This window comes from Kitasatospora sp. NPDC001527 (assembly GCF_040298605.1).
Lineage (GTDB): Bacteria > Actinomycetota > Actinomycetes > Streptomycetales > Streptomycetaceae > Kitasatospora.
This window is the reverse complement of record NZ_JBEPAM010000060.1, coordinates 1-44,187: the sequence shown is the minus strand read 5'-3', so window position 1 is coordinate 44,187 and position 44,187 is coordinate 1. Positions and strand designations below refer to the sequence as shown.

The 44,187-nt window shown below is 72.9% G+C and carries 46 protein-coding genes and 1 pseudogene; 19 read left to right on the top strand and 28 right to left on the bottom strand.

What is annotated here, in order from left to right; genetic code table 11:
- Positions 1 to 555 precede the first annotated feature (555 nt).
- The 3 genes from ABT238_RS34440 to ABT238_RS34430 all read left to right on the top strand — a co-directional run bounded on the left by ABT238_RS34440 (position 556) and on the right by ABT238_RS34430 (position 5,631).
- Complete coding sequence (locus ABT238_RS34440; protein WP_350804004.1) at positions 556 to 3,000, top strand: DEAD/DEAH box helicase; 2,445 nt, start codon at positions 556 to 558, stop codon at positions 2,998 to 3,000.
- A 533-nt stretch (positions 3,001 to 3,533) separates the two neighbouring features.
- Positions 3,534 to 4,421, top strand: coding sequence for a replication-relaxation family protein (locus ABT238_RS34435; protein ID WP_350804000.1), 888 nt, complete (start codon positions 3,534 to 3,536; stop codon positions 4,419 to 4,421).
- Between the two features lie 241 nt (positions 4,422 to 4,662).
- Complete coding sequence (locus ABT238_RS34430; protein ID WP_350567667.1) at positions 4,663 to 5,631, top strand: replication-relaxation family protein; 969 nt, start codon at positions 4,663 to 4,665, stop codon at positions 5,629 to 5,631.
- A 259-nt stretch (positions 5,632 to 5,890) separates the two neighbouring features.
- Here the strand turns inward: ABT238_RS34430 and ABT238_RS34425 are convergent, their stop codons facing one another.
- Positions 5,891 to 6,070: a hypothetical protein gene (locus ABT238_RS34425; protein ID WP_350567669.1), complete on the bottom strand. Its 180-nt coding sequence runs from the start codon at positions 6,068 to 6,070 to the stop codon at positions 5,891 to 5,893.
- A 406-nt stretch (positions 6,071 to 6,476) separates the two neighbouring features.
- Between ABT238_RS34425 and ABT238_RS34420 the strand changes: the two genes are divergently transcribed.
- Positions 6,477 to 6,791: a DUF8825 domain-containing protein gene (locus ABT238_RS34420; RefSeq protein WP_350567671.1), complete on the top strand. Its 315-nt coding sequence runs from the start codon at positions 6,477 to 6,479 to the stop codon at positions 6,789 to 6,791.
- 34 nt (positions 6,792 to 6,825) lie between these two features.
- Here ABT238_RS34420 and ABT238_RS34415 read toward each other — a convergent pair whose 3' ends face one another.
- The 4 genes from ABT238_RS34415 to ABT238_RS34400 all read right to left on the bottom strand — a co-directional run bounded on the left by ABT238_RS34415 (position 6,826) and on the right by ABT238_RS34400 (position 11,218).
- Positions 6,826 to 7,302: an NUDIX domain-containing protein gene (locus ABT238_RS34415; protein WP_350804007.1), complete on the bottom strand. Its 477-nt coding sequence runs from the start codon at positions 7,300 to 7,302 to the stop codon at positions 6,826 to 6,828.
- A 267-nt stretch (positions 7,303 to 7,569) separates the two neighbouring features.
- Positions 7,570 to 8,856: a replication-relaxation family protein gene (locus tag ABT238_RS34410; RefSeq protein WP_350567676.1), complete on the bottom strand. Its 1,287-nt coding sequence runs from the start codon at positions 8,854 to 8,856 to the stop codon at positions 7,570 to 7,572.
- Positions 8,857 to 9,345: 489 nt separating this feature from the next.
- Positions 9,346 to 10,980 (bottom strand): hypothetical protein, encoded by a 1,635-nt coding sequence (locus ABT238_RS34405; protein ID WP_350803984.1) that lies wholly within the window; start codon positions 10,978 to 10,980, stop codon positions 9,346 to 9,348.
- A gap of 88 nt (positions 10,981 to 11,068) precedes the next feature.
- A complete protein-coding gene (locus ABT238_RS34400) occupies positions 11,069 to 11,218 on the bottom strand; it encodes a hypothetical protein (RefSeq protein WP_350567680.1) in 150 nt (49 codons plus the stop codon).
- A 266-nt stretch (positions 11,219 to 11,484) separates the two neighbouring features.
- Between ABT238_RS34400 and ABT238_RS34395 the strand changes: the two genes are divergently transcribed.
- Together ABT238_RS34395 and ABT238_RS34390 are read left to right on the top strand one after the other, a co-directional pair.
- The gene (locus ABT238_RS34395; RefSeq protein WP_350803978.1) at positions 11,485 to 11,931 is read left to right on the top strand and encodes a hypothetical protein; all 447 of its coding nucleotides are present in this window, start codon (positions 11,485 to 11,487) and stop codon (positions 11,929 to 11,931) included.
- Positions 11,932 to 11,965: 34 nt separating this feature from the next.
- The gene (locus ABT238_RS34390; protein ID WP_350567686.1) at positions 11,966 to 12,223 is read left to right on the top strand and encodes a hypothetical protein; all 258 of its coding nucleotides are present in this window, start codon (positions 11,966 to 11,968) and stop codon (positions 12,221 to 12,223) included.
- Between the two features lie 181 nt (positions 12,224 to 12,404).
- Here the strand turns inward: ABT238_RS34390 and ABT238_RS34385 are convergent, their stop codons facing one another.
- The gene (locus ABT238_RS34385) at positions 12,405 to 12,698 is read right to left on the bottom strand and encodes a hypothetical protein (RefSeq protein ID WP_350567688.1); all 294 of its coding nucleotides are present in this window, start codon (positions 12,696 to 12,698) and stop codon (positions 12,405 to 12,407) included.
- A gap of 312 nt (positions 12,699 to 13,010) precedes the next feature.
- Here ABT238_RS34385 and ABT238_RS34380 point away from each other — a divergent pair, with 312 nt between their 5' ends.
- Entirely contained in the window at positions 13,011 to 13,793 is a 783-nt protein-coding gene (locus ABT238_RS34380) for a hypothetical protein (protein WP_350567690.1), read from the top strand.
- Positions 13,794 to 13,927: 134 nt separating this feature from the next.
- Here ABT238_RS34380 and ABT238_RS34375 read toward each other — a convergent pair whose 3' ends face one another.
- The 6 genes from ABT238_RS34375 to ABT238_RS34350 form a co-directional block, all read right to left on the bottom strand.
- Positions 13,928 to 14,491 carry a hypothetical protein gene (locus ABT238_RS34375; protein WP_350567692.1) on the bottom strand — a complete coding sequence of 188 codons (564 nt, stop codon included), beginning with the start codon at positions 14,489 to 14,491 and terminating at the stop codon, positions 13,928 to 13,930.
- 114 nt (positions 14,492 to 14,605) lie between these two features.
- Complete coding sequence (locus tag ABT238_RS34370) at positions 14,606 to 15,238, bottom strand: hypothetical protein (RefSeq protein ID WP_350567695.1); 633 nt, start codon at positions 15,236 to 15,238, stop codon at positions 14,606 to 14,608.
- Between the two features lie 404 nt (positions 15,239 to 15,642).
- On the bottom strand, positions 15,643 to 16,194 hold the full coding sequence (locus ABT238_RS34365) for a hypothetical protein (protein ID WP_350803968.1): 552 nt from the start codon (positions 16,192 to 16,194) through the stop codon (positions 15,643 to 15,645).
- Positions 16,195 to 16,212: 18 nt separating this feature from the next.
- On the bottom strand, positions 16,213 to 17,856 hold the full coding sequence (locus ABT238_RS34360; RefSeq protein WP_350803964.1) for an alpha/beta hydrolase: 1,644 nt from the start codon (positions 17,854 to 17,856) through the stop codon (positions 16,213 to 16,215).
- Complete coding sequence (locus tag ABT238_RS34355; protein ID WP_350567703.1) at positions 17,853 to 18,161, bottom strand: hypothetical protein; 309 nt, start codon at positions 18,159 to 18,161, stop codon at positions 17,853 to 17,855. The genes ABT238_RS34360 and ABT238_RS34355 overlap by 4 nt, the downstream gene beginning before the upstream one ends.
- A gap of 374 nt (positions 18,162 to 18,535) precedes the next feature.
- Positions 18,536 to 19,288, bottom strand: a complete 753-nt coding sequence (locus tag ABT238_RS34350; RefSeq protein WP_350803954.1) for a hypothetical protein — start codon at positions 19,286 to 19,288, stop codon at positions 18,536 to 18,538.
- A 197-nt stretch (positions 19,289 to 19,485) separates the two neighbouring features.
- Between ABT238_RS34350 and ABT238_RS34345 the strand changes: the two genes are divergently transcribed.
- Positions 19,486 to 19,911 (top strand): restriction system modified-DNA reader domain-containing protein, encoded by a 426-nt coding sequence (locus ABT238_RS34345; protein WP_350803951.1) that lies wholly within the window; start codon positions 19,486 to 19,488, stop codon positions 19,909 to 19,911.
- A gap of 64 nt (positions 19,912 to 19,975) precedes the next feature.
- The gene (locus tag ABT238_RS34340) at positions 19,976 to 21,742 is read left to right on the top strand and encodes a zeta toxin family protein (protein WP_350803948.1); all 1,767 of its coding nucleotides are present in this window, start codon (positions 19,976 to 19,978) and stop codon (positions 21,740 to 21,742) included.
- 7 nt (positions 21,743 to 21,749) lie between these two features.
- Here ABT238_RS34340 and ABT238_RS34335 read toward each other — a convergent pair whose 3' ends face one another.
- Positions 21,750 to 22,073: a hypothetical protein gene (locus ABT238_RS34335; RefSeq protein WP_350803939.1), complete on the bottom strand. Its 324-nt coding sequence runs from the start codon at positions 22,071 to 22,073 to the stop codon at positions 21,750 to 21,752.
- Positions 22,074 to 22,296: 223 nt separating this feature from the next.
- Between ABT238_RS34335 and ABT238_RS34330 the strand changes: the two genes are divergently transcribed.
- From ABT238_RS34330 to ABT238_RS34315, 4 genes are all read left to right on the top strand, one after another.
- The gene (locus tag ABT238_RS34330) at positions 22,297 to 25,074 is read left to right on the top strand and encodes an ATP/GTP-binding protein (RefSeq protein ID WP_350803934.1); all 2,778 of its coding nucleotides are present in this window, start codon (positions 22,297 to 22,299) and stop codon (positions 25,072 to 25,074) included.
- Positions 25,075 to 25,199: 125 nt separating this feature from the next.
- Positions 25,200 to 25,427 carry a hypothetical protein gene (locus ABT238_RS34325; protein ID WP_350803931.1) on the top strand — a complete coding sequence of 76 codons (228 nt, stop codon included), beginning with the start codon at positions 25,200 to 25,202 and terminating at the stop codon, positions 25,425 to 25,427.
- Positions 25,428 to 25,575: 148 nt separating this feature from the next.
- Positions 25,576 to 25,872: a hypothetical protein gene (locus ABT238_RS34320; protein WP_350567720.1), complete on the top strand. Its 297-nt coding sequence runs from the start codon at positions 25,576 to 25,578 to the stop codon at positions 25,870 to 25,872.
- Positions 25,865 to 26,140 (top strand): hypothetical protein, encoded by a 276-nt coding sequence (locus tag ABT238_RS34315; RefSeq protein ID WP_350803926.1) that lies wholly within the window; start codon positions 25,865 to 25,867, stop codon positions 26,138 to 26,140. The genes ABT238_RS34320 and ABT238_RS34315 overlap by 8 nt, the downstream gene beginning before the upstream one ends.
- A 103-nt stretch (positions 26,141 to 26,243) precedes the next feature.
- Here ABT238_RS34315 and ABT238_RS34310 read toward each other — a convergent pair whose 3' ends face one another.
- The gene (locus tag ABT238_RS34310) at positions 26,244 to 27,506 is read right to left on the bottom strand and encodes an NsdA family TPR-like regulatory protein (protein WP_350803924.1); all 1,263 of its coding nucleotides are present in this window, start codon (positions 27,504 to 27,506) and stop codon (positions 26,244 to 26,246) included.
- A 238-nt stretch (positions 27,507 to 27,744) separates the two neighbouring features.
- Here ABT238_RS34310 and ABT238_RS34305 point away from each other — a divergent pair, with 238 nt between their 5' ends.
- From ABT238_RS34305 to ABT238_RS34295, 3 genes are read left to right on the top strand one after another with little or no spacing between them, the layout of a single operon-like run.
- Positions 27,745 to 28,770 carry a methyltransferase gene (locus ABT238_RS34305; RefSeq protein ID WP_350803919.1) on the top strand — a complete coding sequence of 342 codons (1,026 nt, stop codon included), beginning with the start codon at positions 27,745 to 27,747 and terminating at the stop codon, positions 28,768 to 28,770.
- Positions 28,771 to 28,813: 43 nt separating this feature from the next.
- Positions 28,814 to 29,866, top strand: coding sequence for a methyltransferase (locus ABT238_RS34300; protein ID WP_350567734.1), 1,053 nt, complete (start codon positions 28,814 to 28,816; stop codon positions 29,864 to 29,866).
- A 60-nt stretch (positions 29,867 to 29,926) separates the two neighbouring features.
- On the top strand, positions 29,927 to 31,315 hold the full coding sequence (locus ABT238_RS34295) for a tryptophanase (RefSeq protein ID WP_350803911.1): 1,389 nt from the start codon (positions 29,927 to 29,929) through the stop codon (positions 31,313 to 31,315).
- 1,196 nt (positions 31,316 to 32,511) lie between these two features.
- On the opposite strand, the gene ABT238_RS34290 is transcribed toward ABT238_RS34295, so the two are convergent.
- A complete protein-coding gene (locus ABT238_RS34290; RefSeq protein WP_350567742.1) occupies positions 32,512 to 32,862 on the bottom strand; it encodes a hypothetical protein in 351 nt (116 codons plus the stop codon).
- Between the two features lie 578 nt (positions 32,863 to 33,440).
- On the opposite strand from ABT238_RS34290, the gene ABT238_RS34285 reads away from it, so the two are divergent.
- A complete protein-coding gene (locus tag ABT238_RS34285; RefSeq protein ID WP_350803903.1) occupies positions 33,441 to 33,965 on the top strand; it encodes a MepB family protein in 525 nt (174 codons plus the stop codon).
- Positions 33,966 to 34,324: 359 nt separating this feature from the next.
- Positions 34,325 to 34,609, top strand: coding sequence for a hypothetical protein (locus ABT238_RS34280; protein WP_350803899.1), 285 nt, complete (start codon positions 34,325 to 34,327; stop codon positions 34,607 to 34,609).
- Here the strand turns inward: ABT238_RS34280 and ABT238_RS34275 are convergent.
- Complete coding sequence (locus ABT238_RS34275; protein ID WP_350803893.1) at positions 34,553 to 35,401, bottom strand: hypothetical protein; 849 nt, start codon at positions 35,399 to 35,401, stop codon at positions 34,553 to 34,555. The two genes, ABT238_RS34280 and ABT238_RS34275, sit on opposite strands and share 57 nt — an antisense overlap.
- A 47-nt stretch (positions 35,402 to 35,448) precedes the next feature.
- On the opposite strand from ABT238_RS34275, the gene ABT238_RS34270 reads away from it, so the two are divergent.
- On the top strand, positions 35,449 to 35,763 hold the full coding sequence (locus ABT238_RS34270) for a hypothetical protein (protein WP_350803890.1): 315 nt from the start codon (positions 35,449 to 35,451) through the stop codon (positions 35,761 to 35,763).
- 36 nt (positions 35,764 to 35,799) lie between these two features.
- On the opposite strand, the gene ABT238_RS34265 is transcribed toward ABT238_RS34270, so the two are convergent.
- From ABT238_RS34265 to ABT238_RS34210, 12 genes and pseudogenes are all read right to left on the bottom strand, one after another.
- Positions 35,800 to 36,012 (bottom strand): hypothetical protein, encoded by a 213-nt coding sequence (locus tag ABT238_RS34265; RefSeq protein ID WP_350803884.1) that lies wholly within the window; start codon positions 36,010 to 36,012, stop codon positions 35,800 to 35,802.
- Positions 36,013 to 36,164: 152 nt separating this feature from the next.
- Positions 36,165 to 36,824 carry a GIY-YIG nuclease family protein gene (locus ABT238_RS34260; protein ID WP_350803880.1) on the bottom strand — a complete coding sequence of 220 codons (660 nt, stop codon included), beginning with the start codon at positions 36,822 to 36,824 and terminating at the stop codon, positions 36,165 to 36,167.
- Positions 36,825 to 36,890: 66 nt separating this feature from the next.
- On the bottom strand, positions 36,891 to 37,271 hold the full coding sequence (locus ABT238_RS34255; protein ID WP_350803875.1) for a MarR family transcriptional regulator: 381 nt from the start codon (positions 37,269 to 37,271) through the stop codon (positions 36,891 to 36,893).
- Positions 37,265 to 37,873 (bottom strand): replication/maintenance protein RepL, encoded by a 609-nt coding sequence (locus tag ABT238_RS34250; RefSeq protein WP_350803869.1) that lies wholly within the window; start codon positions 37,871 to 37,873, stop codon positions 37,265 to 37,267. The genes ABT238_RS34255 and ABT238_RS34250 overlap by 7 nt, the downstream gene beginning before the upstream one ends.
- Positions 37,874 to 38,958: 1,085 nt before the next feature.
- Positions 38,959 to 39,426, bottom strand: a complete 468-nt coding sequence (locus ABT238_RS34245) for a DnaJ C-terminal domain-containing protein (RefSeq protein WP_350803864.1) — start codon at positions 39,424 to 39,426, stop codon at positions 38,959 to 38,961.
- A gap of 22 nt (positions 39,427 to 39,448) precedes the next feature.
- The gene (locus ABT238_RS34240) at positions 39,449 to 40,273 is read right to left on the bottom strand and encodes a hypothetical protein (protein WP_350803858.1); all 825 of its coding nucleotides are present in this window, start codon (positions 40,271 to 40,273) and stop codon (positions 39,449 to 39,451) included.
- A 204-nt stretch (positions 40,274 to 40,477) separates the two neighbouring features.
- Positions 40,478 to 40,831, bottom strand: coding sequence for a hypothetical protein (locus ABT238_RS34235; RefSeq protein WP_350803854.1), 354 nt, complete (start codon positions 40,829 to 40,831; stop codon positions 40,478 to 40,480).
- Between the two features lie 506 nt (positions 40,832 to 41,337).
- Positions 41,338 to 41,634, bottom strand: a complete 297-nt coding sequence (locus ABT238_RS34230; RefSeq protein WP_350803850.1) for a hypothetical protein — start codon at positions 41,632 to 41,634, stop codon at positions 41,338 to 41,340.
- Positions 41,631 to 41,948, bottom strand: coding sequence for a hypothetical protein (locus ABT238_RS34225; protein WP_350803844.1), 318 nt, complete (start codon positions 41,946 to 41,948; stop codon positions 41,631 to 41,633). The genes ABT238_RS34230 and ABT238_RS34225 overlap by 4 nt, the downstream gene beginning before the upstream one ends.
- Positions 41,949 to 42,079: 131 nt before the next feature.
- Entirely contained in the window at positions 42,080 to 42,409 is a 330-nt protein-coding gene (locus ABT238_RS34220) for a hypothetical protein (protein WP_350803842.1), read from the bottom strand.
- A 70-nt stretch (positions 42,410 to 42,479) separates the two neighbouring features.
- Positions 42,480 to 43,175, bottom strand: a complete 696-nt coding sequence (locus ABT238_RS34215; RefSeq protein WP_350803839.1) for a DciA family protein — start codon at positions 43,173 to 43,175, stop codon at positions 42,480 to 42,482.
- Positions 43,175 to 44,187 (bottom strand): annotated as a pseudogene (locus ABT238_RS34210) (hypothetical protein); the annotation flags it as partial. The gene ABT238_RS34215 and the pseudogene ABT238_RS34210, both read right to left, overlap by 1 nt.

Sequence of the window (44,187 nt, the reverse complement as noted above, 5' to 3'; positions counted from 1 at the left end):
ATCCCGGCGGCAAGCCGCCGGGCAGGGAACGCCTCCGCTTCGCTTCGGCGGAATTCCCGCGCAAGCGCGGGAATTGAATTCCGCAAGCGGAATTCTAGAGGCGGGGAAAACCCGCTTCGCTGGGTTTTCCCGGATTCCCGCAAGCGGGAATCCGATGGCTGACTGGGAGGGGCGGGTGCATCACGCGCGGCACTGTGTAGGCCCAGGAATCCCGGTCTCTCCCCTAGCCTCTCACTCTCCGTGACCTCACGGCGGGTCAAGGCCGGCGCCCCCTGTCGAGCCCGGTGGACTCCGCTTCGCTCCGCCCACTCTGAATGCCCGTCACTGCTCGCCTCCAGAACCCTTGCCATGGGGTGAGTGTACCACTCGGAGCGTGGCTTCATACCCGAAAACCGCCCGCGTCACCTTGGAGCGTGAAGCTTCGGCAAGCCTGATGCATCACGGTGATGCACTGTGTAGAGTCAGTGTTGCAGGCACACCCCCGGCGTTCGACTCTCTTGTGGGTGTTGTGCGATCAAGGAAATCCCCTCCAGCATTCCACGAAGGGACGGGGCCATGCCCATCGAGTTGCGGGACCACCAGATCGAGGCGGTCGACGCGATCATTCGCGCGCTGGACATCCCGCCGGGCGGGGTGATTCCGGCGCGCGGGCTGCGGGCGCAGATTCACGCGGCCTGCGGGACCGGGAAGACGTTCATCTGCGCGGCGGCCGCGCGGCGGATGGTGCCGCGCGGCCGGGTGCTCGTGCTGGTGCCGACGCTGGCCCTGCTGGGGCAGACGGTCAAGGCATGGCGGGAGGTCGGGCACACGGGGCCGGCGGTCGCGGTGTGCTCGATGGAGGACGACGTCGAGCTGTGGTCGATGGACGTGCGCTGCACGACGAACCCGATCCGGCTCGCGATGTGGCACGGCTCGGGTCCGGTCACCATGTTCGCCACCTACAGCTCGCTGGGGGTGCTGGCGGAGGCCTTCGAGGGCGTCTACGGCAAGCGCCTGGACCCGCTGGACCTGGCGGTGGTCGACGAGGCGCACCGCACGTCGGGGAGCCTGGGGAAGGCTTGGGCGGACATCCACCACCAGGAGGTCATCCCGTCGGCCCGTCGGCTGTACGCGACCGCGACGCCGCGGATCTGGCAGGAGCGGCCGGCGCCGGCCTGGGACCTGCGCGAGGGTGAGCGGCACCAGCGGATGCCGGAGGAGATGGCCGCGTCCATGGACGACGAGGCGATCTTCGGCCCGGTCGCGTGGAAGCTCCCGCTGTCCGAGGCGGTCAAGCGGGGCCTGCTCGCGCGCTACCAGATCATCGTCGTCGAGCTCACCGACCCGGTCGTCACCCCGGAGAAGCTGATGAGCACCGAGCGGCGCCAGGAGGAGATCCGTGGGCAGCGGCTCGGCGCCCTCCAGGCCGCCATGCTGCGCACCATGGCGCAGCACCGGTTGCGGACGATGATCACGTTCCATCACCGGACGGTGGAGGCGAACGCGTTCGCGGAGGGGTTGCCGGCGATGGCGCGGCGGCTGCACGCGGCGGATCCGGAGACGTACCCGGAGCGGATCTGGGCGGGCTGGCTGAAGGGTGAGCACGCCGGGGAGCGGCGGGGGCGGGTGATCGGGGAGTTCGGGCGCAGCGCGTTGTGGTCGGTGTTGTGCAACTGCCGGGTGCTGGGTGAGGGGGTGGACATCCGGGCGGTGGACTCGGTGGCGCTGCTGGATCCGAAGGGGGCGCCGCATGACATCGTGCAGGCGATCGGGCGCGCTTTGCGGCAGCAGCCCGGCGAGGGGAAGTTGGCGTCGCTGATCGTGCCCGTCTTTTTGAAGGAGGGTGAGGCGCCGCAGGACATGTTCACCTCGGGGAGTTACCGGCCTTTGGTGAACGTTCTTCAGGCGCTGCGGGCCCATGATGAGGAGGCCGTGGAATTGCTGGCGATTCCTCAGGTCGAGCAGAAGGCGAGCGTGGAGCCGTCCACGGATATCGGCCCGGCTCCGAAGGAGGGCGAGAAGGAAAGCCGGATGCTGCTGCGTTTCTCGGCTCCTCGTGACCCGGTGATGGTCGCGAACTGGGTGAGCTTCCAGGTGATCGACACGGAGCGTCAGGACTGGGCCCGGGGATGGTCGGCGGCCGAGAAGTACTACAAGCGGGAGGGGCACCTGCGGGTGCCGTTCGACCACCGCGAGGCGACGAGGGCCGGGCTGGAGCCACACCAGATGTACCCGCTGGGGCACTGGGTGAGCGAGCAGCGCAAGGCCTACGACGCCGGGCAGATGGAGGGCAAGCGCGTCGAGCGGCTGGAGGCGCTGGGGATGGTGTGGGATCCGCTGGACGCGGCGTGGGAGGAGAACCTCGCCGCGTGCCGGGAGTACTACAAGGACCACCACACCCTGGCGGCGCCGCGCACCGCCACGGCGCTGGACAAGCCGGTCGGGCAGTGGCTGTCCAACCAGCGCCGCCCCGGCGTCCTGGACGGCCGGCCGGACCGGGTGGAGGCGTTGGAGGAGATCGACCCGGACTGGAACCCGGCGTGGCCGCTGGACTGGCAGCGCCACTTCGCCGCCGTGCGCGAGTGCGTCCAGGGCGGCGCCGAGCTGTCCGATCTGCTGCCCGGGGTGACCCTGCACGGGCTGGACGTGGGGCGGTGGCTTGAGCGCCAGCGCCAGCACATCGTGTGGCAGAGCCTGATGGACGGGCAGCAGGGGCGCCTGGCCGCGCTCGGTGTCGAGCCGCTCCCGGCCCCGGCCGGGCAGGACGGGGCGGTGAAGAAGAAGGCCGGCGCCGGGAAGCCGAGCGCGTTCGACCGCGGTCTGGCCGCGCTCGCCCTGTACCGGGAGCGCACCGGGACGGTGACCGTGCCGCGCCAGCATGTCGAGCCGGTCCCGGATGGCGACGGCGGCACGGTGGAGGTGAAGCTCGGAGTGTGGATCTCCAACACCAAGAGCCGCCGGGCGAAGCTGACCGGCGAGCAGCTGGAGCAGCTCGCCGCGCTCGGCCTCGACTGGCGCTGACCCCGCCCGGCCCTCCTGCCCGCTGAAGGCTCTCCAGGGCGCCTGTGCCCGCTCTGCCCACCGTGTCCGAGGAACGCGGCGGGCAGAGCCGTCTCCACCTCCTCCAGCGGCCTTCCAGGGCCGCCCGCGCCCCGCGCCGCCCCACCCACGCGCGGCCGGCACCAGCCGGACGCCGAAGAAGAAAGAGCCCGCCGCAGGCGCCGAACCCGACCGACAACGACAACTGCCAACTACCAAGACCAAAAGAAGAAGAAGAGAGGGTTGTCTGGGTGGTGAGTTCCACCTTGACGCCCACTCACCACCACCCCTGACCTGCGACTTCTACCGAATGCGGGGCGCAGCGGGCGGGTGGGTCGGCCTCGGGTTGGCGCACCGGTTCTCACCACCTGTTGTCGGGCCGGTTGGTGCGCCTGTTGTCGGATCGTGATCGCTGGGGCCCTTGGTGGTGAGAAATCCGGTGAGAAGCGTGGGCTTTCCTGCGGGTGTTCCGCCGCCGCCCGGGCGGCGGGCGCCGACCTTCGAGGAGCCCCGTGATGGCTGCGCCGCCCGAGATCGACCACGCCGTGGTCGCCGCGCTGTTCCAGTTCCGGATGGCCACGGCCGAGCAGCTGCGCGTCCTGCACACCCCCGGCAGCGGGCCGGAGCTGATGCGCCGGCGCCTTCGCCGGCTGAAGGAGGAGGGCCTGGTCGAGGACGTCGTTCTCCCGCAGGCCGGGAAGCTGCGGGCCTGGTACCTGACCGGGCGGGGCGCGCGGATCGCCGCCCGCTTCCCGGAGCTGGAAGGCGTGGCCTCGCCGCCGCTGCCGGAGGACAAGACCGAGGCGCGGCTGCGGGTCGGGCACATCCTGGCCGTCACCCGCACCCAGGCCGCCTTCGTCGCCGGCGCCCGCACGGTCGGCGACGAGTGCCGGCCGCTGGACTTCCTGCCAGAGGTCTACCACCGCTACGGCGAGGGCCCGGGCGGCGCCGTCATCCCCGACGGCCTGCTGCACTACACGACCGGCGGACCGGACCGGGCGCTGCACCGGGCCTTCGTCGAGGTCGACCGCGGCACCATGGCCAGCGAGAAGCTCGCCGCCAAGCTGATCGGCTACGCCCGCTTCCACGACCACCGCCCGATCCCGCCGCACCTGAGGCGCACCTCGCACGCCCTGAGCATCCTGCCGGCCTGGCAGCAGCACTACACCGTCTTCCCGCGGCTGCTGTTCGTCCTCGCCGACACCGGCGAGCGCGCCGCCCGGCAACGCATCCGCGACCTCCAGGCCATCGCCGCCGGCCACCCTCTCGTCGCCCGGATGCTGACGGGCGTGAAGGCCGGCGCGGCCCGGCTGGACGACCTCGAGGAACACGGCCCGGGCGCCGCCGTGTGGCATTCGCTCGCCGACCACACACGGCCCCGGTGCGGGGCCTGGGAGCTGTAGGGCGCGCGGTTCTCCGGGTTCCCGGCCCCGCCATCAAGGTATGCGGCCGCTCCATCAAGGTGTCCGAAGCGGTCGTCAAGGGAATCCACCAACCTTGGCGGATTCCTTGACGACCGGCCGTTACGTGATCGTTGCGGCCAAAGGGGCTGTTCACCAAGGTATCCACCAAGGAACGCGGGGTTCCCTACGGCGACCGCGCGCGGCACCGGGCTGCGCGCCGAGCCGAAAGGAGCACATCGCGATGACTTCGTCCAGGACGAGGGCGAGGAGCGGGGCGGAGCCGGACAGCGAGACGCGGGAGGTGGAGATCACCTGGGCGGTGCTCGCCGCGCTGTTCCAGTTCCGCATCGCCACCGCCGAGCAGCTGCGCCGGCTGACCGCGCCGGACGCGGGGGTCGAGAAGATGCGGGCGCGGCTGCGCCGACTGCGGGCGGAGGGCCTGGCCGCGGAGCTGGTGCTGCCGCAGTCCGGGCGGACCAGGGGCTGGTTCCTGACCGAACACGGCGCTCGGATCGCCGGCGCCTTCCCCGAGCTGGCGGACATCCCCGCCCCGCGCACCCCCGGGGACGAGACCGCGTTCAAGTACACGGTGTGGCACCAGCTCGCCGTCGTGCGCACCCACCTCGCGTTCCTCACCGACGCCCGCGAGCGCGGGGACGCCTACGGGCCGTTCGACTTCGTACCGGAGGTCACCCACCGCTTCGCCGAGGGCAAGGAGGGCACGGTGCGCCCGGACGGCCTGGTCCACTACACCCGCCACACCACCAACGGACTGGTCAACAACACGGCGTTCGTCGAGCTGGACCGCGGCACGATGGGCGGGGTGCGGCTGGCGGCGAAGCTGCACGCCTACGCCCGCTACTGGTCGACCGCGCCGCTGCCGGCCGGGATGCGGGCGGGCACCATCGAGGCCGTGCAGGGCGGGCGCCGGCCGCTGTGGGAGCGCCGCTACATGGCCTTCCCGCGGCTGCTGTTCGTCCTCACCGGCACCGGCGACACCGGCTTCGGCAACCGCTGCCGGCAGCTGGAGCTCACCGCCCGCAGCCACCAGGTCGCCCGGATGCTGCAGAGCGTCCCGGCCGGGGTCGCCAGTCTGGAGGACCTGGAGGCCGACGGCCCGGGCGCCGACAACTGGTGGCCGCTCACCGACCTCGACAGCGGCCCCGTGCCCTGGTGGGAACTCACCGGCACCAAGCCCGACCAGCGCTGACAACCACGCCATCTTGATGCCCGCCCCAGGACCTCCCGGGGCGGGCATCAAGGTATCCACACCCGGCCCCACCAATGCTCTGACCTGCGAAATTACCGCGCCTTTGCCGAACACCAAGGTATCGGCGAGGTGGCCCGGGGCGGCGGTCAAGGTGAATCGAGAATCGCCGATCCGGGCACCGGGGCGGGATGAGCGGAGCCAGGCCGGTGCCGGGGAACATGCCGGGATGGGGCCCTGTACGCGGTCCCGGCAAGAGGGGCTACTCCTCCGGCTGTTCGTTGTACATGGGGACCTGGAACGACTCGCCCGCCCGGATGGTGATGTCGTGTCCGGAGACGTTCTGGACGTTGAGCACCGCCTCCCCCTCGTTGGAATCGCCGACGCCAGTGGTGACGAAGTAGGTGGACGGGATCCTGCTCGAAGAGAAGGGGTTCTGCATGGCTGCTCCGTAGTCAGGTGCGGACGAGGAGCGCGGGGCCGCGCTCGTCTACCTGTAGCCCGACCGGCACGGGGGCAACCACGCACCACGGCCGAACCGTCCGAACGAGCGCCACAGACGCACACCAGTCCACCGGGTGCGGCCCTCGTCCGCAGGTGGAGGCCTCCCCCGCCCCCTGGCGCGCCAGGCCGATCGCAGTGCCGATTGCCGCTGCCAGCGCGCCGGCGCGGCCTCGGGAACCGCCGCGGCCCGCTCGCCGACGCTGACACCCACGCCGGCTCGATGGTGACCATCAAGGAGTCCCACCGGGGTCTGGGGCGGGCATCAAGGTGGACGGGACGGCCGTCAAGGTGTGTCGGCGGGGCGCAGCCGGACGACGGATCCGGTCGCGCGTACGATTCCGGCCGTGGGCAAGCAGAAGACCTCATTCGAGTACCCCGACCGCCTGATCGAGGCACAGCGGGCGCTGGTGGCCGTGCAGGCCGAGCGCCGCGCGCACCTGGCCGCGCTGCCGGCCTTCAGCGGTGACCTGGAAGCGGCCCGCGAAGGCCTCGCCGAGGAGGTGCTGGCGGAGTCGGCGCGCCTGGAGGAGGCCGAGCGCCAAGCCGCCCACGCGGTGTGGGCCGACGAGTTCTGGGCCAAGCTGTCGGGCGAGGACCGGGTGGCCGCCCGCAGCTGGCTCCAGCACACCGGAGAGCCGGCAGAGGGCGAAGCCGCGTAGCCGCCGGCCTGCTCGGCCGAGCCGAGCCCGACGGTCAGCGCCACCGGTAGGAGCCGCCAGTCATCGGCGGGAGCGACAGCGGACCACCTGTGGTGGCGGCCAGGGTGGCCTGGTCGAGGACCGGGCCGATGGCCGGGTAGAGGTGGAGGCCGGCCGCGTCGGCCACCGGCATCCAGACCACCGGCGCCCGATCGGGGTCGTCCTGCTCGGCGACGGCGACTGTGTGGTGGAGCCGGTCGGGCAGGTAGGCGGTGAAGACCAGGTGCCGGCGGCGGAAGACCACGGTCTCGCCGGGCCGCTCGGTCTCCTGCTCCTGAACGAAGCGCAGCACCGGCGGCTCGGGCAAGCCGGCGAAGTCCAGGGCGAGCTCCTCCAGCAGCTCGCGGCGCAGCGCGGTGGCCGGGTCTTCGCCTTCTTCGACCAGGCCGCCGGGCAGGGTGTGCTGCACGCCGTCGGGGCGCTCTCGCCGGATCAGCGCCAGGCGACCGTCGTGGAGGAGCACCGCGCACACCCGTACCCGGGCCGGCGCGGTCACCGGCCAGTGGCCGGGTCGTCGGCGTCGTCGGGCAGGACGGGCAGCGGCCAGGACGGATCCGGTGCCCAGGTCGGCCAGCCGGCGGCGAACGGGCCGCTCTCGTTGTCGAGCCAGGCCTGGCAATCTCACCGGGCCCGGGAGGGAAACTCACCGGCCGGTCGGCGAAACTCACCACCGCAGGTCAACGGAGGTGCCCAAACTCACCGCCGCAGGTCAGCAGCCCTGCGGCGAGGAGCAGGCGGGTCAGGAGCGCCGCCACCAGGAGCGGGCGCGTTTCTCCTCGGCGGCCGCGGCGTCGAGCGCGGCCTGCTCGTGCTCGGCCTCCTGCCGGGCCCGCTCGTCGACGTCGGCCTGGCGGCAGCCGGCGCACAGCCCGTCGTCGTCCCAGGTGTCGGCCCGCTCCTGCTCGACCCACCGCTCGTCCGAGAACTTCGCCCGGCAGCGGGTGCAGGCCGGACGGCGGCGCTCCCGCTCGGCCCGCCGGCGCTCGGCCTCCGCCTCCTGCCGTATCCGGCGGGCGTCCTCCTGCTGCTGCTCCAGCAGCTGGTCGCCGTCCTCGTTGTTGAGCGCCTCGGTGAGGGTGGCCCAGCGCCGGCCGCCGAAGCGCCACCAGATCGGCCCGTCGGCGCCGAAGCGGCGCAGCAGCGGCATGGTGGTGGCCACCACCGGCAGGGCGCGGTGGTAGTCGCGGGCGGTGGTTTCCTCGCTGCGGTAGGCGGGTGCGTGCCAGGTCGGTTCGGAGGCGGCCTCGACCTCGCGGATGCGGCGCAGCAGGCGTTCGTGGTCGGCTTTCGCTTTGGCCTTCTTCTGCTCCTCGGTGAGCGGTGGGGTGCCGGGTCGGCGGTTGCGCTTGCGGCCGGCCCCGAGGACCAGGGCGACCGGGGGCAGGCCTTCGCGGCCGGTGGGCGGGTAGGTGGCGGTCCACTGGCGCAGGTCGTGGGTGCGGGCCCCTGCGCGGTGCAGCGAGGCCTCGAAGGCGCGCTTGGTGGTGCCCCTGGCGGGGAGTCGGCACCAGGTGCGGTAGGTGGCGAGCTTGGCGACCAGGGTGCCGTTGCCCTCGTTGTCGCGGTCGACTTCCACCAGGAGCACCGGGACGTCCGCGCCGGGGTCGGTGAGGACCAGGTCGGCGAACAGCGAGCGGCGGCCGGGCAGCTTGTGCTCGACCTCGGTCGCGTACGCGGCGAAGTGGCCGAAGCCGGCCTTGGCGAGGTGCCCGGCGACGGCGACGACGTCCAGGGCGTGCTCGGAGTACGCGGCCGACGGCTTCTCGCGCCGCGGGCGGGCCGCGGCGAGCTTCGACCCGGCCGGGAGCAGCGCGGTGGCGTCCCGGCGGCCGGACGGAGTCAGGCACCACAGGCGCCGGCCGTCCCGCAGCGTGAGCTCCTTGCGGACCTTCCCCGCCTCCTCCAGGTCACCGAGCGCGTCGCGCACGGAGCGGTCGCCGCGCTGGTTCGGTACCACCAGCGGCCACAGCTCCCGGGCGGTCGCCCGCTGGAACAGCGCGAGCGCCATCAGCACCCGGCCGCGCACCGGGGCCGTCGACCCTCGCCTCCAGGGCGTTCTCTTGCTGTCTTCGACAGCAAGAGCAGAGGGGTTGTCGCCACCACCCGAGCCCCTTGTCCTTGGCGCCTGACCTGCGGAAACGCCGGATTCGGGCGGGAGGGGCGTGGAGGTGCGGGCGGAGGTGCCCGTGGAGGTGTCCGCGGGCCCCTTGTCCTGGTCGGGCGAGGCCTTGCCCGGGAGCCGCGGCCGGTGGTGGCCGGCGGCCTGGCCTCCGCCGTCGTCGTGGGGGTCGGGTTGGGCAAGCGGGGTGGTGGTCATCGAGGTGGCCTTCCGTCAACGGTCGGCCGGGACCGGCGCGGTGGCCGGCCCCGGCACCCGGGCGAGGACCCGGGTGCCGCCGACCCTGCACAGCGCCCCCTTGTCCGCGGTCTGACCGCACCCCTTGACCAGCCCCCTTGTCCTGTCCGGTTTGCCCTGGTCAAGGGCCTTGTCCTCCCGGTTTGTCCGTGACCGGGATCACCCGTGGACGGGAGGAAGCGGCCGGGCCGGACCGGCGGCGGCGAGGCCCTGATCGAGCGCCAGGCGCAGCAGGGTGAGGGCGTCGTTCGGGTTCGCGGACAGGAGCGGGATGCCGTCGGTGGCGTCGGCGACCGGGCGGCCGGAGATGAGGGCGATCCAGTTGCCCGCGTCGTCGTAGACCTCGGTCCATCCCGCCAGGCGGCCGCGCTGTTCGAGGGCCTGGGCGTCGGGGTGGCCGGGCCAGGTGAGGTGGACCAGGCCGTCGCCGAGGGCGTAGTCGCGGTGCGGGTCGCCCAGGCCGCGCAGGGTCGGCGGCGTGCGGCCGGCGGCGGCCGCGAGTGCCAGGTCCGGCACCGGTATCCCGTCGGGCGCGGCCGGCGCCGGTGCCGGTGCGGGTCCGGAGGGTGGGGTGGCCGGGGTTGCGGCGCGGTGGAAGACGTCGAGGGCGAGGTCGGCGCTGCGGTAGGTGCGGGGGCGGCTGAAGCGGTCGGCGATGAACTGGCCGGGGCGGCCGTCGCCCTGGTGCTGGACGGCGATCCAGCCGCCCAGGCCGCGCAGGGTCGGCGGCGTGCGGCCGGCGGCGGCCGCGAGTGCCAGGTCCGGCACCGGTATCCCGTCGGGCGCGGCCGGCGCCGGTGCCGGTGCGGGTCCGGAGGGTGGGGTGGCCGGGGTTGCGGCGCGGTGGAAGACGTCGAGGGCGAGGTCGGCGCTGCGGTAGGTGCGGGGGCGGCTGAAGCGGTCGGCGATGAACTGGCCGGGGCGGCCGTCGCCCTGGTGCTGGACGGCGATCCAGCCGCCCAGGCCCCAGGGGCCGTCCGGCAGGCGGCAGGTCCAGCCCTTCGCCGTGCCGTCGTGCAGCAGCAGCTCCACTCCGGGTGCGGTCCAGGTCGCCAGCTCCCAGCCGGGGCCGAAGGTCACCGCCAGGTCGTCCAGCCGGTCGGGCCCGCCGAAGCGGGCGTACGGGTCGACGACCGCATTGCGCAGCGGCGCGTTCGCGTCGGCGGCGGTGAGGGAGCCGGCCGTCCCCGTCCCGCCGGTGGTGTATTCGCCCCGGGGCGTATTACCGGCCGCCGGGTGGGGGACCGTGTCTGCCGGACTTTCGCCCCGGGGCGATTCACCGGTACCGGCCACGTCCCCGGAAGGTGCCGGGAAATCGCCCCGGTGCGCAATTCCGGCGGCCGGGGCGTCGCCCGGGTGGAGCGCGTCCCGCACGTCCTGTGCCTGGGCGAGCAGCCGGGAGGCCAGCGCGGGGATCTCGCGGGCCAGATCGGCGTAGGCGGCGTTCGGGTCGTCATCCACGGCGGCCAGGAAGGTGTCGACGTGCCGGCGGACGGCGTCGGCGACGTCGAGCAGCTGCTGCCGCTGCTGCGGGAGCGGCCAGCCTGCGGGCTCGATGGCCTCGCCGTCCGGGGCGGCCTGGACGGGCAGGGCGACGGTCCGGGCCTTGGCGCGGGCCCGGTCGGCACGGCTCTTGCAGGCCTGCGAGCAGTAGGCCGCGCGTCGGCCCCGGCCGGTGCGCGCCGGCAGCGTGTTCTCGCAGTCCGGCCCCTCGCAGCGCGAGCCCTCGGCCTGGTCGCCGTCCAGCTCGAACAGCGCCACCTCGCCGCTATTTCGCACCGGTTCGTTTTCCATGGCGTGATCGTAGCCCGAGCGCGGCACCCGAACTCCGCCCCGGGGCGCTATTCTCTCCGATCCCGCCGGCGGCCGGGGCCGGGAAATTTCACACCGCTCCGGATTCCCGCACCGGCCAGCCCGCAGCCACGTTGTCCCGCACCCGCACGCCCACGGCCAGCACGTTGTCCCGCATGCTGTCCCCGCTGCGCAGCAGGTTGTCCCGCGCCGCGCATGCGCAGCGGGCGGCGCGCAGCACGGACCGGCGTGCTGCGCAGCGCTGTCCCGCCGTGTAGCAAGGCCTCCCTTGCTACATGGAAGGGAGCAGCACGCCCCGGTGCAGCAAGGGTGCCCTTGCTGCACCCGCTGCTGCCCGTGACCGCCGGGGCGCTGGGGCGGTTGCTGCTGTGTGACGACTTCTCTGCTGTCCCGGCCGCCGGCCCCGCGCCGCGCCGTCGCCCTCGGCCGGTGAGCGCGGTCCGGCCCGGCCGGGCGCGGCGGGCGCTCGGTCCTGGCGCTGTCCGGGTGCTCGCCGACACCGTCCGCTCGCCGCGCACCCCGCCGCTCTGGTCGCCGGAGGCTGTCGACGCCGCGCTGCACGGCGTGCTGGGGCGGTTCGAGGCGGTAGCCGAGACGGCGGGGTGGCGGGACGCCTTCGACGGCCTGGACGAGGACGTGCTGGCGGAGGCCGCCGCCGAGGCCCGGGCGTTCGGTGCCGATCCGGCGGCGGCCGTCGACGACCTCGTGGGTGAGCTCGGCCGGCAGCTCGCCGCTTGGCAGGAGGCGATCGGCGAGCTGGGCCGCGCGCTCATCGCGGCCGCGCAGGACCGGCCGCTGCCCGAGTGGGCCGCCGACGCCGGCCGCTCCGAGGACGTCCGTCGGCGCCGGGCCCGTCAGGCGCTGCTGGAGGCCATCGCCCGCCACCACCACGGGCCCCTGCCGGACGAGGAGCCCAACGACCGGCCGTGGTGATCACCCGTGCCCGGGGCACGGAAGAATGGGCCGGGTGACCAGCAGCCAGCCCCTGCCCCGGGGCCTCAACTCCCTGATCCCCAACACCCGCGCCCAGGCCTCCGCCGGCGAGCGCGCCGCCTCCCAGCTCCTCCACCTGCGCGAAGCGACCGTGCCGGTGCCGGTCCTCGCCGCGGCCGCCGAACTGATCGCCCCTCAGCTGAAGAGTGAGGACGCGGCGACCCGGGAGGCGGCGGCAGCCGTCCACGCCCGGCTGCTCGCCGCGATCGACGGCGCTGCCCCGGGCCGGTAGCCGCCCGCCGAACCGGGTGTCCCAGCCCCTGTCCCAGCTCGAGCGCGGAGCGCCACTACCAGGGAAAACGGCTGGGACTGTCCTAGCGAAACGGGTGGAATCGGACACCTGAGACACGGGGTGGGACAGGGCTTGGACAGCCCCCGTCCCACCCCGGTCGGCCCGTCCTCCGACGCTCCGCCTACAGGTGCGGGCCCACCCGCAGCACGGTGACCGCGCCGCCGTCGCGGCCCCAGGCCCAGTGGATCCGCCAGGCGCCCGGCCCCTGGTCGATGTAGGACGTCCACGCCGCCGTGCCGCGGTGGCCGGGCAGGAGCGCGTAGCGGTGGCTGCGCAGGCCCGGGTGATGCGGGTCGGCGGCCAGGTGCTCCAGCGCCTGGCGGACCCGGCGCAGCCGGCGCGGGTCCGCGCGGCGCCCCTTCTCCAGGCGGGCGAGGGTCCGGGCGGCGGCGGGGGTGTAGTGCAGCGTCGGCATCGGTCTCCTTCGGCGCGGGCATGCGGAAGGGCCCGTCACCCCCTGATCGGTGGGGGTGACGGGCCCTTGGCGGGTCGTGCGGACGTACTGGTCGTCGGTGGGCGGGGGCGGGACGGTCGGGGTAGGTGCCGATCGATCGTGGCGGCCGTCGACCCGAAGGCCACCCCCGATCCGGATATGTGGGCCGATGCGAGATCAGTGCACCGAAGCTCTGAATGTGGGCCAGTCCTGCAACTAGGTCCCGCAACGCTTTCGGGTGAGCAGATCCATATAGCGCCCACACGGGCGAGTCCTGCGGGCTACGGTGCGCCCATGACCACCACCACAGGGCCCGTCATCGCCACGGCCAAGGTCGGACAGCGCGGCCGGCTCATCCTGCCCACCCAGATCCAGCGCGCCGCACGCATCACCGAGGGCGCCCTGGTCGCCATCCGGACCGCCGACGACGGCACCATCACCATCGAACCGCTCTGGGCCGTACGGGACCGGCTCCGCACCACCGTCGAACCGCTCCTCACCGGCCACCTACCGACCGGCCCCGCCCGCATGCTCACCGGCGGCCACCTGCCCGAGGACGAGAACCCCGGCCCGCTGCCAGCCGCGCTGCGTCCCCTTCCGGACAGCACCCGGATCTCACCCCACGGCGGCGATCAGCGGGTGGTGTTCACCGCCCGCGCCGTCCTCGCGTGGATCGGCGGCGGGCCCGGCTCCCGGGAGGCCTCCTGGCTCGGCCAGGCCGTCCTGCCCGAGCCCGCCGTCGCCGAACTGGTCACCGTCCTCGCCCGCGCGGGCGCCCACGACCGGGCCGAGGCCGTACTGGCGGAGCTCGCCGTCGTCGGAGTGCGCCAGCCGGGCCCGGCCAAGCACCGCGCCACCCTGGCCGGCGACACCGCGCTCGCCCTGGAACTCACCGCCCAGGCCGCGGCCGCCGGCGTCGACCTGACGATGCCGGACGCGCTGTGCGCGGCCGCCGCCCACCGGCTCGGCCTCCCCCTCCTCGCCGCCGACCTGCTGCCCGCCGAAGAAGGCGCTGCGACAGCGGTCGAAGAAGCGGAGCAGGGCCAGGAGCGCGAGCCGGCGGCCGACCAGCCGTAAGCGCGGCGGCCCCGCTCGACGCCGCGCTGGCCGAGGCCCCTCGTGTCGGAGCGCGAGGGGCACCCCGGCCGGAACCGCGCTGGACCGCGCGCCCGCTCGGGGTACCGCCGACCACGCGGCGCGCCTCTACCCGGTCACTCCTCACCCTGCGCGTCGTCGGCGTCCGGCGGCAGTCCCGCGATCCGGGCGAGGCGGCGGGTGGCCTGGACGGCCATCGCGAACGCCAGCGTCAGGGACTCGTCGACCGGCGGAACACCCGAGCCGTCGTCGAACGACGGGGCGTAGTGATAGGTGACCATCGCGGCCGCGGCGCTGACCAGATCGCGCGCGGCGGCCAGGGCCTCGATGTCCGGGGCCTGCTCGTCCGGCCCGGCCGCCCGGCTCAGGTCCCCGACAAGCAGGCCAATCCGCAGCACCACCAGCAGCCGCTCGGCGTCGGCCGCGGTGGGCATCGCGGCCGCCACGACCTCGCCCCGGACCGGCCCGTACGCGGTGCGCAGCGCCTCGATGTCCGCGCCGGCCTGCTCGGCGTCCATCTCGGCGCCGACCAGGTGCGCCTCGGCCGCGCCCAGCAGGGCGGTGGCCAGCATGACGGCGCGGGTGGCATCGTCGGCGACCGGGTCGGGCTGCCAATCGGCGCCGAGCACGGCGAGGGCGGCGCTCAACTGCTCGACGTGTTCCGCCTCGCGGCCGGCCACCCGCAGCCCCTTCGTCGCTGAATCCGTGTGCCCTCCAGAGTGGTCCGCCGGGGCCTGGGGCGAGCGGGAGGCCACGCCGGATTTCACCTGCACGGGCGCCGCCACGGGAACGGGTCAGGTCACCAGCGATTCCTCCAGGCCGGCGACCCCGGCGTACCAGGCGACGTTCTGGACCGGGACGGGGCCGACCCCGAGTGCCGGGGCCACTTCGGCGAGCGTCACCGTGTCGCAGCCCTGCGCGGCGAACCGGTACTCCATCAGGGTGGAGTACGCGCGCAGGTACGGCCGGGAGCGCGCGAGGACCTCCAGTTCCTTGAGCACGGTGGTCACGGCCCTGACCACGCTCCGGCCGCGCTCACCGCCCGCGATCAGCACATCGGCCAGCGCGTCCCACCGGTCCGCGTACGGCCCGTCCGGGGCCGGCCATCCGGCCTCTCCGGGCTGCGGGAACTCGTGCCCGACCTGTGCCCAGAGCAGCAGCTCGTCGGCCAGGAGGTCCACACGGATGTCGCCGATCTCGCCGGTACGCATCCGCAGCCGCAGCGACTCGGCGACGCCGGCGACGACCAGGGCCCAGTCGTCTTCGCCCATCACGACCTCCGCGCGGGAGGTCAGCCGCTCCGGCCGTCGGCGGTACCAGGCGACGACCGCCTCCGCCCACGGCCAGGCGTCCGTGAACGGGTGCCGGTCATGGCTGACGGCGTACCGCTCGGCGTGCTCCTGGAGCTCGGTATCGGGATCCCACACGGGCGCGGCCTCTCCGGTCGATGACGGCTCGACAGTAGTCTGCCCGCTCCCGCCCGCCCGTAGGAGACGCTTCAGGCCGAACCGCTGGAGGAGCAGTCCGGCCGATCCCGAGGAAGCAAGGGCAGTTCCGCAGGACCCGCCGGTGAGAGGCGAGCAACGCCGGGAGAGCAGCTACCCTGCCTGGCGGCCCGGTCGACCACGGGAATGGGCGGTGCGAACGCGGACTAGGAGCACGCCGCTCTGGTCGGCGAAGCACGGACCCAAACGCTGATCGAGCCCGTACTCGGGTCCGCGTCACCCACCGATCGTCGCCTGCGGTACAGCGGTCGACCGTGGCGGGTTGATGCCGGTCCCGCAGCTCAGCCAGCTGTTCAGGTCGGCTCGTGGCGTGAACGGTGACGGAGCTACGGGGTGGATGCGGTCGGTGTGGTCGGAGGCTTCAGGCAGGGAGTGGTGATGCCCAAGACCATGCGGTTGTCGCCGGCGGTGCTGGAGACGTCGACGACGTACCGGCTCTCGGGGTGGCGTGCGGTGACCGTCGAGTTCGGTTGGGTGGCGGGCGTCTCCTGGTACTCGGAGATCTTGAGCCCTTCGGCCGTGAGGACGTCCCTGACTTTGCGTACGACGTCGTTGTGCTGGGCGTTGGGGACATAGCTGTGGACCGCGTAGGCGAGGGTGAAACGGTCGTCGGGCGCGGATTCCCCGTTCCTGCCGGTGCAGGGGCTGAAGAACGGCTCGACCGGCTCGGCGTTGATCTGGATCCCGGCGCTCTGGGCCAGGTGCTCGGTGATCTGCCGCGCCCAGGCGAGTGCGTCGTCACGGGACTTGACCGGGAGCGGAGCGTCCTTGGCTGTGCTGTCGTTCGCCATGCAGGCTCCAAGGGTCGAGACCGTCAGGGCCGCCGCCGCGAAATACTTCAGGGCGATGGCGGACGGGCGGGAAGGCGGGCGGGCCATGGGTTTCTCCGGGTCGGCTCAGTGGGGGATCGATCCCCAGAGCGGGTCTTCCTTGGGGCCTGTGGTGGGCTTCTGACCAGCGATGATCTTGCCCTGGTTCATCAAGCTCTCTGAATTGTCGTCCCAGTAGCCGCCGTGCCCGGAGGTGTCGATGTTGATGTTGTGTCCTCCGAATCCCGCGATGTGGGGGCTGGGACCCAGGGAGAATCCGCCGACCAGACGGGTGGCATCATCGGCGGCCTCCCCGATCCAGAGGTGGTCCGGGTTAACCGTCAGCTGGTCCGCGGTCAGGACGCCCATGCCCGGGCTGCCGAGGGTCACGATGTCGTCGGCCTGGAGGCCGCCCTTCTCGCTGTCGGCGACGCCGACGGCGAAGCTGCCGTAGCTGTGGGCGATGTAGCTGAGATGGGTCTTCGGCTCGCCGTGCGCGATCCTGAGTCCGTCGGAGAAGCGGCGCATGTCGTCGGCGGCATCGAGGCCGCGCATCGGATTCGCCGCCTTCGGGATGCTCTCCGGCGTGTCGTAGCCGAGGTAGGAGACCACGGCGACGGTCTCGCCTTCCTTCGTATACCAGCCGGCCTGATTCTGGAGCTTGCGGATGTGGTCGATCTGCCCGGGGACGCCCGGTAGTTCGGTGTTGGTCCCGGGAACGAAGACGGAGGTGTGGGTGGCCTTGTCCGGGTTGCCGGTGGCGACGATGGCGCGTCCGTCCCCGCCGTAGGCCTCGGGGTCGATGCCGAGGAGGAACAGCTGGTGCGACTCGTCTCTCGCGTCGGCTTTCTCCTCCAGCTTCTTCTTGATCTCGGCCAGTGCCGCCTTGCGCTTGTCGTACGCCGCCTGGTCCAGGCCGAACGATGCCGGGGTCCCGGCCTGCAAGGCGTCGAGCTTCTGGTCGAGCACAAGCCGGTTGGCCTCGTCCCGCGCGGTCGCCGGCAGACCGTCCAGGTTCCCGATCCTGGCCGCGTTCAGGGCGAGGTACGTCTCCTGCTGGCCGGGCGTCAGCCCCTGCCACCACTCGGCGTTCCTCCGCGGGTCCGTACCGTCCGGGATGAAGGACTCGGCCAGACCCAGGTCATTCATCACCGCCGCGACATCACCACGCGTCTCGGCGACGGCCCCGTTCGCCCGCCGGCCATCGAGAACTTCCCCGCCCAAGCGGCCGAGGGCGATGTTGCCCTGGTTGCTCGCCGCCTCGGCGTCCTTCAGCGCCTGGTCGATCCGGGCCTGGTAGCCGGCCCCGAGGCCCATGAGGGTGCGGCGGGCGCTCTGCGCGTCCGGATCATTGCGGTCCCCCGGCGACTCCGGCGCAAGACCCACCCTCCCCTCGGCCGAGACCGTCAGACCGGAGTCCTGCGCCCGACGCACCGCGTTCATCAGGTTCGTCTGCGCCTGGTAGATCCGGTCGGCGACCGTGTTCAGCGTCAGCGCGACCGCCTCCGCCTCCACCCGAACGACGTCCAGCTGCTGCTCGGTGCGCGCCATGAACGGGAACGCCGCCTGGGCATCGGCCCCCTCCCATCGTCGGTGCAGGGGCCCGTTCACCTGACTGCGATGACGTGAGCTCACAGTCTCCGCCGTGTGCGCCAAGGCCTTCCAGTTCCTCGCGACCCCGCGCAGCCCTTCCGGATCGAACTTCACCAACAGCTCGTAGAGGCCGTTCACTGCTTCGCCCCCTGCTGCTTCCAGACGCCGGCCGTCACCTGCTCGGTGTGACCGTGGGCAGCGGCGTTCGCATCGAGATTGGTCCCCGTCGCAACGATCCGCTGCTGAAGCGCCGCCAGCGGCGCACTCCAACTGCTGCCCAGATGCCCCAGCCCTCCGGCGACGGACCAGCCGGCAAGCTGACCGCTCACCGTCGTGGCCGAGGTCAGCGCGGCCTGCACCGGCGCACCGAGCTCCTCCGCGAGCCCCTTCGCCACCTGCGCCGACGCGTGCAGTTCCTGCGGAACGACGTTGACGTCCGCCAACTCAACTCCCCCCAGAGCCACATCCGGTACGGCACCCCGCCACACCGAATCGGACACCACCATACGCTGCGCATCCGTCCGAGTACGCAAACATTCGGGCCAGGAGCGCGCCGACTGCCGAGACGGCCGACGGCCCCGACTGCTCTTTCGGCTCAGCAGACAGGCCCGCGAACAGCGATCTTTCACTCAAGAACATGCCGGGAGGTCAGAAATTCTTACCTTGCGCTGGGCATAGAGGCTCCTGGCCGCAGAACGCGCGGGGGCGAAGGTGTAGGTGAATCGCCGAGCGAAGCGGGAGCTGTCGACTCGGCCACGGAGTCCGGCAGACCGTCGATCGCCACCTCAGGTTCAGCAAGCGTCGACAGCGCCAGGCTTCACGCCGCTTGGTCGGCGCCGGGGTCGCGCGTGCAGAGGTGGGCGGTCGGGCAGGCCGGGCAGCCGCGGACGTCGACCAGGTCCGCGACGGCGTCGAACAGCTCCTGGGCACGCTCAACGGATCCGACGCCCTCGAACGTGGCGTACTCCTCCGCGGTGCCGACGGTGCCCTCCGAGAGGTGGGAGCAGAGGTAGGCGAGTGCGGCGAACTCCTCGTCGCCCAGGGTCTGCGGGTCTCCCGGGATGCAGGTCTTGGGCACCAGGTCGCTGGCGATGTCGCCGCCGAACAGCCACGGATCGCCGGGCTTCACGGGCTTGCCGACGACGCGCAGGACGGCGCCCTCGCTGTCCGGCTCGACCAGGAGCATGCCGGCGGCGTGGAGCTCGTGCACCGCGTCCCGCACGTCCGCCACCTCGGCCCTGCCGCCGAGCATGCCCGCGATTTCGCCGGCGGGCAGGTCGCCGATGCTGCCGTCCGGACGGCGCAGCCGCAGGACGCCACGGTCCAGGGCCATGTCCAGCCACGCGGCCTGCAGCGGGATCTTCGGACCGTAGGCGGGGCGCAGCCGGCCCAGGCGCCGCATGAGGTCGACGGCCTGGGGGCTGAGCCTGGGGTCGGCTGCGGCCCGTTGGGGGTCGAAGCCGGGGGCGGGGGAGAGCCACTCGTCGTAGCCGGGCGGCTGGAGCTGCTGCAGGGTGTACTCGACCGGTCCGCGTTCGCGGCGCGGCTTGCCCGGCTTTCTGCGTCCCACGTGCTGGGTGTCCTTCCCGTCTTGGGTGATGGCGGTGCCATTGAACACTGGCTGCAGTTGGTCGATTCCCGGGGGTGCTGTTGAGCGGCGTGGCGGCTGCGGGTGGCGGCCGCGGGTTCGACGACGGAATACACTGGACACCACATCTGTTTTTCTCTGGTGTTCAGAGATTCAAGATTGATCTTGAGGGGGAAATCGTGGCGCAGCCCAGCCGCACGATCCAGATCGACGACGAGGTCTTCGCCTATCTCCAGCGGCACAGCGAGCCCCTGGTGGACACGCCGAACGATGTCCTGCGGCGGCTGCTGCTCGACGGCGAGCGGCCGGCGTCCGATCCTGCGGGTTCGCGCCCCACGGGTGCGCTGATGCCGCTGATCGAGGCCGGGCTCGTGCGGCCCGGCGACCAGTTGCGGCACACCCAGAGCCGGCTGAAGTTCACCTACACCGCTTCGGTGGCGGGCGACGGGTGGATCGACATCCCCGACGGGCGGACGTTCCGGCTGCCCTCCCCCGCGCTCAAGGCCCAGGTCGGCTACGACGTGTCCGGCTGGGCGCAGTACGTCCACGTTCCCAGCGGCGCCACGCTCGCCGAGCTCCGCGAGCGGCTCGCCGGCCAGTCCTGAGCACGGGCGGCAGGCAAGAGCGGACAAGGCCGTCAGAGCGGGGAGAGCGATGAAGGGGGAGCACGTGAGGCTTTCGGAAGCGGAGAGCCGCGCGGTGCTGGAGGGGGTGGTCCTTCCGGCGGCCACCGCCGGGGCGGTGGCCCAGGAGCAGCCGGTGGTGGTGCTCGTGGCGGGGCAGCCCGGCAGCGGCAAGTCCACCCTCGGGGACCTGCTGCACGCCGTCCTCGATGCGCGGGGCGGGGCGGTGCGGATCGGCGCCGACCTGTACAAGGCCGCGCACCGGCACTACCCGGTGCTGCTGGAGGAGGACGTGCGCACCGCGGGGGCCGGCGTGCGGGCGGACACCCGCCGATGGCAGGCCGCGGTGGAGGAGCGGGTGCGCGAGGGCCGCTTCGACGCGCTGGTGGAGACCGCGCTCGCCGACGCCGGCGAGGTGCGCGCGCAGGCCGCGGCCTACCGGGCGGCCGGGTACCGGATCGAGGTGGTGGCGCTGGCCTGCGCCGAGGCGTGGAGCCAGCTCGGCGTCCTCGCCCGCTACACCGAGCAGGCTCTTGCGACCGGGGCGGGCCGGTACGTGTCCTGGGAGAACCACGACGCGTGCGCGGCCGCGCTGGTGACGACCCTGCGGGTGGTCGAGGAGAAGATGCTGGCCGACCGCGTCACCGTGGTGCGGCGGGGCCTGGTGCCCCTGTACGGCAACGACCTGGTCGGCGGCGCCTGGGCGAAGGCGCCGGGCGCGGCGCGGGCGGTGGCCTCGGAGCGGGCCCGGTGGTGGGACGCCGTGGAGAGCGCGGGCTTCCAGCGGGAACTGGCCCGCACCGAGCGGGCGCTGACGCTGGCCGAGGACCGGGTTGCGGCCGACCGCGTGCTGGCGGTTGTCCGCGACGCGCGCCGGGCCGCCGCGCTGTCCGAACCGGTGCGCCGGATCGCGCAGGCCCTGCGCCGGCCGCCCGGCGTCGACTTCCACCGGCTCTCCGCGGCCGAGCACCGCGAGATCTTCGACCTCGACATCGCACCGATGCTCCTGGGCAGCACCGTCGCCCAGGAGCGGCCGGTGGCGGTGTTCGTGGTGGGCCAGCCCGGCGCGGGCAAGACCAGCATCGCGCTCATGGCCGAGCGCGCGATGCGCCCCGGCACGGTCCACCTCTCCGGCGACGACCTCAAGATGCTGCACCCCGACTACTACGACCTGCTGCGCTGCGAGGCGCGCGAGGCAGGGGCCGCGATCCGCGCGGACTACAAGGCCTGGGTCGCCATGGCCCAGGCGTACGTGCGCGAGCGGCGCGGCGACATCGTGATCGAGACCGCCCCCGGCAGCGCCCACGCAGTCCTGGCCGACGCCGAAGCGTTCCACCGCGCCGGCTACCGCGTCCAGATCCTGGCCCTGGCGGTGCGCGCCGCCGACAGCCGCCAGGGCACCGCCGCCCGCTACGCGGACGCGCAACTCCACGGAACTCCGGCGCGGTTCACCACGGCGGCCGGGCACGACCGGTGCTTCGAGGCGGTGGCCGCCGCCGTCGACCAGGCCGCCTCCTCCGACATGGTGGACGACCTGGTGGTGATGGGCCGCGACGGGCGCGCACTGTGGTCCCGCCGGTCCGGCGGCACGCCGGGCTGGGCGCTGCACGTCGAGCGGAACCGCCCCTACACCGAGGCGGAGGCACGACGCTTCCTCGCGGTCCAGGCGCAGGTGCGCCGGGCGCTGCCGCAGCACCGCCGGGAGGTGGAGGAGATCGCGGCGCTCGCCCGCCCGCTCCTGCCGGAGCGGCTGCGGCCCCTGCCGCTGGACGTGCCGCCCGCAGGTCCGCTGCCCGCCGTGCCCGCCGCCTGAGCGCCGGTCAGCTCCCACCGGTCAGCTCCCCCAGGACCGCGGTGTAGTGGGCGGCCAGGCGGGCGGCCTCCCCGGCGTCCACGCCGTCCTTCAGCCGCTGGAGATCGCCAATGGCCTGCTGCCGGGCCTCCAGCAGAACGTCCAGGGCCGCCGGGTCGGCGCCTTCCCTCGCCGCGCGGCGCAGGTCGCGGATGCCCGAGCTGTACCAGGCCACCACCGCGGTGATGACCCGCACCGCCCGGTCCCACTCGCCAGCAGGCCCCTGCGGGCCGGAGCCGGCCGACAGGCCGGTGTTCTCGGCGGGGCCGTCCTCAGGACGGGGGTCGGGCACGGTGGCACCACCTCGGATCGGATCGTCACGGTCGCCGCCAGTCTCACACGCCGGGCCTGCCGCATGTGCCGCGCCCGGTCGTCCGGGCGGCCGGGCGCCCAGCGGCCCGGCCGCCCGGCGGGTAGAACGCCCTGGCGGCTGGGCTGGCCGGGCGGCCGGTACCGCCGTCGGCGGGCGAGGGCGTAGGTTGATGGCCGGTCAGGCACAGGGGGAGAGGGCACACGTGGCGCGAAACCTGCGGGCGCTGTTCGGCTCGAACGAGCGGGTAGGCGCCGACGAGGCGTTCACCAACCGCGAGGCCCAGTGGCGCACAGTGACGGACGCGCTCGCCGAGCACCTGGCCCGGATCGGCGCCCCGGACTTCGACATCCAGGACCTCGAGGCTCCCCGGCACAACGTGCTGGTCTTCCACGGCGTCGGCGGGATCGGCAAGACCACCCTGTCCCGGAAGCTGGAGGCCGCGCTCGCCGCCTCCGAGGACCGGCCCGCGCAGTGGGGCGAGCCGACCTGGCCAGCCGCACCGCGGCTGCTGCCGATCCGCATCGACCTCGCCCGCTCCGCCGGCACCGACTTCGAGCACCTGGTCCTCGCCCTGCGCACAGCGCTGGCCGGCCTGGACCGCCCGCTGCCCGCGTTCGACCTCGCGCTCGGCCGCTACTGGGAGCACAACCACCCCGGCGAGCCGCTGGAGGACTACCTGCGCCGCGCAGGCCTGGCCGGCCGCGCCGGACGAGCCCTGCCCGGCCAGCTGCAGGCCGCCCTCGGGGAAGCCGCCCAGCAGCTGGGCCTGCCCGGCGCGATCGGATCCGCCGCCGGCCAGATCACCACCGCCGCCGCCGTCCGGGCGGTGCGCGAGCGCCGCGCCACCGCCCGCGCCCTGGCCGGCTGCCCCCGCCTGGCCGACCTCCTGGAGGCCGAGCCGGACCTGGAGGCGCTCTCCTACTACCCGCACCTGCTCGCCTACGAGATCGACCGGCTTCCCGCGAAGAAGGCCGTCGGGCCCATCGTGCTGCTCGACACCTTCGAGGACACCGGCGACCGCACCAACCGCGACCTGGAACGCCTGATCCAGCGCGTGGTGTGGCTGATGCCGAACGCCCTGTTCGTCGTCACCGGCCGCTCCCGCCTCCAATGGGCCGATCCCGCACTGCAGGGCCAGCTCGACTTCACCGGGCCCGCCGCCTGGCCACAGCTCGCCGCCCACATCCCCACCGCCCGCGCCGACCGCGCCGGGACGGCCGACCCGACGGGCACCGGTACAGCCGAACCCGCCGGCCCGGGCAACCAGGCCAGGACGGCCGTCAGCCGGCAGATCCTGATCGGCGACTTCAGCCCCGAGGACTGCGAGGACTACCTCACCCGCCGCCTCACCGCCGACGGCCGGCCCCTCATCGACGACCAACTGCGCCGGACCATCACCGCCCGCTCCCACGGCCTGCCCCTCTACCTGGACCTCGCCGTGCTGCGCTTCCTGGAGATCCGCCGCACCCGCACCCCCGAACCCGCCGACTTCGAGCACGACTTCCCCGCCCTGCTCGCCCGCACCCTCCAGGACCTCACCCCCGACGAACGCCACGTCCTGCGCGCCGCGAGCCTCCTGGACGCCTTCGACGTCCCCCTCGCCACGGCCGCCGCCGGCCTGGACCGCCAGGCCGCCGCACTGCGCCTGATCGAGCGGCCCTTCGTCCGCGAGCACGAGGCCGCGCTGTGGCCCTACCACCTGCACGCCGTCGTGCGCTCGACGATCCGCCGCGCCGACGACCACACCGACGACCGCTGGTCCCTGGAGGACTGGCAGCACGCCGCCGCCCGCGCCCTCGACGCGCTCGGCGGCCAGTGGACCGCCGGGCGGGACGCCGGCGGCCGGGCCCTGCTGACCGGCTGCCTGCGCCAGGGCCTCGTCCTCGCCCGCGACCACCGCCTCGGCCTCGGCTGGCTCGCCGATGCCGCCTGGGCCTACATCTCCGACTCCGTGTGGGAACCGATCGCCCCACCCGCACCCGCCGCCTTCACCGGCGCCGGGCAGGCCTCCGGGCACGGGCCGGCCGGCACCGCGGTCCTGCAGACTCCGGCCGACGCCCTGGTCGAGGCCCTGCGCACGCTCGCCGCCCGCCAGCGCGAACACCGCACCCACACCGCCGACCGCCTCACCCGCGTCATCGACAGCCGGCTGCTTCCCGCGGACCTGACCGACCTCGCCCTCTACTACCGGGCCAAGGCCCACCGCGACCTCGGCCGCACCGACGCCTCCCGCCAGGGCATGCGGCAGGTCGCCGCCGGCACCACCCGCCTCGCCCCCGCCGCCCGCCGGGGCCTGGCCCACCTCGCCCGCCTCGACGGCGACTTCCCCACCGCCCTCGCCGCCGCGCAGAACCTCGGCTGGGCCGGCCGCCAGCACCGCGTCCTGGGCGACCTGTGGTGGGTCCACGCCGAGATGGACCAGGCCGCCGCCGCCTACGAAGCCGCCCGCACCGACGCCGAACACCACGGTGTCGCCGGCGAGGCAGCCACCTCCCAGGCCCAGCTCGCCTTCGTCCGCGCCTTCACCGACCCCCAGGCCGCCGACGACGACCTCCACCTCGCCGAACAGCTCCTGGCCGGCCTCGACCTGCGCGCCACCACCCTCACCACCCGCATCGCCGCCCTTGTCCGCGACGCCGGCACCCCCGGCGACACCGTCCCCGAGCGCGCCGACGTCCTCGGCGCGGAGGTCCGCGCCTCCGGCGTCCGCGCCGCCGAGGCCGCGCTCGCCCTCGCGATCTGCTTCCACCACGCCGTCCTCGACGACCCCGACAACCAGAGCGCCCTCGCGATCGCGATCCGCGACCTCGACCACCTGACCCGCGGCCGCGACTACGCCTACTACACCGACATCGCGACCTTCATGGCCGGCCAGGAGCTCCAGTTCCCCTCCCCCGCCCGCTGGTACGACGGCCCCGACCAGGTCCGCGACCGCTGGCGCACCCTCGTCACCGCCCGCCGCACACACCTCCGCCTCTGACCCCGGACAGTCGGCGGGACGCGGCCGTCCGGCAGCAGCGGCCCCCGTTTCCCGCCGACGTCACGGCCCTTCCCCACCGCTGACCGGTCGTCTACGGTGAGCTCCCCCGAACACCGGAGGCCCCCGTGCCGGACAGAGCAGACCTCACGCCGCAGTACCGCACTTACAGCGGGGAAGACGAAGCCACCGGCGCCCGCTTCGTGATCGCCTACGAGGGCGACGAGGAAGCCGACGCCGAACGCAAGGCGCAGCTGCGCGCCATGATCCGGCGGGTCATCGCGGACCTGCCGGACGAACAGCCGCAGGAGAACGCGCGGCCGGCGCTGCGGCTGGTACTCGGCGACGGCTCCTGAACACGCCGCAGGGCCGCACCCTCAGCAGGGTGCGGACCCGCTACGGCGAGGAGCCGATCCGGGGATGGCCATCGCGGGCGCGGCCCAATGGCCGGCCGGCACCAGATACCGTGGTCCCAGAGGCAGAGGCAGAGGCAGGAGGAACCCGATGAGTGTCCAACCCGTGTACCAGCCCCCGCAGCCCCGTGTGCCCCGCACCCCCGACGGCATCGCCGCCGCGCTGCAGGGCGGCCGCCGCATGGAGTTCTACCGCGAACTCGGCCAAGCACCCATCGACCAGGCCGAACAGGTTCTGAACCGCTGGTGGTGCGAAGCGGAGATGGACACCGACCCCGCCCAGGACCGCACCATCGCCGCCGCCCGCAACGGCACCCTGCCCACCACCACCATGGCCGACGTCCTACGGCTGCGCCGCGAACGGGGCGGGGACCTGCCGGGTGAGTAACGGAGAACCGGACGACCTGTGGCCGGTCCTGCCGTCCGAAGCCGTCCAGGACGCCCTGTCCGACCCCAGCCTGCCCGTCGACCTGTTCTCCGTGATCGTCGCCCTCACTGTCGCGATCGCCGAGAACCCGTGGCTGCCGGAGAGCACTGCCCGCGACAGCGCCGGCGATTGGCGCCGGCTTCCGATCCCCCACGGACGCGGCCTGGTCGAATACGTCATCGACCCCCACAACCACGTCGTTCGCCTCACCCGCGTCATCCCCCTCTGACACGCCACCTCCCCACAGCACGACCCGGCTCGAAGGCCACCCTGCAACCAGCGGGCTCAGGAGGAAACGGGGTCTTCGTCGTCCGGGAATTCGTTGCCGTCGCTCACTGGGCCCCGGGACGGCGAAGGACCGCGGACGCGGAGGTGCCGGCCTGGACGACGGCGTGGATGCGGTCGCCCTCCGGGTCGCGGTACAGCTCGGCGCGAAGCCACCAGCGCTTCAACACCCCGCCGATCGTCGTGTCGTCGGCCTCCCCCATCTCCCGGTAGAACTCCATCCGCTGCACGGGGGGCACGGCTTCGGCGACGCCGTCCTGGGTGCGCGGGATGGGCTGGCGGCCGTCGTGGTGACCGTGCACGGGCTGGGCGCTCACCATTCCGGCGTCGAGAGCGCTCCTCGCCAGCGGGGGCTCCGCGTGGTCGAGCAGACGGCGGGTCCGGGCGAGGTGGGACATCGCATGGCGGTGCTCGCCGGCCCCGGCGACGGCCACGGCCTGCTGGCCCTTGAGATAGGCGGCCTCCCGGGCCGGCAGTCCCCGGGCATGGCGGCCGGCCGCCTCGGCCAGGTCCCGCGCGTGGTTGTGGTGGCCGAGGTAGAAGGCCTGAACGCTCAGGGCGCGCAGGGCCCTCGCCCGCAGGGCCGGGTCGGCGGCCTCGTCGGCGAGCTCCCCGGCCGTCCGGTAGTAGGCCTGGGCACGTCCGTGGGAACCGGGGTCGAACTCGGTGAAGCCCGCCAGGCAGCTGAGCCGGGCGACCGAGACCAGTAGCTGCCGGCGTAGCCGCGGGGCGGCGGGCAGCCGCAGCCAGTCGGTCACCACCGTGCCGAGCACGCAGGTCAACGCGGTGCTGACGAGCTGTCCGCCGGAGGACTCCTCCGCGCTGTGGAACGCTGTCGACAGGTGGTCGGCGGTCTGCAGCTGGTCCTTCCCCAGCCCGCCGTGGATCAGGCCGGTTCCCGGGGGCGGCTCGGCGTCCCCCGCCATAGGATGCAGCGGAACCAGGCCCGTCAGCGTGTAGGGCGGCACGGGCCGACGGGGTTCCGCTCGGCCGAGGAAGGCCAGGACGTCGGCCGCGGCCGGGCGGTCACCGCCCTCCGGGACCGGGGCGGCGGGCCGGGCAAGGCCGGCGTGCTCGGGGGCCACCGGGCGGCCCAGCCACCGGGAGAGCACCTCACAGAGCAGCCCGGGCACCGGTTCCATGGGGAGGGAGCCGGCGAGCCAGTGGCTCACCGAGGTCCGGTCATAGCGCAGGACGAGGCCGCATTCCACGCCCGCCCGGTTCACGGCCCGGGCCAGGCCCTCCCCGCTCAGCGCCGCTTCGTCGAGCAGGGCCCGCAGCCGGTGGTTGGGTGGGCGGCTTCCGGTCATGGTCACTGCCTCGCCAAAACTCCGCAGCCGCCGCCCCACCGCGCCACCCCGAAGGCCCGCGCACGCCGTCTGCCCGCCCATCCTGGCCTTGCCGGTCCCGGCGGGCAAGGGCGCGGACGCCTGCGCCCTGTGTTCGCGCGGTCGCGCGACGCAGGCCACCGCGCAGTACATTGAGAAGGCCGGTGCGGACACCTCCGCCCGCGTACGTGCGGTGTCCGACGCTCTCCGGAGGACCCCCATGAGTACCCAGGCCGTGCCACTGCCCCTGCTGAACCTCACGTTCGGGGTGCACGCGTTCAAAGCGCTCGCCCTGGCCACCGAGCTGGGTCTGTTCACCGAACTGTCCGGCACCACGACCACCGTGGCGCGCTTCGCCGCACGGCACGGCATCGACGACCGGCCCGCCGAGCTGCTGCTCACCGCCTGCACCGCACTCGGACTGCTGCGGCGCGACGACGCGGGAACGTACCGCAACTCGGAGATGTCCGAGGAGTTCCTGGTGCGCGGCAAGCCGTACTACTTCGGGGGCTGGGTGACGGTCGTGGACCGGCACGAGTACCCCGCCTACCTCAAGCTGGCGGACTCCCTGCGCGGCAACCACCCCGTCAGCTGGGACCCGGTGCGCCAGGAATCGCTGTTCGCGCCGGACGACCCGGTGATGCTGGAGCACTTCTGGGAGGGCATGCACGCCCTGTCCGCGTTCACCGCCCGCCGGCTCGCCGAGTCCCAGGACTTCACCGCCATCCGGCGCGTTCTGGACGTGGGCGGCGGCGGGGGCGCCTTCGCCGTCGAACTGTGCCGCCACCACCCCAGCCTGCGGGTCACCGTCTTCGACCTGCCATTCGTCTGCGAACTCACCCGCCCCCGCATCGCCGCGGCCGGCCTGGAGAAGCAGATCGACCTCGTCGGCGGCGACTTCTTCACCACACCCCTCCCGAAGGGTCACGACGCCGTGCTGCTCTCGAACATCCTGCACGACTGGGGCGAGACGGACGCCCGGAAGATCCTTGCCGCCTGCGCCGAGGCACTTCCGGAGAACGGCAAACTGATCATCTGCGAGTCGTTCGTCGACGACGACAAGCGCGGCCCCGTCCCGGCCGCCCTGATGAGCCTGAACATGCTGGTGGAGACCTGGGGCCGCAACTACACCGCGGGCGAGTACACCGCCTGGCTACGGGATCAGGGTCTGGTGACGGAGCGCGTGCTCGCCCTGGACGGGGCGCCCACCACCGGTGCGCTCGTCGCACGCAGGATCCGGCCCTGACCCCTGCCCCAACCGTCCGCCGCCACTCCCGAAGGACTCACCCGTGACCACGAACCCGGCGCCGGCCATGGCCCTGGAGGACCTGACACCGGTGCTCTTCGGGCACGCCGCCTTCCAGTACCTCAACGCGGGGTGCGAACTCGGCCTGTTCGACCTGCTGCGCGACCGCCCGGGCCGCACCGGGGAGGACGTGGGCCACGAACTGTCGCTCGCCGCACGCGCCACCGACATCCTGCTGCTCGGTACGACCGCACTCGGCCTGACCGTCCGCGACGACGACGGCCGCTACCGCAACGCCCCCGCCGTCGAGGGGCTCTTCGCCGACGGCCAGTGGCCACGCTTCGCCAACGTGGTGGCCTTCGAGGCGCACATCGTCTACGAGGCGCAGGCCGACTTCACCGAGTCGCTGCGACACAACACCAACATCGGGCTGCGCCGGATCCGCGGTACCGGCCGTGACCTGTACCACCGGTTCGCCGAGAACCCGGAGCTCGAACGCGTCTTCTACCGCTACATGCGCGCCTGGTCGGAACTGTCCAACCCCCTCCTGCTGGCACATGAGGGCTTCGCACAAGCCGAGACGGTGCTCGACGTGGGCGGCGGCGACGCGGTGAACTCCATCGCGCTCGCCCGCGCCCACCCCCACCTGCGGATCACCATCCTGGAGATCCCCGCCACCGCGCCCCTTACACGCCGGCGAATCGAGGAGAGCGGGCTCGCCGACCGGATCACCGTACGCGAGGGCGATATGTTCCAGGAGCCCTTCCCGGCGGCGGACTGCGTGCTGTTCGCCCACCAACTGGTCATCTGGGAACCCCACGAGAACCTCGCCCTGCTCCAGCAGGCCCACAAGGCCCTGCCCGAGGGCGGCCAGGTGGTCATCTTCAACTCCTTCTCCGACGACCGGGGCGACGGCCCGCTCATGGCCGCCCTGGACAGCGTCTACTTCGCCTCCCTGCCCGCCCGCGGCGGCATGATCTACCCCTGGCGCCAGTACGAGCAGTGGCTGGCCGAGGCCGGATTCGACCCGGCCACCATCACCCGCACCACCGCTGCCTCCTGGACGCCGCACGGCATCGTCACCGCCATCAAGTAGCCACGGCCAACCGCACACCACACCGCCGACCCCGACCCAACTCCCCAGCAGGAGGTACCCATGACGGCCGTATACCCGGCGGAGCCCTGGCGGATCAAGATGGTCGAGCCGCTGCGCACCACCACCCGCGAGGAACGCGAGAGCGCCCTGCGCGCGGCCGGGTACAACCCGTGCCTGCTACGGGCCGAGGACGTCTACATCGACCTGTTCACCGACTCCGGCACCAACGCCATGTCCGACCTGCAGTGGTCCGCCATGATGCGCGGAGACGAGTCCTACTGCGGCGCCACCAGCTTCTACCGACTGCGGGACGCGGTGCGCGCCCACTACGGCTACGAGCACGTCATCCCCGTCCACCAGGGCCGCGGCGCGGAGAACCTCCTCTCCCGCCTCCTCATCCGCCCCGGCCACCACATCCCGGGCAACATGTACTTCACCACCACCCGCGCCCACCAGGAGCTCAACGGCGGCACCTTCCACGACGTCATCGTCGACGCCGCCCACGACCCCGCCGACGAGAGCCCCTTCAAAGGCGACATCGACCTGGCCAAGCTGGAGAAGCTGATCGGCGAGGTCGGCGCCGACACCATCCCGTACGTGTGCGTCGGGGCGCCGGTGAACATGGCCGGCGGCCAGCCCGTCAGCATGGACTGCCTCACCCGCGTCCGCGAACTCACCGCCCACCACGGCATCATGGTCGTCCTGGACGCAGCCCGCGCCGTGGAGAACGCCTACTTCGTCCAACAGCGGGAACCCGGGTGGGGACACCGCACCATCGCCGACATCCTGCACGCGATGTGCGACCTGACCGACGGCGCCACCATGTCCGCGAAGAAGGACAGCTTCGCCAACATCGGCGGCTGGCTCGGCCTGCGCGACCCCGACCTCGCCGAGCAGGCACGCGGCCTGGTCGTCCTCTACGAGGGCATGCACACCTACGGCGGCATGGCCGGCCGCGACATGGAGGCCATCGCCCAGGGCATCGCCGAATCCGTCCAGGAGGACAGCATCCGCGCCCGCATCGCCCAGGTCGCTTACCTCGGCCAGCGCCTCATCGACGCCGGAGTCCCCGTGGTCCGCCCCATCGGCGGGCACTGCGTCTGCCTGGACGCCGCCACCATCCTCGACCACATCCCCCAACGCCTCTTCCCCGCCCAGACCCTGCTCGCCGAGCTCTACCTCCACGCGGGCATCCGCGGCGTCGAACGCGGCATCGTCTCCGCCGGACGCGACCCCGAGACCGGCGAGAACCGCGCCCCCGCCCTGGAACTCGTCCGCCTCGCCGTCCCCCGCCGCGTCTACACCCGCGCCCACCTCGACGCCGTCGCCGACGCCGCCATCGGCCTGCACCGCGAACGCCGCGCCATCACCCACGGCCTGCGCTTCACCTACGAACCGCGCCACCTGCGCTTCTTCCAGGCACGGTACGAACCCATCCCCCTTACCTGACGGCACCTCCGGGGAACGTCCAAGGCTCCCCTGCGAAGCGGTCGGACCGTCCGACAGCCCGACCGCTCCTCCGGGGAGCCTCGCCGTGGCTGGGGTGGCGCCCAGTGCGCGCATGCGGCCGGTGCGACAGATGGGGCAGACAGGACAGGTCGGGCAGCGCAACGCCCGCCGACGTTCAACGTTCCGGACCCTCCGCCGGGCTACCGGCGGCGGGACGGCGGGCGTGCAATGGAAGCCCGATCCCCCGGAAGTGCCCGTCCGGCCTCCGGGCGGGATCGTGCACCGCCGGAAAGGAGTCTCCCCATGACCGAACTCATGCTCGCCGGTCTCCAGGAGATCATCGACAGCGCCGTCCCCGAGTGGCGCACCACCCTGACCTCGAGAACGCGGACATACTCTTCACTGACCTCGGAGGACGGAACGCAGGGCCCTGCACGACCCGCACAGCCCACCCGCTCGCTCGGTGCCGCAGTCCTCACACGGCAACGCGCGGCGCGCCGCCTCGGCGGCCTCGACCCGCGCCCGCCGCTCGGCCCGGCGAACTCCCTCGGCGCGCAGCATCGCGTGCTGGTGCAGGTGGGCGTCGACTGCGGCACGCCGCTGGGCGGCGTCGGCTTTTGGCGGACGGCTTCGCGGACCAGGACCTGGTGGGCGGTACGGCGGTCGGCAAGTTGCTGCTCGCAGTTCACGCGGGCGGCGCGGATGTCCAGGCGGATCCCGTCGTCGCACACCGGGTGGTTGCAGCCGGCTGCTGCGGCAGGCCTTTGGCGAGCAGCCAGCCGACCGGGTCGGCCACCAGGGCGCTGCCGCCCTCGGCACGCAGGCGGTGCCGCAGCTGGCCACCCGAGCACGGCGGACACACTCAGGCTACCGGGCAGCTGGCCGACGGCGACGAGCTCCTCCCGCACTGCGGCCACGATCCGGCGCCTGGGCCAGGGGGTCAGGTCGTGGGCGGGGGCGTGACCTGGCAGACGACGACGAGCTCCAGGCGGGGGACGACGTAGTAGGCGAGCAGGCCGCCGGCGACGTCGAGGTAGCGCATCGGCTCGCCGCTGCCCTGGAGGAGGTGCCGTCCAGGTAGAGCGCTTCGGCGGCGCGGACGAGTTCCACAGCCCGCTGTTCGACGGCGGCGAGGAAGCTGGCCGGGGCGCCGGCGGTGACGTGCTGCTCGCTGGGGAGGTACTCCCAGCTCCAGGTCACGCGTTCACCGCCGCGTAGGCGGCGCGGTAGAGCTCGGCGACGGTGGTGGCGTGCTCGCGGCACTCCTGGACGGTGCCGGCGTGGTTGGCGAGGTAGTTCGCCCGGTGCCAGGCCTGGGCGGTGGTGGGGTGCCGCTCGATCTCCACGACGGCGGCCCAGTGCGCCACGAACGAGCGGATCGGCTGGACGCTCCCGGCCGTGATGGCCTCGGCCATTGCCTTCGTCTGCCCGTCGATCATCTCGGGGAGACGGTCCGCGGCGACGACGGCCAGCGCGGCCTTCAGCGCGGCCGGACTCTGCTCGGGCCGGGGGATCAGCTCGACTCCGTCGTGCACGGGCTGACTCATGGCAACGCTCCCTTTCTCGTCTGCTGCGAGGCTACTCGCCCTGGGACGTACGGACGGTCGGCGGCCTCACGCGGCACCACAGGCGGGAGCCGGCTGCGGCCGGTCGGCGGTGGCGAGGGGAGACGGCCACACCTTCACGCAGGGGGCGTGAGGGCCGTTCCCCGCACACACACGGGCCGGACCGCCTCCGGAGTCGGGGTGGTTCCCTCGGGTCGCTCCCTGCGCGCACAGGCCGGACTAACAGCTGCGTCCTCTAAATACTGGGTCGCTCGTTCCCTGTGTGCACGGGCCGGTCGTCGGCCGAACCGTCGTCGATCGAAGCCCACCTCGGCACAGGTCGCTCTCTGCACGCACGGGCCGGACCGTCCGGACTTTGCCAAGGTCCGGACGGCAAAGGGTCGCTCCCCGCGCGCACGGGCCGGATCCGGCCGCCACGTCTTGCGCCGGTCCCCTGGTGTTGCCGTCTGAGGCGACCAGGCCGTATCCCTGGAGGTCGCCGAGCGTCTGCCGGCTCACCTTGTTCGACACCATCCCGGGGCGCAGCGCCTGGCCGGCGGTCGCGATGGGAGGATGACGGGATGGTGACGAATCAGCCGTGGGCGGGGCTTCACGGTGACCTGCTGGCGGCGAAGGCACTGGCGTACGACCCGGGCGGTTTCGTCTGTTCGCTGCCGGTGGTCGAGCCGGAGGGTAGCGAATACGCGGCTTGCGGATTCACGGTCGATGGCCGCTCGGTCCGGTTCCGCGTGGCCAAGACCACCCCGACGAAGGTGGGCCAGTTCGTCACCGTGTGGCGGCGGTCCGGGGAGGGGCCGATCCGTCCCTTCGACGCCGAAGACGAGGTGGATCTCTTCGTCATCAGCAGCCGCGACGACAACGGCTTCGGTCAGTTCGTGTTCCCGCGCGAGGCGCTGTGCGAGCGTGGCATCGTCTCCCGCAACAGCTCCGGCGGGAAAAGAGGATTCCGTGTCTACCCGCCGTGGGTGACCACGGCCAGCCGGCAAGCCCGCAGCACGCAGGCATGGCAGATGAGCCACTTCTTCCACATCGGCCAAGACGGGCCTACGGACATGGCACGCGCCCACGCGCTCTACCACCCGTAGGCGCCCCCTATAGTCCCACCACCGAACAGCCCGGCCTGATTCGCCGCACCCGTACACAAGACCTCTCAGCCAATCCGCAAACCCCCAGCCCCGCCACCACCCCGTACCGGCGCTCGGTCTCCTGGCCCCGGACGAAGCTGGGGACGGACGGCGGGCAGACGCGCGCCCCCAGCCGCACCGGCCCCACGCCTCGGCCACCGGGCGGCCCAGCACGACCCGCACAATCCACCCGCCCGCTCAGTGCCGCAGTCCTCGCACGGCCGCGCCCGGCGCGCCGCCTCCGCAGCCTCGGCCCGGCGAACCTCGGTCTCGGCGCGTCGCTGCTCGGCCCGCCGTCGGTCGAACACCTGCTGCTCGGCGTGCAGCATCGCGTGCCGGTGCAGGTGGGCATCGACCACGGCATGCCGCTGGGCAGGGTCGGTTCCGGCCGGGAGCTGGGCGACGGCTTCGCGGACCAGGGCTTGGCGGGCGGTACGGCGGTCGGCGAGCTGCTGCTCGCAGGCGGCGCGGGTGTCCAGGCGGATCCCGTCGTCGCACGCCGGGTGCGTGCAACCGACCTGCTGCGGCAGGCCCTTGACGAGCAGCCCCTACAGCTCCCTGCCCGTTACGGCAGCCGAGCTATGGCACCCGAGGTGAACCACTGAACCAAGACAGCAGCCAGGTGCACGGCAGCACGGGCCGACTCCAGCGTCTCGGGGACGGGTCGGGCTCTGCTTGCCGTGCCGGGACGTCTGTCCGTCCCAGAGCGTGCTCATCATCACCTCCATCACGCCGATCCCCTGTGACCCGGGTACGGCAGTAGTGAACAGCTGCGGCTTCGAGCGCAGCTCGCCGAGCATGGTGCCCAGCGTCGCCCGGGCATGGTTGGGCTGTACCACCGCGTGCGCGGCGCACTCCACCGCCTTGATCGCTTCGCTGTAGACCCGTACCGGGTCCGGGCCCAGGCCGTAGGCGGCCTGCCAGGCCATCGCCAGGTGGTCGCCCGCCGAGCCTGCCGCCGACAGATCGTTCGCGTCCGCGACTGTGGTGCGCACCGCTTCCCGGACCGCAGGCGTCACGCGCTCCTCCAGGCCGTTGCCCTCGTCGTTGACCCGGTAGGCCGACCCCCCACCATCCAGAACCCGGGCGAGTTCGCCGTCGGGGTCCCCGCCCATGTCCTCATCCTCGTGCGCCAGAATCGCGTCCACCACGTCCAGGAGGTCCATGCCGTCCATGACCGTCAGCACAAGCGTGGGATTGCCACCAGACGGAACTGCGATGCGTAGACACAGGCACATGTCTTCGGCGTCGTCATCCTCGCTGGAGCTGAAGTGGCGGCGGACCCAGCGCTGGAGCGGCTGAAGAAGGTGCCGGGGTACCCCTTCGTAAGGCGCCTCGTCGTCATCCTCGGCCAAGCCCAGCCTCACGGAGAAGCGGGAACGCGGAACGGTCGTCATGGCCCGGAACCCTATCGCCCAAGCCTCCATGGCGACCTAGATTCTGCGTGTGCGCCGGAACGAGGCGGTGGAGCCAGAAACCGCCCCGGGGCAGGCAGCTTCGCACCCCCAACGGCATCACCACCGAGGCCTGGCACCGCCACGTCACCACCGGCCGCGACGCCATCACCCAGCAGCGCGCCGCCCAGCTCGGCATCGGTGCGCTCGCCCTCGAAGTCGTACCGGCCTACGTCTCCGACCGCCTGGCCGAAGACGCCGGCCTCGCCCGACTCGCCAACGACATCGGCATCACCACCGAGGAGATCCTCGCCTGCCGCCGCTACGCGATCTCCGGCGAAGTGCGGGCGATGGACGGCTGGTAGAAACCCACACGCCTGCGGCGGCGACCGTCGGACCGGTCAGATCTGCCGGTCCGGGTCGGAGAAGGTCAGGCCGCCAGCCGCGAGTGGACGCCGGGCCGGTGCAGGCGCGGCCGCGGTCTCGCCGGGCGGCTGGCGGAAGTCGGCGCCCTGCTCGACCGGCAACAACTGGCGCCCGCCGGACTGGGCAGGAACGGGAGCGCCAACGGCGGGCTCGGAGAAGCGCAGGGAGAGCCTGCGGCGGTCAGTCATGATCACCAGTCTCGCAGCCCGGACCGGACCGGGTTGGCGGAATCCCCTTCAAGCCGCAGCTACCGCTGGCCGAACTGACGCTGCGGGCATCGCTCTCCACAGACCGTTTGGGTCCACACTCTCGCTGGCGCCTTCCAGCGCAACGCCGATCACTACCGCTGTCGTGTGAAGAACGCCCTGGCCTTCTCGTCTGCGGCGATGGGCGGCGCATTCACCCGGCGGCACGCGGCGGACTGAGCCGCACCGCTCCCCTCCCAGAACCTGCGGGGGTTGAGCTGGTAAGCACCACTCCGCGGGCCCGTCTTCAAGAGGATGTTGAGCCGGACCAGGCGAGCAAGGGCGACCTTGACGGTCGTCGTGCTGGCAAGGATGTCTGGCGCAACCACCTCGGGGGCAACCCGGATCGCAGACCGGGCTCCACCGTGCTCGCGGATCCAGTCGATCATCGCCCATTCCCCACCCGTTAGGGCCAGCGTGTGTAACGCCGGCCCCGGGTCCCGGAACCGCCCCGCCCGATCCTCGTGCCCCGGCTCGGGCTCGTACGCTTCGACCGCTGCGACGACCTCCGCGACAGGATCCTGGTCGCCGAAGTCGAACCACTCCCCGTGGATCCGGTACCTGCCGAACGCCTTATGGAGATGCCGCTCCAACCGCGGCCCGCCAGGAAACGTCGCTGCCAGCAGCAGTGCCACAGGCGATCCGGCTTGGAGGGCCGCCAGTCGGCTCTCCGGGTCGGTGCTGCGCCCGATCTTCGCCGTCCGGCTGCTCGCGGCGGTGATCAGGTAGACGAATTTCTCTGTCGGCTGCGCCATCCTCCGCCTGTCCTACAGCGCTGGGTTTCTGCCGTGCACCGTAGTTCTGGGGCCCGACATGAACGGTCAGCCGACGGCGCGCAGCCGGGTTCGGCCGGCCTTGGGCGGGGCGGCCTGGTAGTCGGGGATCAGGATGGGCGGCACGCCTTCTCGGGCGGCGCGGGTCATGGCGGCCTGCATCTCGAGTTCGGAGTTGTAGCCGGCGATGGCGGGGTGGAGGCGGTAGCGGTAGCCCTTGCGCAGGACGAGGCCGCGCTCGACGAGGAGGGTCATCCCGCGGCTGACGACGGAGGGGAGGATCTGGAGTTCCTCGGCGATGTCCTGCTGGGTGAGGGGGACGACTCCGCCGGGGTTCTGGTGGCGGACCATGACGGACAGGACGTTCGTCGCGGTGGGGGTCAGTTCGAGGCGCGGCAGCATCCCGAACAGGTCGGTGACCATCAGCATGCTGTCGACTCCTTGTTCCCGGTCTGGAGGGCTGCCAGTCCGATGATGTCAGGGAATCCGTTCTCCAGGGCGAGTGCCCGGAGTTCGGCGAGGAACGTCTGCTGCTCGTCCCCGTTGCCTTTGTACGCGATGAGGGGGTTGAGCTGCCAGACTCCCCGGCCGACGCTGCGGATGTAGTTGCGGGCGGCGAGGTGCTTGAGGGCGGGGCTGACGCTGGAGCGGCTGGTGCCGATCTCCTCGGCGATCTCGCGCTGGATGGCGTGGCAGACGCCGCGCTCGGCCCTGCCGACGATGTTCGACAGCACGGCGCACTGGAGCCTGGTCATCTCGCCGGACATCAGTGCCTGGGGCAGGACGTAGCGGGCGAAGTAGCGGCTGAGGAGGGCATAGCCGTCGGAGCCGAGTACTTCGTGGGGTGCGCGGCGGTAGAACCTGGTGCGGGCTTCGTAAACGCCGTCGGGGAGGTGCCCGGCGTAGCCGCGGACGATCTCGGAGGCGAGGTCGCGCTGGTTCTGGGGGCCGGCTGGCTGCAGCTTCGGTCGCCGAGTGCGCTCGGACGCCTGCCTGCGGGTGTTGCCGCGCCCTGCTTCTGCCTGTGCCAAGGCCCTGATCCTTTGCTCGTGTCGGCAGCAGGCTACATGTTCTTCGCGATGGTGCGAAGGATTCTGCGCGGAGGTGCGAAGTGCGTGTCGCGGGTGGGTAGCCGGGCTCTCACGGGGGAACTCATCCGGGCAGGTCAGGTGATCACGCGGGCCATCTCGTGGTGCATCCGCCCCCAATTCAATGTTTCGCAGCATTGCGATACATTGGGTGCGAATGTGGGCTTCCAGTGACACCAGAACACCTCTGGTGTCGACTAGGCCATACCTTTGATTTTCCAAGTTCGCAGGTCAGAGGCACATTCACGCGAGCGTCCTCTTACAAAAAAGGCCCGCCCCGACGCCGCGCAAACTCAGTGGGTGACCGCAATCGTGACTGCTGGGACCTCACATCCCTGTCCAGTACATACCCGCCGTTCCGCCTTGGTGCGCTAATGCCACCGCCCGGGTTGGGTTCCACATGGTCTGTTGACAGGGGTAGGGGGAGGTCACTGCACCAACCACAGAAGTCGGTTGGCACCGGAACCAGGTCCTAGCCGCCCTTTCCCGTAGGCGTTCAGGGCCCCTGGCAGCCGTGCTCCGAAGCTGTCGGCACCAAGGCCGAACAGGTGGATACGGGCGCCCAGTTGGTCCGGTGAGCGCTCCCAGGTGGACTGCAACTTCTTCGTGAGGTGGGTGGTGGGATTGCAACCGCCTGGAAGGAGGGCCAGGTCGGAGTGCTTGGTCATGGTCGTGCCGGCAGGCAGCCTGGCCAGGCGCAGGCACTGGCCACCACCTTTACCGGGGGCAACTGCCCAGTGCCCGGGCCGGCCACGGCCTGGGCCGGTGCGGGGACGGGCCGACGGCAGGGCCGGCCACGGCCCTGCCGTCGGATCCGGCGGCGCAGGGCAGGCGGCAGTGGATGGTCCAGCGCATCCGGGCGCTGGCCAGGGTGCGGTAGCGGAGCGCACCGCGCTTAGCCACCCTGTCCGCTGTCGACCGCAACGCCGTTGTGGTTGCCGCCCGTCCCGGCCGAGGCGGAAGGGCACGTCGGCCACCGACTGGGCGGGGAGATCAAGGGGCCGACTCAGGAGCTGGCCGGCGCCCGGTCAGGGCACGATGTGCACGGTGACGTAGAGGTCGCCGTTCTCCCCGCCGTTGGCGCCCCGCTCGCCCAGGCCGCGGAGCCGGACGCGCTGTCCTTCGCGAAGGCCGGCCGGGAAGCCGACCTGGTGCTCCTGGACGCGCTTGGGCACGAGGCCGGTCCCGCGGCACAGTGAGCACCAGCCGTTGTCCTGGCGGCGGGGGTCACCGGCGCAGTCGGGGCAGGTGCTCCAGGCGTTCCGCCGCAGCGGCACTGTGGCGCCGTGCCGGGTTTCCTCCCGGCTGAGCGTGACGTCGATGTTGAGACCCTTGCCGCGCCGGGGCGCGTGGCGGCCGTAGTAGTGCTCGCCGATCTCGTTGAGGGCGGTGCCGCCGGGGTGCCCGGGTGTGAACGGTCCCTGGAAGCCGCCCGGCCTCCGTTGGCCCCGCCGACAATGGGTGGGGCCAACGGAGGCCGTTGAAGACAGACCCACGGGGCTGCTGCTGCTGATCGTGTCAGCCGGGGTTCTTCTCCAGGTGGGTGACGGCGGCTGCCTGGGCGGTGCGATGGGCGGTGGCGAGGTCGGGTACCTCGCTGCGTGCGGTGCTGCTGATGCGGGTGTACCGGTCCGTCAGGTCGCTGGCGAGGAGTCGAAGGAAGTCCGGCTGGGGGTAGAGCCCGAGGGGTTCTGCCCACTCGGCGAGCCGCCCGATTGCTTTCACCTCGCCCTCGGTGAGGGGCACCAGTCGCAGGGTGTCGCCGCCGGCAGTGAGGGCTTCGGCAACGACGTCGCTGCGCTTGAGGGTACGCTGGTGCCGGAAGATGTTGAGGGGCCGCGCGGGCAGGAAGCTCGGCGGTTCATGGCCGACGAGGTTGTCCGCGTAGGTGTTCAGCCGCGCGGTCAGGGCCGGAATGTCCTGGCCTCGGTCGCGGTAGAAGGGGGTCTCCGGGCTGCCCGCTCCTTCGAGGTCCACTTTCGCCGCGGTCAGGAAGTTGGCGACGGCGCGCGGGTCAGGCACCAGGCCCTTGCCCATCCAGTAGTCCTCGTCGAGATTCTTCCCATCCTCGCCGAGGCGCTCGATAGTCAGACGCCAGCCCGACAGGGTGTCCCAGTACAGCGAGCCGTCGATCACGTCGGCGCCGAAGTGGCGGGTGTAGTAGGCGCGGCCGAAGTAGAGACTCGCCTCACCTTCGGACTCGGGGTCATCGGTGCCGGGCTTCTCGGGGTAGGGGCGGATGGTCTCGACGGGGTCGCCGTCGTGCAGCAGCCCCACTGCGACCGCTGTGAGGTAGACGACCATTGCCTCGTGCAGGTCCTTGAGTTCGCTGCTGTTGCTCATGGATCCCTCTCCGTCTCCGGCGGCCGGACGGCCACCGTCTGCTGCCTGATCGGTCTCATGATGCTGGGCGAGCGGCGGGCCTGTATCGACATTCGACACCTTGACCCACCGATCAGGCGATGGGCGCGAAGGCCCCTCTGACGGCCTGTGGGCCCTCCCGGCACCCAATGGGCCCACAGGCCCGTCAGGGCCGCTGCTGATCGTTTACGGACGCTGGGCGGTCGGTGGGTGATCTCCGCTTCCGGTGACGGCCCGCAGGGTCGGGCAGGGGCTCAGCACCCGGCAGGCCGGGAAGATGCCGTCCTCTACCTCGTGGAGCGCGCTCACGTCGGCAACGGCGCCAGCCCGCAGGTTCCGCTCCGTCAGCAGCCCGGCGACCACGGTGGTGAGGACGCTCTCCACCGTCCACTGCCGGTCGTGCGGCTCGATCGGTCTGCGGGTGTCGGCGGTGAGCGCCGCCGAGATCGCGGCCCGCAGCTCGTTCGCCGCGACCGCGCACGCGCCGGAGCTCGCCCCGGGGAAGCAGCGGCGCAGCAGCGCCCACAGATCGCGGCGCACTACGGCCAGGCCGCGGCCGGGTGCGCCTGTGCCAGGTCCCCGGCACCGCCGATCCGATCGTCGAGGGCCTCGTCGGTCCGTACCGCGTCCCCGCGAACGCCGTCTTCCTCCCCGGCCGGGGCCTGTTCACCCCCCAATGACCACCGCCGGCGCATCCAGCGACGTGCCAGGCCACCCGGCCGAGATCACCGAGGCGTCGCCTGCCCGCCAGGACCACCGGTCCGAGCAGCTCGACCGGTGGCTGAGGCCGCCCGGCCCGCCGAAGACGCAGACCGGCCGGCCCCGGGAGGCAAGGGGGGTGTTCCGCGGGACCGGCCGGTGGGAGGCGGACAGCGCCGGGGAGGACATGGGCGCGGCCGCTCTGCGCGGCGGCCCGGTGGTGCTGTGGTGGGGCCGCCGTGCCGGGAATGCTAGACCTCGAAAGCCGACGTTGAAAGGTCCCTGATCTGGGATTCGACGAGCGTGAGGGCCCCGGCCATCTCCCGAGGCGGGTGCTGATCCGGGATTCACGGCCCGGCGATCACCCACGTCACGAAAACCGCCGACATGCCCTCGTGCAGGCGATACACGACGCTGATGCGGTCGCCGGAGTCGGGGGCCGGGTCGGTGCGGGCGGTGTAGTCGTCGACCTCGGGGTCGGTGCCGCCGGGCACCGGGATCCCGAGCCGCAGGAAGACCGCCAGGCGCTCGACGAGCTTCTCGACCGCGTCCAGCTCCCCGGGGCGCAGCGCGGCGAGGGCCTGCTCGGCGGCGTCGGAGAGGAAGACGTGCAGCGGGGTCGGCTGTTCGGGCTGGTCGGTCACCGGTCGCAGCCGGCGGCACGGAGCCGGGCGAACACGTCGGCGGCGGGGGTCCACTGCTGGCCGCCGATCGGCGCGGCGAGGGAGGCCATGGCCTGTTCGTTGGTGCGCAGGGTGAGGCGGTGGCGGTAGGTGGCAATGACCTCGGTGACGGCGGCGAGGTCGCCGATGGGGGAGGCGTCGAGGGCGGCGGCCAGGGCCTGCTCGAACCGCTCGCGGTCGCCGGGCAGGCCGTAGCGGGACAGCGCGGTGCGCAGCTCGTGCAGGGTGGCCGGCCTCGGGGTGGCCGGGGCCTGGTGGTCGGGCTGGGTGGTCACCTTGTCCTCCTCCTGGATGGCGGCCGCCGTGACGGAGGGCCGCAGGGTTGACGGTAGCGGTCGGCGGGCGGGTGGTGGAGCCGGTCTGGTCGCGCAGCACCGGTACGGGGCGCGGGCTGGTGGGCCGGTGGTCACATCCAGATCGGGTCGTCGCTGTCGCGTGGTCCGCCGTGGGGGCGGTGCTGGCAGTCGCACCGGTGGTGGGTGTATTCGGCGGTGCGATGGTCGTGTTCGGCGCCCGGGTGGGCCCGCAGCGCGGGCCACTGGCCGCCGGCGCGCTCGGCGTGGACGGCGGCCTGGATTGTGGCGAGCATCTCCACGACCAGGCCGAGTCGGTGGTCGACGGTGTCCGGGTGGTCGGCGAGGTGGCCGCGGGTGCCGAGGTCGGAGTAGTCGGTGATCAGGCCTGTCGCGGCGACCTGGAGCGAGTCAAGCCGGGCGTTGATGTCGGTGCTGTTCACGGCTGGGTCCTCTCGATCAGGGTGGTGGCTCGGGCGATCGGGGTCACGCGGCACCGCGGGCGGGAGCCGGCTACGGCTGGCGAGCGTTGCGCAGCGGGAGCGCCCCGGCCCAGACGGCGCGCGCTGCGCGGTGGCGTTCACGCTGCTGGCGGTCGTGCCCGCCGGGGTCGGCGGGCGGGGCGGCTTCGAGCGCGGCTTGGCGGGCGAGGGCCTGCTTGCGTATCTGGCGGCGTAGTTCCTGGTAGGCGGTGTGGTCGGCGAGCGGGTTTCGGGCCGGCGGCGTCGGTGCGGGGCGGGGGGCCGGCCGCTCGTCGGGGTCCTGGTCGGGCTGCGGTGAAGGGCCGACGCGGACGTCGATAGCGGTGACGGTGCCTGGCCGCAGCTGCTCAAGGGCGGTGAGGATGTGTCGGGTCTGGTAGCGGAGCTGGGCGGCCCAGGCCGGGGAGTCGGCGGTCACGCGCAGGCGGCGGGTGGTGGGGTCGTAGCCGGCGAGGTGCCAGTGGGCGGCGGCATCGGGGCCGACGATGGCGGGCCAGTGGTCGCGCAGGCCTCCGCCGGCGGTGCCCAGAGTCCAGCCGTGGGCGGCGACCAGGGCAAGGAAGACGTCGGCGATCGGCTCGGGCTCGCGCGGGCCACGCCGTGCGGCGGTGGCCGGCCGGGCCGCTCGGGCGGTCCGCGGGGCGGGCGTGTTGCCGTGGTTGCGGGCGGTCTGGCGGGCGGCGCGCAGCGCGGTGCGGGCGAGATCGGCACCGGTGGTCGGGGTCATCAGGCGTTCACCGCCTCGCGAAGCGGGGCGGCGGCGGTTGCGGTCGAGCGGAGCTGGCTGGCGCGCTCGCGCAGCACCCGCACGGTCTCCAGGCGCTCGAGGAGCAGGTACCGGGCCGTGGTGGCGCGGGCCAGCTCGGCCGCCGCCTCGGCGACGGCCCGGGCGGTGAGGCGGTGACGGGCGGCGCGCAGCGCGGTGCCGTGGGCGAGGTCGGCCTCGGCGTCGGCCAACGGCGTACGGGCCAGCCGCGCGAGCGTGTCGGCGCGGTAGGCGGCGACAGCGTCCCGGGCGGCCTGCAGGTCGGATCCGAGACCGTCCTCGCGGCCAACACCGGCCGGTCGTGCGGCGGCCATCGCCGCGCGCAGCTCGGCCTCGGTACGGCGGGCGACGGCATTGACGTCGCGGTGGTCGGCAAGGTCGGCGCAGGCGGCGAGGGCCAGGTCCACGCACTCGCCCACCACGGTGCGCATGAAGCGCAGGGCCCAGCACGACCCGCACAGCCCACCCGCCCGCTCGGTGCCGCAGTCCTCGCACGGCAGCACCCGACGCGCCGCCTCCGCGGCCTCGGCCCGCGCCTTCCGCTCGGCCCGGCGAACCTCGGCCTCGGCGCGCCGCTGCTCGGCCCGCCGGCGGTCGACCACCTGCTGCTCGGCGCGCAGCATCGCGTGCCGGTGCAGGTGGGCGTCGACCGCGGCACGCCGCTGCGCGGAGTCGGTCCCGGCCGGTAGCTGGGCGACGGCTTCGCGGACCAGGGCCTGGTGGGCGGTACGGCGGTCGGTGAGCTGCTGCTCGCAGTTCACGCAACCGGTGCGGGTGTCCAGGCGGATCCCGTCATCGCACGCCGGGTGCGAGCAGCCGGCCTGCTGCGGCAGGCCCTTGGCGAGCAGCCAGCCGACCGGGTCGGTCACCAGGGCGCTGCCCTCCGCATGCAGGCGGTGGCGCAACCGGTCGGCGAGCGCGGCGGCTGCACTCCGGCTGCCGGTCAGCCGACCGACGGCGGCGAACTCCTCCC

Bases quoted from the DNA above. Each gene is read 5' to 3' on its own strand.
- ABT238_RS34440 (WP_350804004.1), top strand. From the start codon at position 556: ATGCCCATCGAGTTGCGGGACCACCAGATCGAGGCGGTCGACGCGATC.
- ABT238_RS34435 (WP_350804000.1), top strand. From the start codon at position 3,534: ATGGCTGCGCCGCCCGAGATCGACCACGCCGTGGTCGCCGCGCTGTTC.
- ABT238_RS34430 (WP_350567667.1), top strand. From the start codon at position 4,663: ATGACTTCGTCCAGGACGAGGGCGAGGAGCGGGGCGGAGCCGGACAGC.
- ABT238_RS34425 (WP_350567669.1), bottom strand. From the start codon at position 6,070: ATGCAGAACCCCTTCTCTTCGAGCAGGATCCCGTCCACCTACTTCGTC.
- ABT238_RS34405 (WP_350803984.1), bottom strand. From the start codon at position 10,980: ATGGAAAACGAACCGGTGCGAAATAGCGGCGAGGTGGCGCTGTTCGAG.
- ABT238_RS34385 (WP_350567688.1), bottom strand. From the start codon at position 12,698: ATGCCGACGCTGCACTACACCCCCGCCGCCGCCCGGACCCTCGCCCGC.
- ABT238_RS34380 (WP_350567690.1), top strand. From the start codon at position 13,011: ATGACCACCACCACAGGGCCCGTCATCGCCACGGCCAAGGTCGGACAG.
- ABT238_RS34365 (WP_350803968.1), bottom strand. From the start codon at position 16,194: ATGGCCCGCCCGCCTTCCCGCCCGTCCGCCATCGCCCTGAAGTATTTC.
- ABT238_RS34320 (WP_350567720.1), top strand. From the start codon at position 25,576: ATGAGTGTCCAACCCGTGTACCAGCCCCCGCAGCCCCGTGTGCCCCGC.
- ABT238_RS34310 (WP_350803924.1), bottom strand. From the start codon at position 27,506: ATGACCGGAAGCCGCCCACCCAACCACCGGCTGCGGGCCCTGCTCGAC.
- ABT238_RS34305 (WP_350803919.1), top strand. From the start codon at position 27,745: ATGAGTACCCAGGCCGTGCCACTGCCCCTGCTGAACCTCACGTTCGGG.
- ABT238_RS34295 (WP_350803911.1), top strand. From the start codon at position 29,927: ATGACGGCCGTATACCCGGCGGAGCCCTGGCGGATCAAGATGGTCGAG.
- ABT238_RS34290 (WP_350567742.1), bottom strand. From the start codon at position 32,862: ATGAGTCAGCCCGTGCACGACGGAGTCGAGCTGATCCCCCGGCCCGAG.
- ABT238_RS34285 (WP_350803903.1), top strand. From the start codon at position 33,441: ATGGTGACGAATCAGCCGTGGGCGGGGCTTCACGGTGACCTGCTGGCG.
- ABT238_RS34275 (WP_350803893.1), bottom strand. From the start codon at position 35,401: ATGACGACCGTTCCGCGTTCCCGCTTCTCCGTGAGGCTGGGCTTGGCC.
- ABT238_RS34265 (WP_350803884.1), bottom strand. From the start codon at position 36,012: ATGACTGACCGCCGCAGGCTCTCCCTGCGCTTCTCCGAGCCCGCCGTT.
- ABT238_RS34260 (WP_350803880.1), bottom strand. From the start codon at position 36,824: ATGGCGCAGCCGACAGAGAAATTCGTCTACCTGATCACCGCCGCGAGC.
- ABT238_RS34255 (WP_350803875.1), bottom strand. From the start codon at position 37,271: ATGCTGATGGTCACCGACCTGTTCGGGATGCTGCCGCGCCTCGAACTG.
- ABT238_RS34240 (WP_350803858.1), bottom strand. From the start codon at position 40,273: ATGAGCAACAGCAGCGAACTCAAGGACCTGCACGAGGCAATGGTCGTC.
- ABT238_RS34215 (WP_350803839.1), bottom strand. From the start codon at position 43,175: ATGACCCCGACCACCGGTGCCGATCTCGCCCGCACCGCGCTGCGCGCC.